The 54,002-nt window shown below is 67.5% G+C and carries 58 protein-coding genes and 1 tRNA gene (2 of these 59 running past the window's edge); 37 read left to right on the top strand and 22 right to left on the bottom strand.

The window, feature by feature from the left end; translation table 11 throughout:
- The 6 genes from sufB to WH5701_RS09795 all read left to right on the top strand — a co-directional run.
- On the top strand, positions 1 to 134 hold the final stretch of the coding sequence (gene sufB / locus WH5701_RS09820; protein WP_006172105.1) for a Fe-S cluster assembly protein SufB. It extends 1,309 nt beyond the left edge of the window; only the last 134 of its 1,443 coding nucleotides appear in the window; its start codon lies off the left edge, out of view; its stop codon occupies positions 132 to 134.
- A gap of 64 nt (positions 135 to 198) precedes the next feature.
- Positions 199 to 987 (top strand): Fe-S cluster assembly ATPase SufC, encoded by a 789-nt coding sequence (gene sufC / locus WH5701_RS09815; protein WP_006172103.1) that lies wholly within the window; start codon positions 199 to 201, stop codon positions 985 to 987.
- 11 nt (positions 988 to 998) lie between these two features.
- Positions 999 to 2,240: a SufD family Fe-S cluster assembly protein gene (locus WH5701_RS09810; RefSeq protein ID WP_232201822.1), complete on the top strand. Its 1,242-nt coding sequence runs from the start codon at positions 999 to 1,001 to the stop codon at positions 2,238 to 2,240.
- Positions 2,241 to 2,308: 68 nt separating this feature from the next.
- Positions 2,309 to 3,577, top strand: a complete 1,269-nt coding sequence (locus WH5701_RS09805; RefSeq protein ID WP_037980890.1) for a SufS family cysteine desulfurase — start codon at positions 2,309 to 2,311, stop codon at positions 3,575 to 3,577.
- Between the two features lie 15 nt (positions 3,578 to 3,592).
- A complete protein-coding gene (locus tag WH5701_RS09800) occupies positions 3,593 to 3,988 on the top strand; it encodes a L,D-transpeptidase (protein WP_006172092.1) in 396 nt (131 codons plus the stop codon).
- A gap of 220 nt (positions 3,989 to 4,208) precedes the next feature.
- Positions 4,209 to 4,496: a hypothetical protein gene (locus tag WH5701_RS09795; RefSeq protein WP_232201821.1), complete on the top strand. Its 288-nt coding sequence runs from the start codon at positions 4,209 to 4,211 to the stop codon at positions 4,494 to 4,496.
- A 6-nt stretch (positions 4,497 to 4,502) separates the two neighbouring features.
- Here WH5701_RS09795 and WH5701_RS09790 read toward each other — a convergent pair whose 3' ends face one another.
- Positions 4,503 to 5,234 carry a class I SAM-dependent methyltransferase gene (locus WH5701_RS09790; RefSeq protein WP_006172090.1) on the bottom strand — a complete coding sequence of 244 codons (732 nt, stop codon included), beginning with the start codon at positions 5,232 to 5,234 and terminating at the stop codon, positions 4,503 to 4,505.
- A 379-nt stretch (positions 5,235 to 5,613) separates the two neighbouring features.
- On the bottom strand, positions 5,614 to 6,363 hold the full coding sequence (locus WH5701_RS09780) for an SIMPL domain-containing protein (protein WP_006172088.1): 750 nt from the start codon (positions 6,361 to 6,363) through the stop codon (positions 5,614 to 5,616).
- 152 nt (positions 6,364 to 6,515) lie between these two features.
- Between WH5701_RS09780 and WH5701_RS09775 the strand changes: the two genes are divergently transcribed.
- The 5 genes from WH5701_RS09775 to WH5701_RS15765 all read left to right on the top strand — a co-directional run bounded on the left by WH5701_RS09775 (position 6,516) and on the right by WH5701_RS15765 (position 10,054).
- Positions 6,516 to 6,941, top strand: coding sequence for a hypothetical protein (locus tag WH5701_RS09775; RefSeq protein WP_006172087.1), 426 nt, complete (start codon positions 6,516 to 6,518; stop codon positions 6,939 to 6,941).
- A 12-nt stretch (positions 6,942 to 6,953) separates the two neighbouring features.
- Positions 6,954 to 7,532: a hypothetical protein gene (locus tag WH5701_RS09770; protein ID WP_198005164.1), complete on the top strand. Its 579-nt coding sequence runs from the start codon at positions 6,954 to 6,956 to the stop codon at positions 7,530 to 7,532.
- A 143-nt stretch (positions 7,533 to 7,675) separates the two neighbouring features.
- Positions 7,676 to 8,083 (top strand): hypothetical protein, encoded by a 408-nt coding sequence (locus WH5701_RS09765; protein ID WP_006172085.1) that lies wholly within the window; start codon positions 7,676 to 7,678, stop codon positions 8,081 to 8,083.
- 1 nt (position 8,084) lies between these two features.
- Positions 8,085 to 9,326 (top strand): cation:proton antiporter, encoded by a 1,242-nt coding sequence (locus tag WH5701_RS15770; protein WP_006172084.1) that lies wholly within the window; start codon positions 8,085 to 8,087, stop codon positions 9,324 to 9,326.
- On the top strand, positions 9,278 to 10,054 hold the full coding sequence (locus tag WH5701_RS15765) for a potassium channel protein (protein ID WP_006172083.1): 777 nt from the start codon (positions 9,278 to 9,280) through the stop codon (positions 10,052 to 10,054). Before WH5701_RS15770 ends, WH5701_RS15765 begins: the two co-directional genes overlap by 49 nt.
- Before the next feature lie 17 nt (positions 10,055 to 10,071).
- Here WH5701_RS15765 and WH5701_RS09755 read toward each other — a convergent pair whose 3' ends face one another.
- Complete coding sequence (locus WH5701_RS09755; RefSeq protein WP_006172082.1) at positions 10,072 to 10,443, bottom strand: VOC family protein; 372 nt, start codon at positions 10,441 to 10,443, stop codon at positions 10,072 to 10,074.
- Positions 10,444 to 10,565: 122 nt separating this feature from the next.
- Here WH5701_RS09755 and mtnA point away from each other — a divergent pair, with 122 nt between their 5' ends.
- Positions 10,566 to 11,720 (top strand): S-methyl-5-thioribose-1-phosphate isomerase, encoded by a 1,155-nt coding sequence (mtnA, locus tag WH5701_RS09750; protein WP_006172081.1) that lies wholly within the window; start codon positions 10,566 to 10,568, stop codon positions 11,718 to 11,720.
- Here the strand turns inward: mtnA and corA are convergent.
- Complete coding sequence (gene corA / locus WH5701_RS09745; RefSeq protein ID WP_006172080.1) at positions 11,685 to 12,785, bottom strand: magnesium/cobalt transporter CorA; 1,101 nt, start codon at positions 12,783 to 12,785, stop codon at positions 11,685 to 11,687. The genes mtnA and corA overlap by 36 nt on opposite strands.
- A 101-nt stretch (positions 12,786 to 12,886) precedes the next feature.
- On the opposite strand from corA, the gene WH5701_RS09740 reads away from it, so the two are divergent.
- A complete protein-coding gene (locus WH5701_RS09740) occupies positions 12,887 to 14,968 on the top strand; it encodes a bifunctional aldolase/short-chain dehydrogenase (RefSeq protein WP_006172079.1) in 2,082 nt (693 codons plus the stop codon).
- A gap of 5 nt (positions 14,969 to 14,973) precedes the next feature.
- On the opposite strand, the gene WH5701_RS09735 is transcribed toward WH5701_RS09740, so the two are convergent.
- On the bottom strand, positions 14,974 to 16,401 hold the full coding sequence (locus WH5701_RS09735) for a sodium/glutamate symporter (RefSeq protein ID WP_006172078.1): 1,428 nt from the start codon (positions 16,399 to 16,401) through the stop codon (positions 14,974 to 14,976).
- Positions 16,401 to 18,323, bottom strand: coding sequence for a prolyl oligopeptidase family serine peptidase (locus WH5701_RS09730; protein WP_006172077.1), 1,923 nt, complete (start codon positions 18,321 to 18,323; stop codon positions 16,401 to 16,403). The genes WH5701_RS09735 and WH5701_RS09730 overlap by 1 nt, the downstream gene beginning before the upstream one ends.
- Before the next feature lie 103 nt (positions 18,324 to 18,426).
- Here WH5701_RS09730 and def point away from each other — a divergent pair, with 103 nt between their 5' ends.
- From def to rpsU, 4 genes are read left to right on the top strand one after another with little or no spacing between them, the layout of a single operon-like run.
- Positions 18,427 to 19,032: a peptide deformylase gene (gene def, locus WH5701_RS09725; protein WP_006172076.1), complete on the top strand. Its 606-nt coding sequence runs from the start codon at positions 18,427 to 18,429 to the stop codon at positions 19,030 to 19,032.
- Positions 19,033 to 19,038: 6 nt separating this feature from the next.
- Positions 19,039 to 19,236, top strand: coding sequence for a hypothetical protein (locus tag WH5701_RS09720; RefSeq protein WP_006172075.1), 198 nt, complete (start codon positions 19,039 to 19,041; stop codon positions 19,234 to 19,236).
- A gap of 60 nt (positions 19,237 to 19,296) precedes the next feature.
- Entirely contained in the window at positions 19,297 to 20,055 is a 759-nt protein-coding gene (locus tag WH5701_RS09715; RefSeq protein WP_006172074.1) for a DUF3747 domain-containing protein, read from the top strand.
- 58 nt (positions 20,056 to 20,113) lie between these two features.
- The gene (gene rpsU / locus WH5701_RS09710) at positions 20,114 to 20,284 is read left to right on the top strand and encodes a 30S ribosomal protein S21 (RefSeq protein ID WP_006172073.1); all 171 of its coding nucleotides are present in this window, start codon (positions 20,114 to 20,116) and stop codon (positions 20,282 to 20,284) included.
- Positions 20,285 to 20,381: 97 nt separating this feature from the next.
- Here rpsU and WH5701_RS09705 read toward each other — a convergent pair whose 3' ends face one another.
- Positions 20,382 to 21,941 carry a YifB family Mg chelatase-like AAA ATPase gene (locus WH5701_RS09705; protein ID WP_006172072.1) on the bottom strand — a complete coding sequence of 520 codons (1,560 nt, stop codon included), beginning with the start codon at positions 21,939 to 21,941 and terminating at the stop codon, positions 20,382 to 20,384.
- A 78-nt stretch (positions 21,942 to 22,019) separates the two neighbouring features.
- On the opposite strand from WH5701_RS09705, the gene WH5701_RS09700 reads away from it, so the two are divergent.
- The 3 genes from WH5701_RS09700 to WH5701_RS09690 are packed head-to-tail and all read left to right on the top strand — an operon-like array spanning position 22,020 to position 24,632.
- The gene (locus WH5701_RS09700) at positions 22,020 to 22,364 is read left to right on the top strand and encodes a histidine triad nucleotide-binding protein (protein ID WP_006172071.1); all 345 of its coding nucleotides are present in this window, start codon (positions 22,020 to 22,022) and stop codon (positions 22,362 to 22,364) included.
- Between the two features lie 40 nt (positions 22,365 to 22,404).
- Positions 22,405 to 24,432: an ABC transporter ATP-binding protein/permease gene (locus tag WH5701_RS09695; RefSeq protein ID WP_006172070.1), complete on the top strand. Its 2,028-nt coding sequence runs from the start codon at positions 22,405 to 22,407 to the stop codon at positions 24,430 to 24,432.
- Positions 24,432 to 24,632 carry a chlorophyll a/b-binding protein gene (locus WH5701_RS09690; protein WP_006172069.1) on the top strand — a complete coding sequence of 67 codons (201 nt, stop codon included), beginning with the start codon at positions 24,432 to 24,434 and terminating at the stop codon, positions 24,630 to 24,632. Before WH5701_RS09695 ends, WH5701_RS09690 begins: the two co-directional genes overlap by 1 nt.
- A gap of 3 nt (positions 24,633 to 24,635) precedes the next feature.
- On the opposite strand, the gene WH5701_RS09685 is transcribed toward WH5701_RS09690, so the two are convergent.
- The 4 genes from WH5701_RS09685 to psbX all read right to left on the bottom strand — a co-directional run bounded on the left by WH5701_RS09685 (position 24,636) and on the right by psbX (position 26,859).
- A complete protein-coding gene (locus tag WH5701_RS09685; protein WP_006172068.1) occupies positions 24,636 to 25,166 on the bottom strand; it encodes a hypothetical protein in 531 nt (176 codons plus the stop codon).
- Positions 25,163 to 25,702 (bottom strand): hypothetical protein, encoded by a 540-nt coding sequence (locus WH5701_RS09680; RefSeq protein WP_006172067.1) that lies wholly within the window; start codon positions 25,700 to 25,702, stop codon positions 25,163 to 25,165. Before WH5701_RS09680 ends, WH5701_RS09685 begins: the two co-directional genes overlap by 4 nt.
- A gap of 23 nt (positions 25,703 to 25,725) precedes the next feature.
- Positions 25,726 to 26,643 (bottom strand): Ycf66 family protein, encoded by a 918-nt coding sequence (locus tag WH5701_RS09675; RefSeq protein ID WP_006172066.1) that lies wholly within the window; start codon positions 26,641 to 26,643, stop codon positions 25,726 to 25,728.
- Between the two features lie 93 nt (positions 26,644 to 26,736).
- Entirely contained in the window at positions 26,737 to 26,859 is a 123-nt protein-coding gene (gene psbX / locus WH5701_RS09670) for a photosystem II reaction center X protein (RefSeq protein WP_006172065.1), read from the bottom strand.
- Between the two features lie 77 nt (positions 26,860 to 26,936).
- Between psbX and WH5701_RS09665 the strand changes: the two genes are divergently transcribed.
- Positions 26,937 to 27,263: a YggT family protein gene (locus WH5701_RS09665; protein WP_006172064.1), complete on the top strand. Its 327-nt coding sequence runs from the start codon at positions 26,937 to 26,939 to the stop codon at positions 27,261 to 27,263.
- Between the two features lie 38 nt (positions 27,264 to 27,301).
- Here the strand turns inward: WH5701_RS09665 and accC are convergent, their stop codons facing one another.
- Positions 27,302 to 28,666, bottom strand: coding sequence for an acetyl-CoA carboxylase biotin carboxylase subunit (accC, locus tag WH5701_RS09660; protein WP_006172063.1), 1,365 nt, complete (start codon positions 28,664 to 28,666; stop codon positions 27,302 to 27,304).
- Between the two features lie 126 nt (positions 28,667 to 28,792).
- Here accC and WH5701_RS09655 point away from each other — a divergent pair.
- From WH5701_RS09655 to msrB, 3 genes are all read left to right on the top strand, one after another.
- Positions 28,793 to 28,874 (top strand) — tRNA-Leu (locus tag WH5701_RS09655).
- Between the two features lie 17 nt (positions 28,875 to 28,891).
- Positions 28,892 to 30,175 (top strand): hypothetical protein, encoded by a 1,284-nt coding sequence (locus tag WH5701_RS09650; protein ID WP_006172062.1) that lies wholly within the window; start codon positions 28,892 to 28,894, stop codon positions 30,173 to 30,175.
- Positions 30,176 to 30,204: 29 nt separating this feature from the next.
- Entirely contained in the window at positions 30,205 to 30,621 is a 417-nt protein-coding gene (msrB, locus tag WH5701_RS09645) for a peptide-methionine (R)-S-oxide reductase MsrB (RefSeq protein WP_006172061.1), read from the top strand.
- Positions 30,622 to 30,645: 24 nt separating this feature from the next.
- Here msrB and WH5701_RS09640 read toward each other — a convergent pair whose 3' ends face one another.
- Positions 30,646 to 31,656, bottom strand: a complete 1,011-nt coding sequence (locus WH5701_RS09640) for a PRC-barrel domain-containing protein (protein ID WP_006172060.1) — start codon at positions 31,654 to 31,656, stop codon at positions 30,646 to 30,648.
- Positions 31,657 to 31,721: 65 nt separating this feature from the next.
- Positions 31,722 to 35,339, bottom strand: coding sequence for a chromosome segregation protein SMC (gene smc / locus WH5701_RS09635; protein WP_006172059.1), 3,618 nt, complete (start codon positions 35,337 to 35,339; stop codon positions 31,722 to 31,724).
- A gap of 103 nt (positions 35,340 to 35,442) precedes the next feature.
- Here smc and WH5701_RS09630 point away from each other — a divergent pair, with 103 nt between their 5' ends.
- From WH5701_RS09630 to WH5701_RS09620, 3 genes are read left to right on the top strand one after another with little or no spacing between them, the layout of a single operon-like run.
- Positions 35,443 to 35,859, top strand: a complete 417-nt coding sequence (locus WH5701_RS09630) for a YqjD family protein (RefSeq protein ID WP_006172058.1) — start codon at positions 35,443 to 35,445, stop codon at positions 35,857 to 35,859.
- The gene (locus tag WH5701_RS09625; protein WP_006172057.1) at positions 35,856 to 36,269 is read left to right on the top strand and encodes a phage holin family protein; all 414 of its coding nucleotides are present in this window, start codon (positions 35,856 to 35,858) and stop codon (positions 36,267 to 36,269) included. The genes WH5701_RS09630 and WH5701_RS09625 overlap by 4 nt, the downstream gene beginning before the upstream one ends.
- A complete protein-coding gene (locus tag WH5701_RS09620) occupies positions 36,266 to 36,871 on the top strand; it encodes a hypothetical protein (protein ID WP_006172056.1) in 606 nt (201 codons plus the stop codon). The genes WH5701_RS09625 and WH5701_RS09620 overlap by 4 nt, the downstream gene beginning before the upstream one ends.
- A gap of 23 nt (positions 36,872 to 36,894) precedes the next feature.
- Here the strand turns inward: WH5701_RS09620 and WH5701_RS09615 are convergent, their stop codons facing one another.
- A complete protein-coding gene (locus WH5701_RS09615) occupies positions 36,895 to 38,112 on the bottom strand; it encodes a class I SAM-dependent RNA methyltransferase (protein WP_006172055.1) in 1,218 nt (405 codons plus the stop codon).
- Positions 38,113 to 38,636: 524 nt separating this feature from the next.
- Positions 38,637 to 39,347 carry an STAS/SEC14 domain-containing protein gene (locus WH5701_RS09610; RefSeq protein WP_006172054.1) on the bottom strand — a complete coding sequence of 237 codons (711 nt, stop codon included), beginning with the start codon at positions 39,345 to 39,347 and terminating at the stop codon, positions 38,637 to 38,639.
- A 639-nt stretch (positions 39,348 to 39,986) separates the two neighbouring features.
- Between WH5701_RS09610 and WH5701_RS09605 the strand changes: the two genes are divergently transcribed.
- The 4 genes from WH5701_RS09605 (at position 39,987) to WH5701_RS09590 (ending at position 41,642) form a co-directional block, all read left to right on the top strand.
- A complete protein-coding gene (locus tag WH5701_RS09605; RefSeq protein WP_198005163.1) occupies positions 39,987 to 40,694 on the top strand; it encodes a DUF2092 domain-containing protein in 708 nt (235 codons plus the stop codon).
- On the top strand, positions 40,691 to 40,897 hold the full coding sequence (locus WH5701_RS09600) for a hypothetical protein (RefSeq protein WP_006172051.1): 207 nt from the start codon (positions 40,691 to 40,693) through the stop codon (positions 40,895 to 40,897). Before WH5701_RS09605 ends, WH5701_RS09600 begins: the two co-directional genes overlap by 4 nt.
- Before the next feature lie 14 nt (positions 40,898 to 40,911).
- A complete protein-coding gene (locus tag WH5701_RS09595; RefSeq protein WP_006172050.1) occupies positions 40,912 to 41,127 on the top strand; it encodes a hypothetical protein in 216 nt (71 codons plus the stop codon).
- A gap of 80 nt (positions 41,128 to 41,207) precedes the next feature.
- Complete coding sequence (locus tag WH5701_RS09590) at positions 41,208 to 41,642, top strand: cyclic nucleotide-binding domain-containing protein (RefSeq protein WP_006172049.1); 435 nt, start codon at positions 41,208 to 41,210, stop codon at positions 41,640 to 41,642.
- A gap of 11 nt (positions 41,643 to 41,653) precedes the next feature.
- Here WH5701_RS09590 and WH5701_RS09585 read toward each other — a convergent pair whose 3' ends face one another.
- Entirely contained in the window at positions 41,654 to 42,136 is a 483-nt protein-coding gene (locus WH5701_RS09585; RefSeq protein ID WP_006172048.1) for a hypothetical protein, read from the bottom strand.
- A gap of 136 nt (positions 42,137 to 42,272) precedes the next feature.
- Between WH5701_RS09585 and WH5701_RS09580 the strand changes: the two genes are divergently transcribed.
- The 5 genes from WH5701_RS09580 to WH5701_RS09560 all read left to right on the top strand — a co-directional run bounded on the left by WH5701_RS09580 (position 42,273) and on the right by WH5701_RS09560 (position 48,631).
- Positions 42,273 to 43,262, top strand: a complete 990-nt coding sequence (locus WH5701_RS09580) for a DnaJ C-terminal domain-containing protein (protein ID WP_006172047.1) — start codon at positions 42,273 to 42,275, stop codon at positions 43,260 to 43,262.
- Positions 43,263 to 43,400: 138 nt separating this feature from the next.
- A complete protein-coding gene (locus WH5701_RS09575; protein ID WP_006170455.1) occupies positions 43,401 to 44,435 on the top strand; it encodes an IS5 family transposase in 1,035 nt (344 codons plus the stop codon).
- A 262-nt stretch (positions 44,436 to 44,697) separates the two neighbouring features.
- A complete protein-coding gene (hemB, locus tag WH5701_RS09570) occupies positions 44,698 to 45,699 on the top strand; it encodes a porphobilinogen synthase (RefSeq protein ID WP_006172046.1) in 1,002 nt (333 codons plus the stop codon).
- 38 nt (positions 45,700 to 45,737) lie between these two features.
- Complete coding sequence (locus WH5701_RS09565) at positions 45,738 to 46,217, top strand: VOC family protein (protein ID WP_083781883.1); 480 nt, start codon at positions 45,738 to 45,740, stop codon at positions 46,215 to 46,217.
- Positions 46,218 to 46,228: 11 nt separating this feature from the next.
- Positions 46,229 to 48,631, top strand: a complete 2,403-nt coding sequence (locus WH5701_RS09560; protein ID WP_006172044.1) for an endonuclease MutS2 — start codon at positions 46,229 to 46,231, stop codon at positions 48,629 to 48,631.
- A 21-nt stretch (positions 48,632 to 48,652) separates the two neighbouring features.
- Here the strand turns inward: WH5701_RS09560 and WH5701_RS09555 are convergent, their stop codons facing one another.
- Positions 48,653 to 49,915, bottom strand: a complete 1,263-nt coding sequence (locus WH5701_RS09555; protein ID WP_037980869.1) for an ABC transporter ATP-binding protein — start codon at positions 49,913 to 49,915, stop codon at positions 48,653 to 48,655.
- Positions 49,916 to 49,982: 67 nt separating this feature from the next.
- Here WH5701_RS09555 and cgtA point away from each other — a divergent pair, with 67 nt between their 5' ends.
- Complete coding sequence (gene cgtA, locus WH5701_RS09550) at positions 49,983 to 50,975, top strand: Obg family GTPase CgtA (RefSeq protein WP_006172042.1); 993 nt, start codon at positions 49,983 to 49,985, stop codon at positions 50,973 to 50,975.
- Positions 50,976 to 51,072: 97 nt separating this feature from the next.
- Here the strand turns inward: cgtA and WH5701_RS09545 are convergent, their stop codons facing one another.
- The 4 genes from WH5701_RS09545 to WH5701_RS09530 all read right to left on the bottom strand — a co-directional run.
- Entirely contained in the window at positions 51,073 to 51,291 is a 219-nt protein-coding gene (locus WH5701_RS09545; RefSeq protein WP_006172041.1) for a Calvin cycle protein CP12, read from the bottom strand.
- An 89-nt stretch (positions 51,292 to 51,380) separates the two neighbouring features.
- Positions 51,381 to 53,324: a ribosomal protection-like ABC-F family protein gene (abc-f, locus tag WH5701_RS09540; protein ID WP_006172040.1), complete on the bottom strand. Its 1,944-nt coding sequence runs from the start codon at positions 53,322 to 53,324 to the stop codon at positions 51,381 to 51,383.
- The gene (locus WH5701_RS09535) at positions 53,321 to 53,983 is read right to left on the bottom strand and encodes a DUF2301 domain-containing membrane protein (protein WP_006172039.1); all 663 of its coding nucleotides are present in this window, start codon (positions 53,981 to 53,983) and stop codon (positions 53,321 to 53,323) included. The genes abc-f and WH5701_RS09535 overlap by 4 nt, the downstream gene beginning before the upstream one ends.
- On the bottom strand, positions 53,980 to 54,002 hold the 3' portion of the coding sequence (locus WH5701_RS09530) for a glutathione S-transferase C-terminal domain-containing protein (protein WP_006172038.1). Its footprint extends 949 nt past the window's final position; 23 of the gene's 972 nt are visible here — the last part of the coding sequence; its start codon lies off the right edge, out of view; it ends in the stop codon at positions 53,980 to 53,982. Before WH5701_RS09530 ends, WH5701_RS09535 begins: the two co-directional genes overlap by 4 nt.

Below are 54,002 nucleotides of genomic sequence, written 5' to 3'. Positions count from 1 at the left end.
GTATCGGCTTTGAGGAAGCGGTGTCGATGATGGTGAGCGGCTTCTGCCGCGATGTGTTCAACCAGCTGCCGATGGAATTCGCGGCTGAGGCCGACAAGCTCCTGGCCCTCAAGCTGGAGGGATCGGTGGGCTGATCACCAGGCTTTGTTGTTCCGGAGCGTGGCTCCTTTCTTTGTTGTTTCCCTTGTTCCGCCAGCTGTGATTCGCCCCGACGCCGATACCCTCCTTGAAATCGTTGACCTGCAGGCCCGAGTGGAGGACAAGCCGATCCTCAAGGGCGTGAATCTCACGATCAAAGCCGGGGAGATTCATGCGGTCATGGGCCGCAACGGCAGCGGCAAGAGCACCCTCTCCAAGGTGTTGGCCGGCCATCCCGCCTACACCGTCACGGGCGGCAGCGTGCTTTACCGCGGCGCCAACCTGCTCGATCTCGAACCGGAGCAGCGGGCCCGGTCGGGGCTGTTTCTGGGGTTCCAGTACCCCGTGGAGATCCCCGGGGTGAGCAACCTCGAGTTCCTGCGGGTCTCCACCAATGCCCGTCGCATGGAGAAAGGTGAGGAGGAGCTCGATACCTTCGCCTTCGAAGACCTGGTGCGCGAGCGTCTGGAGGTGGTTCAGATGGATCCCGCCTTCCTCGAGCGCAGCGTGAACGAGGGCTTCTCCGGCGGAGAGAAGAAGCGCAACGAGATTCTGCAGATGGCACTGCTCGATCCCCTGGTGGCGATCCTCGATGAAACCGATTCCGGCCTCGACATCGACGCCCTGCGCATCGTGGCGGGAGGCGTGAACCATCTGGCCAGCCCTGAGAACGCCACCTTGCTGATCACCCATTACCAGCGCCTGCTGGATGTCATCACCCCGGACTACGTCCATGTGATGGCCGGTGGCCGCATCCTGCGCACCGGCGGCAAGGAGCTGGCCCTGGAGCTGGAGGATCGCGGCTACGACTGGGTCGACCAGGAGCTGGCCGTGCTGGAGGTGGCCTGATGGTGGCTGCGATGTCCAACTCCGCTGCGGTGGACGCCTCCACCTGGGTCACCACGTTCCTGGACCGCTTGCCTGCCCCTGCCGGTGAGCTCGAAGCGGTGCAATGGCGCGGCCGGGAGGCCCTCTCCCGCCAGCCGCTGCCCTCCCGCCGCCAGGAAGAGTGGCGCTTCACCGACCTCGCCCCGCTCACGGCCCTGGCCCCAGTCCCCGCGCCGGCCAGCGAGCATGGTGCCTGGCCCGAACCCGCCGAAGGTGTGCTTCGCCTCTGGCTCGATGCCCCAGGCGATCCTCTGGCTGGCCAGAGCCTGCCGGCTGGACTGTCGCCCCTCAGCGCGGATGAGGTGCAGCAAGCCCTGGGTCACACCCTGGCCGCCTGCAACTGTGAACAAGACTGGCCCGTGGAGTTGAACCAGGCCAGCGCCAGCCGGGTGCTGGCCCTGAGGGTGAGCGGTGCAGTGACCCCAACCCTTGAGCTGGTGAGTCAAGCTGCCGGAGACAGCGTGCTGCGACCCGTGCGGGTGTTGCTGCTGCTGGAGGAGAAGGCCAGTCTGGAGGTGCTCCAGGTGCAGCTCGGTTCAGGCAGCAGCCTCTCGAGCCTGGTGATCGAAGCCCATCTGGGTCGCGAATCAACGCTGCGCCATGGTCTGCTGGCCCTGGGTGAGGGCCCGGCCTGCTTCCTCGGCCAGCTGGCGGTGGAGCAGGAGCCCCGCAGCCAGCTGGAGTCGGTGTGGGCGAGCCATGGCTGGGCGCTCTCGCGCTTTGAGCCTCGGGTGGTGCAGGTGGACGGCGAAGCCACCACCAGCCTCAAGGCCCTTCAGCTGGCCGATGGCCAGCAGCTGGCGGACACCCACAGCCGCGTGGAATTCCGTGGACCCGAAGGCCAGCTCGATCAACTGCACAAAGCCATCGCCGATGACCGTGGCCGCAGTGTGTTCAACGGGGCGGTGAAGGTGCCCCGGGCCGCCCAGCGCACCAATGCTTCCCAGCTCAGCCGCAACCTGTTGCTCTCCAACCAGGCCCGGATCGACACCAAACCCGAGCTGGAGATCGTGGCCGACGACGTGCGCTGCGCCCATGGCGCCACCGTGAGCCGGCTCCAGACCGATGAACTCTTTTATCTGCAGAGCCGGGGCCTTTCGGCGGCGGTGGCCGCCGGCCTACTCAAGCGCGGCTTCTGCGAAGAGGTGCTGCGGGCGCTGCCCGCGGCGGCGGCTGCCTGGAGGCCGCTGCAGCGAATGCTGGGGGAGGGCTGATCACGATGCCGTTCACCACCTCCGCTCCTGTGTCCACTCCCGCCGAGCTGCTGACATCCGACCCTCAGATGGAGCCTGCCCCCCAGACCGGCCCCGAGAATCTGGCGGCTCTCACCCGCGCTGATTTCCCTCTGCTGGCGGATCAGGCCTGCCTGGGTCAGCCCCTGATCTACCTCGATCACGCCGCCACCAGCCAGAAACCTCGGGCGGTGCTTGACGCCTTGCAGCGCTACTACCGCCACGACAACGCCAACGTGCACCGGGGCGCTCACCAGCTCAGCGCCCGCGCCACCGATGCCTTCGAGGGTGCCCGCGACAAAACCGCCCGGTTTGTGGGTGCGGCCACACCGCGGGAGATCGTGTTCACCCGCAACGCCACCGAGGCGATCAACCTGGTGGCCCGCAGCTGGGGTGATGCCTTCCTGCGCCCTGGCGATGAGATCGTGCTCACGGTCATGGAGCACCACAGCAACCTGGTGCCCTGGCAGCAGCTGGCCGAGCGCACAGGGGCCCGCTTGCGCCATGCCGGCCTCACCGCCAGCGGTGAACTGGATCTGGAGGATCTGCGCGATCAGATCAGTGAGCGCACCCGGCTGGTGAGCGTGGTGCAGATCAGCAACACCCTGGGCTGCCACAACCCGATCGGCGCGATCGCGGAGCTCACCCATGCCGCCGGTGCCCTGCTGCTGGTGGACGCCTGCCAGAGCCTGCCGCACCTGCCGGTGAACGTGCAGGCTCTGGGCGCCGATTTCCTGGTGGGGTCCTCCCACAAGCTCTGCGGCCCCACGGGCATGGGCTTCCTCTGGGCACGGGAGGCGTTGCTGGAGGCGATGCCGCCGTTCCTGGGCGGCGGCGAGATGATCCAGGACGTCTACCTGGATCACAGCACCTGGGCGGAGCTGCCCCACAAGTTTGAGGCGGGAACGCCGGCCATCGGCGAGGCCGTGGGCATGGGTGCGGCCATCGATTACCTCAATGCCCTGGGGCTCGATCGCATCCACGCCTGGGAGCAGCGTCTCACCGCCCATCTGTTCGAGCGACTTCAGGCAATCGAGGGCCTCAGGGTGCTGGGCCCTACCCCTCAGCAACAGCCCGAGCGGGGCGCCCTGGCCGCCTTCGTGGTGGAGGGGCTCCACGCCAACGACATCTCCGCTTTGCTGGATGCCAGCGGCATCTGCATCCGCAGCGGGCACCACTGCACCCAGCCCCTGCATCGCCACTACGGCATCAGCGGTTCAGCGCGCGCCAGCCTCAGCTTCACCACAACGATCGAGGAGATCGACCGCTTTGCCGAGGAACTGGCGAGCAGTGTGGCCTTCCTGCGGGAGCACGGCTGAGCAGGGGGTTCCCTGATGCTGGAGCTCGTGGCGGCGTTGCTGATCGATCTCTCCGAGCAGAAGCTTTACGCCTATGACGATCAGCAGCGCTTGCTCTATGCCGCCCTGGTCTCCACGGGCCTCCCTGTGACGCCGACCCCCACGGGGCGGTTTCAGATCGGCAGCAAGTACAGCGAAACGACGCTGGTGGGGCCCGATTACCGCATCCCCGCGGTGCCGAACGTGATGTGTCTCAGCGGTGTCGGCCTGGCTCCGGATCGTCTCTGCCTGCATCCGGCACCCTGGCAGGAGCGGGCCGGGGAGTGCTTCGGCGTGGCCCGCAGCCACGGCTGCATCCGCACCACGAGCGCCACGGCCCGCTGGCTGTTTCCGCGCACGGCCGTGGGCACACCGGTGGAGATTCGGCCCTGAGCAGCGCTCAGCCCCACATGAGGGAGCACGGCTGGAGCGGGAACTCTGAGTTTGCGGAATGTTGGCATCACGCTTGAGACCCTCAGCCTCTCGATGGAGGCTGGTTTAATGGGGTGCGGCCTGGATTCCGTGAGCAGCCTTATCACTGCCTCGGCAGTCTTCGATCACTGAATTAAGACGCATGGGTTTTCATCCAACGGTGATGCTCCTGATTGGAGGAGTGATTCTCACCATCGGTGATCTCGCCATCAAGACCTGGATCATCAAGGAGAATCGACCGGCCTTCTGGCTGGGCATGATGATTTATATGGCGGGCATGGCCATCCTTGCCCATGCCTTTCGCTACAGAAACATTGCTACAGCATCGATCATCTGCGTGGTTTTCAATGTGATCACGCTGATTCTCGCAACAAGGCTGATCTACGGCGAGAGCATCAGCAAGCAGCAGTATGTGGGAATGGGGGTGGGGGTGTTGGCGATCATCATCCTGGAATCCGATCAGGCCTGAGTTGATTCAGAGGGGTGTGAGCCTGGCCAGGGCTTCAGCCCGGTGCTGTCCGCGCCAGAGCCACTGCCAGGCCCAGCCACAGGCTTTGGCCGTTGACTCAATGGCCGCGGCGTCGGCTGGAAAATCGAACTGGCTGAGGTGATCGATCACCCTCTGGCCCTCTGCGGGGGGGATTGAAGTCCAGTCCTTGCGGATCCGCTGCACGTAGCGCTGCAGGTAGCTGTCGCGGCTTTCACCAGGATCCCGGAACACATCGGCCCAGAGCAGCATCCCGTCGGGGGCCAGTCGAGAGCGCGCTCCCGAAAGGAACTGGCTCTTCTCGTCGGTGTTGAGGTGATGCACCGCGAAGGAGCTGTGGATCAGGTCCACCGGACGGGCGGGGGTGGAGCCGGGATCGCCGGAGACGGGTTGTTCGAGCGCCCAGGTGAGCAGATCCTGCTCGCGCCAGGCGCAGGGGTAGGGCACCCCCTGCAGCTGCGCGGCGGCGCGGGGCAGCACGGGGGCGGAGAGATCAAGCCCGAGGTAGGAGCCCAGGGGTAAGCGGCGCAGCAGCGGTGCCAGCAGGGCGAGATCCCCGCAGCCCAGATCCACCATGTGGGGCGGTGACGATCCTTCTGGCCGCGCAGCCAGCCAGCCCTCGATCGCCGCTGCGGTGGCCGCCGAGAGCGCCTGATGCTCCATCAGGTCGTGGTCGACCACCCGACGGTAGGTGCTCCATTGACGGTCGAAGAAGTCCATTCCTGGGGCTGGGCAGCCGGGTGCGGCCTGAAGCCGATTGTGCGCTGAGCGTAGGCGGCTTGTCGTGGGAACTCGTCACGCATGTTGCCCAACCCCTCTGCATGGCCAGTGAAGCCCGTTCCCCCGGATTGATCCAGTGCTACCGGGAGGAGCTGCAGGTGCTCCATCGGTCCCTGGATGGAGGCCCGACGGGCGCCTCCAGAAGACGACAACATCCGGTTGACTTTCCTTGTCTCCGATGGTCTCTACTTCGGCGAAGGCCCGATGACGGTCATGCAGCGAGAGCCGTTGGCCGCACCCATCCTTCAAACAGCGACAGAGCTCCTGCAGGCTGTGGTCGCCACTGGGGCGACGTGACGCCTGACCCCCTGCCGGTCCCTCAGTCCACCCGGAAGGTCACACCCATCACGGCGGTGATGTCCTTCTCGATCGTGGTGGTGTCGTAGGAACCGTAGCTGCTCATCTCGGTGGAGTTGGGCACGGTGATCTGGAAGGAGCCGGTGTCGGCCTGGGTGATCACGCCGATGCGGGAGCCGGCCTGGCGAGCGATCTCGCGGGCGCGTTGCCTGGCATCACGGGTGGCCTTGGCGAGCATGTCCACACGCTTTTCGGAGAGTTTGGTGTAGGTGTAGGCCGGATCGTTGATGGTGAGAGGCACCCCCTGGCCCACCAGCTCACCGATCTGCTGGGCCACCGCGGCCACCTTGTCCACCTCAGGGCTGCTGATGCGGATCTGCTGGCGGGTAGTGAAGGTGGTGGATTGCAGCTCACCGGTGCGGGAGTCGCGCACCTCCGACTTGTCTGACTTGATCGGATTGCGGCTGATGGTATCGGCGGGGATGCCCTGCTGCCGCAAAAAGTCGATGGTGCGCTGCACCTCCGGCTGCAGCTCCTGATAAGAGGCCTGCAGGGTCGGTGCGCTCCGGGCCACCTCCACGGTCCAGTCCACGAAGTCGCTGCTGATGCGCTCGGTGCTGGAACCGGTCACGGTGATGGTGTCGTTGCCGCGGCGGATGCCCTTCACGAGCACGCTGCTGGCCACCACCAGACCCGTGGCCAGTACCGCCATGGCAAACACAAGCGGTGGCGTGCGGCGCAGGCTGGTCACAAGCGGGGAGAGTGGACCCATGGCCCCCGGGGGTGGCTGAGCGGTTTGTGCAGTCTGGATGGGTGCCGGCGGCGGCGCCACGCGGCTGCATGCACCGTCAACATCAAGTCAGTCAGGCCGACTGATCTTCTTCGCGGCACGGCAGAGTTTCAGCGTCAGACCCAGGGGCGAGTATGCCAAAGGTCATTCAGGCAGGTCTCGCTTATGGCGCCATCGTTCTCGGCGCCGGGTTCCTGCTCGGTCTGGTCAGGGTTCCCCTCCTGGTCCCTCGCATCGGTGAACGATGGGCGGAACTTTTGGAGATGCCGATCATGGCTGTGGTCATCTATCTGGCCGCCGGGCACATACTTCGCCGCTTTCCTGACATCTGCTCGCCGGTCCGCTCGCTGATCACTGGCGGCCTGGCCCTCGCTCTGGTGATTGCCGCGGAGTTGACCCTTGCCGTAGTCCTTCAGCAACGGTCCATCGCGCAGTTCATCATCAGCCGAGATCAGGTCTCAGGCTCGGTCTACATGGTCATGCTGCTCATCTTTGCTGCCATGCCAAGGCTTCGTCTTCCCAGGCATCGGGCCTTCGCCAGCCAGGACCATGGGGCCTGATCCCTGGCGCCGATGAATCCTCGTGAATCTCCCCGGTCCCAGTTGGCCATTGCGGTGGGCATCGCCGCTCTTGTCGCCCCTGCGCTGCACGTGATCACGGACATCCTGGAGTGGCGCCACGGCGGTTTCTCGACAGCCCAGCTCTGGCTCAACTACGTCGCCTTCCTGCCGATGCCCTGGTTGCTTCTCGGGCTCCATGCCGTGTGTGAGCCGCGGCAGAACCTGCTTGGCCTGATCGGTGCAGGTCTCTATGGAGTCGCTTTCACCTACTTTGCCCATACAACTCTGTATTCCCTCGCTGAGGGAATTCCCACCTACGAGGCCTTGTGGTCTCGTCTGGGCACTCTCTACACGGTCCACGGCGCCGTCATGGTGCTCGGAGGTTTTCTGTTCGTCTGGTCGGCACTGCTTGCAGGCTGGCGGCCCAGGTGGCCCCTGTTGCTGTTTGCCTCGGGTCTTGTTCTGAATCTGCTGCTGGCGCTCATTCCCTCTCCCGAAGTCCTTCAAACGATCGGCAGTGCGCTCCAAAATTGTGGACTGATGGCCATGGGATGTGCACTCCTGGTCCGGCAGCGGCCAGGTGCAGCCTGACCCTTCCATCCCCATCCAGACAACGGGACCCGACAGGTCCGGTCCCGACTTTCCGGCGGCACGCTCATCGGACACCAGCCAGCGATCGTCTCAGGGCTCCCAGCTCAGCCCCGGTAACCTGAAGCCTCGCCCGGGCATCGCCCATGGCTGCATTCAGGCCCCTCCCTGCCCTGGCCCTGGCGGGCGGCCTTGTTCTGCTCCTGATCACAGCGCGGCACATCTGGAACTCACCCGCCTGGCGGCTGGAGAGGCTGCGGCAGGAGGTGGCCTCGAAGGGAGGTCGCGTGTTCCAGACCACTCTCAACGGCCAGGAGATGGCCTTTCTGCTTCAGGATTGCAAGCTCTACAAGCTTGAGGTCAGCCGCCGAAGTCTCCGCCGGGAGCTGGTGCTCAAGCCCGACTTTTACCCCATCGCGTTCTGCTTCAAGCAGACCATCGAGCGCAAGGGAGACACTCTGGAGGTGTACCTGCTGATGCAGGCCCTGGGCGCCGGCGGTGGCAACCAGGGAGGCGGAACCTACCGCAGCACCGATGGCCGCACATGGCAGTGACATGACATCCCTTCTGCTCGACATTGTCGTGATCTTCACGATGTCGGCCGTGGCGGTGGTGCTCTGTCACCGCTTCAGCATTCCCAGCTCGATCGGCCTGCTGCTGGCGGGTGTACTCGCCGGGCCGGATCTGTTCCGGCTGGTGCAGAACGTCCACGAGATCGAACTGCTGGCCGAGATCGGCGTGGTGCTGCTGCTGTTCGTGATCGGGCTGGAGATCTCCCTGGCGGACGTGGCGCGTCTGAGCCGTCATTTCCTCATCGGCGGCTCCCTGCAGTTCTTCGGCACCGCAGCCCTGGTGGGGGCGATCTGCATGGGGCTGGGGCTCTCCCCAGGACAGGGGGTGTATGTGGGCTTCGTGGTGGCGCTCTCCAGCACGGCCATCGTGCTGCGCATGCTGCAGGAGCGAGCCGAACTGGAAACACCGCATGGGCGCACCACTCTGGCAATCCTGATCTATCAGGATGTGGGTGTTGTTCCGGTGATGCTGATCGCTCCCCTGCTCGCTGGGGTGGGGTCGGCGTCGGGAGGAGGGACGATCGCGGCCCTGCTGGGAAGGATCGCCCTCGTGGCCCTCGTGGCGTGGCTGGCCTGGCGCTGGATCGTGCCCTGGCTGCTGGAGCGCATCACCCGCACCCGCAGTTCGGAGGCCTTTTTGCTCGGTGTGTTCAGCCTTTGTGTGGGCATCGCGATGATGACCCAGTCGCTGGGGTTGTCACTGGCGCTGGGTGCTTTTCTGGCGGGCTTCATTCTCTCGGAGTCGGAGTATTCCCATCAGGCGGTGGCGGTGATGCTGCCCTTCCGCGATGTGTTGATGAGCCTGTTCTTCGTGTCGATCGGCATGCTGCTCGACATCCAGTTCATGCTCGCCCACCCGCTCTCGCTGCTGCTGCTCACCCTGGGGGTGGTGCTGGTCAAACCCCTGGTGGCCGCCGGCTCGGCCCTGGTGGTGGGCCTGCCCCTGGGAGGGTCGGTGCTCACCGGCCTGGCGCTCGCCCAGGTGGGTGAATTCTCCCTGGTGGCCACCAAGGCCGGCGTGAGCACCGGCCTGCTCGGTCCCGACATCTTCCAGACCGTTCTGGATGTGGCCGTGCTGAGCATGATGCTCACCCCGGCCCTGGTGGCCTGTGGTCCAGGCCTGGCCGCCTGGGTGGCCACCACCCCCCCCTGCGGCGGCTGGAGCGCCGCCGCCTGGTGCCGGTCAGCTCCGGCAGCACCGATGGCCTCAGCGGTCACATCCTGATCGTGGGCTTCGGGGTCACCGGCGCCAACCTGGCCCGCACGGCCCGGCGCTGCGACATCCCCTATGCCGTGCTGGATGTGAACGCCGCGATCGTGCGCGATGCCCTCAGCGCCGGTGAGCCGATTCACTACGGCGATGCCAGCCAGGAGCCGATCCTGCGCCTGGTGCATGCCGATCGGGCCCGCGCCATCGTGGTGGTGATCGATGATCCCGCCGGTGCCCGGCGCGTCGTGGAACTGGCGCGCCGCTTTGCTCCCGATGCCTTCATCCTGGTGCGCAGCCGCTATCTGCGCGAGGTGGAAACCCTGCTGGCGCTGGGAGCCGATGAGGTGATCGCCGATGAACTCGAGGTGTCGATCGAGGTGTTCTCCCGTGTGCTGGCGCGGATGCTCGTGCCCCGCGACGACATCAAGCGTCTGATCGCTGAAGTGCGCGGCGGCTGGCGCCAGATGGCCCGCAGCCTCTCGCCGGAGTCCACGGCCGTGAGTGACCTGCGCGTCGCCGTTCCCCACCTCACCACCCACTCCCTGCGCCTGGCCGAGCAGTCACCGCTGGTGGGCCACACCATCGCCAGCTGCGGTCTGCGCGCGGAGCACAACGTCACGATCCTGGCGATCACCCGTTCTGGGGAACCCATCACGCATCCCCACGGCCACACCCGCCTGCTGGCGGGCGACATCCTCTTCGTGATCGGCCCCGAGGCCTGGGATCCACTCAGCGTGCGCTGAAGACGCGCCAGCAGGCATCAACGCATGGAATGCAATCCGATCGGATTGCCCTCCGTGTCGAGCACCACCGAGATGAAGCCGAACTCGCCGATCGCCATCTTCGGGCGGCAGACCTGGCCGCCGGCCGGCACGACGCGGCTTTCCTCAATGGCGCAGTCCTCGCAGCTGAAGTACACCATCGTTCCGCCCTTGCCGGGCTCGCAGCCGGCCATGCGCATCAGCGCGCCGCCGGCGCCCACCTGGGAGGTGTCCATCGGGAAGCACCAGTAGTCCATCTCGGGATTGGAGAGGTCCTGGAACTCCACCTGGAACACCGCGGCGTAGAAGGCCTTGGCCCGCTCGATGTCGCTCACGTTGAGCTCGAACCAGGTGACGGGATTGCTCGGCATGGTGCCTCGCGGCGAGGTCCGGTTCAGCTTAGGAACCAGTCCTGGACCCGCTGCTCCCGGGTCGGTGCCAGCGCCCTGTGGTTTGTCAGCATGGGCCGGCGACACGTGGCACGCGGCATCGGATGAACATCGACGGCAAGGCCTGGCGCACGATCTGGCTCGAGGACGGCGGCCGCTCGGTGGGGGTGATCGATCAGACCCGCTTGCCCCACAGCTTCAGCACCCGCTCGCTTGCCACGCTCGATCAGGCCGCCGAGGCGATCACCACCATGGTGGTGCGCGGCGCCCCCCTGATCGGTGTCACCGGCGCCTACGGCCTGATGCTCGCCCTGCAGGCCGATCCGGGGGATGCCTCCCTGGTGGCGGCCTTCGAGCGGCTCAACGCCACCCGCCCCACCGCGATCAACCTGCGCTGGGCCCTGGAGCGGGTGCGTGACCGGGTGACGCCGCTGCCTGTGGCCGAGCGCGCCGCCGCGGCGGCGGCGGAGGCGGCCGTCATCGCCGATGAGGATGTGGCCATGTGCGCGGCGATCGGCGATCACGGACTGGAGCTCTTGAGGCGGCTGGCGGCTGAGCGGCCTCCCGAGCGGCGGCAGGAACCCCTGAATGTGCTCACCCACTGCAACGCCGGCTGGCTGGCCACCGTCGACTGGGGCACCGCCCTGGCGCCGATCTACAAGGCTCACCGCGCCGGGCTGCCTATCCATGTCTGGGTGGATGAAACACGCCCCCGCAACCAGGGCGCCAGCCTCACCGCCTTTGAGCTTGGTCGTGAAGGGGTGCCCCACACCGTCATCGTCGACAACGCCGGCGGTCACCTGATGCAGCACGGCCTGGTGGATGCGGTGATCGTGGGCACCGACCGCACCACCCGCACGGGGGATGTCTGCAACAAGATCGGCACCTACCTCAAGGCCCTGGCCGCCCACGACAACGGCGTGCCCTTCTACGTGGCGCTGCCCGCCTCCACCATCGACTGGACCCTCGCCGATGGTGTGGCCGGGATCCCGATCGAGGCCCGCTCCCCCGAGGAGGTGACTCACATCCAGGGGCTGGCCCTGACCGGCTCCGCAGCGGGTGAGGTCGCCCTGGTGCAGCTGCCCCCCCAGGGGAGCAGAGGCTTCAACCCTGCCTTCGATGTCACCCCGGCGCGGCTGGTCACGGCCCTGATCACCGAGCGAGGGGTGGCACCGGCCAGCGAAGCGGGATTGCGGAGCCTCTATGGACCGCTGGCCCCGGGCTCAGAGCCAGCGGCGGCGGCGGAAGTAGAGCGCTAGACCCGCGCCGATCAGCACCATCAGCCCCAGTGTGGCCTGATAGCCGAGCCGCCAGCGCAGCTCCGGCATGTTCTCGAAGTTCATGCCGTAGACGCCCGCGATGAAGGTGAGCGGGATGAAGATCGACGAGATGATCGTGAGCGTCTTCATGACTTCGTTCATGCGGTTGCTGAGACTGGAGAGGTAGGTGTCGTGCATGCCGCCGAGGATGTCCCGGTAGGTTTCCACCATGTCGATCACCTGAATGGTGTGGTCGTAGAGATCGCGCCAGTACACCCGGGTGCTGTTGGTCAGCACCGGTGAGGATCCCTTCTCGATCGCACTGATCACTTCACGGCAGGGCCATGCCGCCTTGCGCAGCGTCAGCACGTCGCGCTTGAGATAATGGATGTCCTGGATGTCATCAGGGCTTGGGTCTTCGAGAATCTTGTCATCGATCTCCTCGATGTGATCACCGATCTGCTCGATGGCCTGGAAGTAGTGATCCACCACCGTGTCCATCATTGCGTAGGCGAGGTAGTCGGCCTTCAGCTGCCGGATTCGGCCCTTGCCCTTCCTGATTCTTGCACGCAGGGAATCGAAGACATCTCCCTCATCCTCCAGGAAGGAGAGCACCACATTCTCGGCCACGATCAGGCTGAGGTGCTCGATGCTGATCGAGGCGCTGCTGCGCTCGAACTCCATCATCTTCATCACGATCAGCAGGTAGTGACCGAACTCCTCCAGCTTGGGGCGCTGGCTGGTATTCACCAGATCTTCCAGCGTCATCGGGTGGAGGCCAAAGTGTTCTCCCAGTCTTTCGATCAAGCCCACGTCGTGGATGCCGTTGACGTTGATCCAGGTCACGCTGTTCTCAGCCAGGGCCTGCTCGAAGCACTGGCTCAGTTCCACATCCTGGGTTTCACTCAGCTGCTCGGCGTTGTAATCGAAGATGTCGACACGGGCGCGTTCACACTTGCGCTCGCCGACGAACACCATCGTTCCCGGCGCCATCCCGGCTTTGCTGCCCTCGCCGCTGAGCGTGCGTGCCTGGCGGCGCCGACCGGACCTGCTGGATCGCCCCATGGCCGTGGCGGTTGGCGCCGGCTCAATGGCCTTGATGCTGGCACGGGTCCTGCTGCTGCGCCCTTCCCTAGCCTCCTGGCCAATTGCCGCCACTCCGCCGGATGCCGAGTCAGAACCGCTGGTCGCAGGCCGAGGCCGAGGCCGCTGTGGCCCGCTACGGCGCCGAGGGCATCAGCAAAGACCTGGCCCTGCGCACCTACAGCGCCCGCCTGCTCGGCGCTGACCCCGATCTGGTGCTGCACGGGGGCGGCAACACGTCGGTGAAAACCACGGTCACGGGCCTGCTGGGGGAGACCATTCCGGTGCTGTGCGTCAAAGGCAGCGGCTGGGACCTGGCCACGATCGAACCCCCCGGTCACCCCGCCGTGAGACTTGAGCCGCTGCAGGCGCTGCGGGCCCTCACGAGCCTCAGCGACGAAGACATGGTGGCGGCCCAGCGCCGCAACCTGATCGACCCATCGGCCCCCAACCCTTCGGTGGAGGCCCTCCTCCACGCCTTTCTGCCCCACAAGTTCGTCGATCACACCCATTCGATCGCTCTTCTGGCCCTGGCCGATCAACCCGACGCGGCGGCGATCTGCCGCGAGCTCTACGGCAATCGGGTTGCCCTCGTTCCCTATGTGATGCCTGGCTTCGCCCTGGCCCTGGCGGCGGCTGAGGCCTTTGAAGCGGCCGAAAAGCGCGCCAGGGCCGCAGGGGTGGAGCTGGAAGGGATGGTGCTGCTCCAGCACGGGCTGTTCTCCTTCGGGGCCACGGCCGAGCAGAGCTACGGTCGGATGCTGGCTCTGGTGGGGGAGGCCGAGGCGCGCCTGGCCCGGCTGAGCGCCCAGGCCCAGCCGCGGCCCATGCCGGAGCCCCCCATTCCTGCGGCGGCTGTGCTGCCGGTGCTGCGCGGATTGTTCAGCCGAGGCGCCGAGGCCGAAGGCGCCCCCCGCCGCTGGCTGCTTGATCTGCGAGCTTCGGAGCCCGCCCTGGCGGTGGTCAACGATCAGCGCCTGCCCGAGTGGGCTGGCCGCGGCGTGGCCACCCCCGACCACGTGATCCGCACCAAGGCCCAGCCCCTGGTGCTGCCGCCCGCCTGCGGCGATCTGGCCACCTGGACGGCGGCCGCCGCCACGGCGCTTGAGGTCTTCATTGCTGCCTACAAGACCTACGTGGCCCGCCAGAACGCTCGGGTCGGCGGCGGGCGCACGCCGTTGGATCCCCTGCCGCGGGTGCTGGCGTTGCCGGGCCTGGGGCTGGTGGGCCTGGGCCGCTCGGCCCAGGAGGCCGCCGTCACCGCCGACATCGCCGAAGCCTGGGCCCGCACCCTGCTCGCTGCGGAGGCCCTGGGCCGCTTCCAGCCCGTGGGCGAAGACGACACCTTCGACATGGAGTACTGGAGCCTGGAGCAGGCCAAGCTCGGTAAGGCCAAAGAGCTGCCCCTGGCCCGCCGGGTGGTGCTGGTGACGGGAGGCGCCGGAGCGATCGGTGCCGCCACTGCCCGCGCCTTCGCCCAGCGGGGCGCCGATGTGGCGGTGCTCGATTGCCAGGGGGAGCAGGCCATGGCGGTGGCCGCCGCCTGCGGGCGCCGCGCCCTGGGTCTGGCCTGCGATCTCACCGATCCCCAGGCGGTGCGCCAGGCGCTGGCGGCGGTGGCGGGCCACTTCGGTGGCCTCGACATCGTGGTCAGTAATGCCGGTGCCGCCTGGAGTGGTGCCATCGCCGAGCTCAGCGACGCTGACCTGCGCTCCAGTTTCGAGCTCAACCTCTTCGCCCACCAGAGCGTCGCCCAGGCGGCGATGGCCATCTTCCGCGCCCAGGGCATGGGCGGTCAGCTGCTCTTCAACGTGAGCAAGCAGGCGCTCAACCCCGGGCCCGGTTTCGGCGCCTATGGCATCGCCAAGGCGGCTCTGCTGGCCCTGATGCGCCAGTACGCCCTCGAGGGCGGCCGCGAAGGGGTGCGTGCCAACGCGATCAATGCCGATCGCATCCGCTCCGGCCTGCTCGATGAGGGCATGATCCAGAAACGCTCCGCCGCCCGGGGAGTCAGCGAGGAGGCTTACATGGCCGGCAACCTGCTGGGCCAGGAGGTGCGGGCCAGTGATGTGGCCGAGGCCTTTGTGGCCCTGGCCCTGATGGAGCGCACCACGGGCGCGGTCCTCACCGTTGATGGAGGCAACGTGGCGGCGATGGTGCGCTGAGGGTCTCAGGCGGGGGTGCGGGAGCTGGCCATCAGGGCCAGGCCCAGACCGCCCCAGACCAGCACCAGCGCCAGGCAGAGCCCGGTCCAGGCCGGCAGCCCCCAGCTGCTCACCGCCAGCGGCGCCACCACCGTGATCACTCCGCCGGCCACGATCGGCTGCAACAGCAGTTGTTTGATCGAAAACGGCTGCAGGGCCTCGCTGCGATCCAGTGGATCAGCCATGCGCAGCAGCAGCAGGCCGCTGGCCGCCACGCCCGTGGCCTGGCCGAACTCGATGATCGCCCGCTCGAACCAGGCCGAGGGCAGGATGCGCGGGGCCAGCAGCAGCAGCACCCCCAGGTTCCAGGCCAGCCCGGTCAGGGCCAGGGCCGTGAGTGACATCCAGTCGTGGGCCAGCAGGGTCAGATCGAGGCAGGCGGTGGCTGCTGTGATCAGCAGATCGGCCGACACCGTGCCCAGGCGGTTCTGCACCCGGGTCGAGACCCAGTGGTCTTTGCCGGAACGCTCCAGCAGCCAGCGCACCAGCAGCGATCCCACCAGGGCCAGGGGGAACACCGGGAACACATCGATCACCTTCGCCAGCCCTCCGCCGACGTGGTCGGCCACCAGGCGCAGGCCAGCCAGAGCCACCACGCCGATGGCCACGGCGAGTCCCGTCAGGGCCAGGTTCAGGGCCAGAGCCGAAAACCTCAGCTCCGGCGGAGGGGGCAGCGGCGGCTCAGCCTGGGCGGCGATCGCCTCCGCCTGCTCGGGCGTGATGCCCTCCTCCGGCTCCGGGGGGTTCGCCACCCCTGAAGCGATTGTGGAGCCCCCCATCAGCCAGCCCCGGCTGCGGGCCAGCAGCACCACCAATCCACCCACCACCGTGGAGATCAGCAATCCCACGGTGGCCATGGCCAGACCCAGGGCCTCGCCGCCTTCAAAGCCCAGGCTGGCGTAACTGGCGCCCATGGCGGCGGCCGATCCGTGCCCCCCCTCATAGGCCACCTCGATCAGGCAGGCCATCAGGGGATGGACCCCCAGAAATGGCTGCAGCACCAGCATCACCACCAGGCCACCCACCATGTACTGACCGAAAGCCAGGGTGAGGGCCAGCAGCACCTGGGCCGACAGTGGCCTCCAGAGTCCGGCCAGCTTGGGCAGCGGTTTGGCCAGCAGCAACGTGGCGAACACCAGGGTGAGCAGCACCATCGGCAGCTGGTCCCAGATGTCGATCACGGGTTGGCTGAGCAGGGGCACCAGCCCCGCCGGTGCCACCAGCAGGCCCAGCACTCCGGCCAGCAGGGCCTCGGGAATGCCCCAGTGGCGAAGTCCCAGCACATCACCGAGGCTTCGGCCCACCACCAGCACCAGGCCCAGAGCCACCAGCGCCACGGCGGGGGTCTCGACGGCCTCCACCAGAATCCTGACGCTGACTGGGATGAAGGGCATCAAAGGGCGAGGTGCTTGCGGAAGAAGGCTTCCGTGGACTCCAGTACCTCAATCTGTACGGCGCCGCTGCGGAATCCGTGCCCTTCAGCGGCAAATCGATGCAGCTCCACCGGAATCCGGTTGGCGGCGAGCGCCGCGACGATCCGCTCGGTCTGCTGCGGGGGCACCACCTGGTCCTGGAGACCCTGGAAGAAAATCACCGGGCAGCGGATCCTGTCCGCGTGGTGCAGCGGGGAGCGGGCCTCATAGATCGCCCGCTCTTCCGGCCATGACCCCACGAGGCCGTCCAGGTAGCGGGCCTCGAAGCGGTGACTGCTGTCGGCCAGGCCGGCGAGGTCGGCCACGGCATAGCGGCAGGCGCCCACACGGAACACATCGCTGAAGCAGAGGGCGGCCAGCACGGTGAAACCACCGGCGCTGCCCCCCTCGATCGCGATCCGCTCAGGGCTGGCGCGGCCCGCTGCCACCAGGGCGCGGGCCGCTGCGGCGCAGTCGGCCACATCCACCACACCCCAGAGCCCGTTGAGCCGTTCGCGGTAGGCCCGCCCGAAGCCCGTGGAGCCGCCGTAGTTCACATCCACCACGCCCCAGCCCCGGCTGGTCCAGTACTGGATTGCCGGATTGAGGCCGGTGCGGGCCATGGCCGTGGGTCCGCTGTGACCTTTCACCAGCAGCGGCGCGTCGGCGCTGCCTCCCCCCTGAGGGGGGTGATACCAGGCGTGGGTGGGTCGGTCGCCGTAGCCCTCGAACCAGAGCGCCTCTGCCGGCTGCCCGCGGTCCGCCGGCTGGGCCGGAGCCGCCGACAGGCACTGAGCCGCCGGCACACCCGCCAGGTCGGCGGCCTCCTGGTGCCGCCAGCGGCCGCTGGCCAGCTCAAGGCTGAGCAGGCCCGCCTCGGTGCTGCCGTTGGCGGCCACGGCCACCAGCTGGCCGTCCTCGGCCCAGAGCCCCTCGAGATCATCGAAGGGGCAGGGAATCGGCTCCCAGCACGCCGGGGCCGGCTCCTTTCCGCCGGCTGGGTTCTGGACGTTGAGCAGCACGCGGCCCAGCTGCCAGCGGCCCTGCACGCAGGCCGCCGCCACCAGCTGGTGGCCATCCCAGGCGGTGGTGCGCATCCCGTACACCCACTGCGGCATGGCGAACTCCGCCTCCATCGGCAGCAGCCACTGCCATGGCCCAGTGCCAGCGGCGTCCAGCCGCTCCAGGTTCCACCAGCCGTGGCGGTCGTTGGCCACCACCAGCTCCCCGTTCGCCAGCCACAGGGGCTGGAAGACCGAGCACGCCGCCGGCTGCTCCGCAGCACCGGAGCCGGCGATCAGTCGCGCCGGGCCCAGTCCTCCTCCAGGCAACACGTCCGCCAGCCAGAGCTGGCTGCGGTCCCAGGGCATGTGCGGCTGTTGCCACTCCACCCAGGCGAGCCGGCCGCCATCGGGGCTGAGCACGGCATAGCCGCAGAAGTCGAGGGCCTGGCGCAGCAGCTGCGGTTCACCCCCCTCCAGGGGCACGGCCACCAGCTGATCAAGTCCGCGGGCCTCCATCACCCCGATCCAGCGCCGCCGCCGCCCATCGATCAGCCCATCGGCGAAGGCGCGCTCCCCCGGCTCGGTGAGCCGCATGGGCGCCGCCCCCGGCTGGTCGGTCTCAAGCCGCCAGAGGCAGCGATCACGATCGTTCACCACCACCACCAGCTCTCCTGCGCTGGGTCCGGCTGTTTCCCGGTCCACCGCCACCACGCCGCCGCCGTATTCATGGACGCGGCTGCGCAGGTTCCACTCGCCTGGGGTGAGCTCGATCGCCTCGGCTGAGGGAGAGGGTCTCATCATCAAGGTGGTGCGCCCCTGCTCGGCGGGGCGTTGCTCCAGCCAGAACAGCCGGCCTCGGTGCAGCTGGGGTTCCTTGATCCGGGGCGTGCGTCCCACCACTGCCGACGCCGCCAGGGGGCGGCCCTGCCTGGCGCCTGAACCCTGGCTTGAACCATGCCCCACCAGCGGCTCCTACAATCGGTCCATCGTTTCAGGTGACGCTTTGGCCAGCAGCTTCGCCAAAATGGCCCGCCAGGCGGAGCAGAGCAGCCGCACGGTCCAGGTTCCCAAGCAGGTGCTCGACGCTCCCCCACTCACGATCCACAGGCTGGGGGATCAGGTGCTGCGTCAGTCCGCCAAGCGCATCAGCAAGGTGGATGAATCGGTGCGCGAGCTGGCCCGCAACATGCTGCGCAGCATGTACAGCGCGCATGGCATCGGCCTGGCGGCACCCCAGGTGGGCGTGCACAAACAAGTGCTGGTGATCGACCTCGATCCGGAGAACCCGGCCACGCCGCCGATGGTGTTGGTGAACCCGGAAATCAACGCCACCAGCGCTGCGCTCAACACCTACGAGGAGGGCTGCCTGAGCATTCCCGGGGTGTATCTCTCCGTGGTGCGCCCGAGCGAGGCGGAGGTCAGTTACCGGGATGAGCAGGGCCGCCCTCGCCGCATCAAGGCCGATGGCCTGCTCGCCCGCTGCATCCTCCACGAGATGGACCATCTCAAGGGGGTTCTCTTCGTTGATCTAGTCAGCGATGAGCTCAGCCTCAACGAGGAGCTCAAGGATCACGGGTTCCGCCGTGATGATGTCCACTCACAGCGCTGATTTCCCATGCCGATGCAACCCCTTGCCGGGGTCTTTCTCGGACTGGCCTGCCTGCTTGGCATCGCCGCCACAGGTTCCGTCTTTGAGCTCTCCTATGGCGAGCCAGACCTGGGTGTGCTCACCACCCGGCTGATCCTGGCGGCCTGCCTGCCAGGCACGGTGATCAGCCTGCTGGTCGCAATTCGTCTCAACAAGGCCAGCTGAGCCCCCCTGGCGTCGCGGGATCTCACTTCTACGATCGGGCTCACCTTGTCTCGTTCACCGATGCGCGTCGCGCCACTGCCGCTCCTCCTGCGATCGCTCAGCGCACTGGTGCCCTCCCTGCCGGCCCTGCTGGTGCTGGGCTTCGCTGCCGCCGGCCCCGTTGCGGCCCAGGGAGCTCTGTTCAGTGCCCGTGACGTGGATCAGTCGAAGTTCGTCCTGGTGGCGGCGCCGATCGGCGATGGCCTGCGTGCCCAGCTGAATATCTACGAACAGGTGAGTGACCGCCGCCCCTGCTTCTCCACCAGCGGTTCATCCCCGACCCGGGTGGAGCCCCTGCTGGGCAGCTTCGATTTCACCAGGATCTGCTCCCGCTACATGGATGCCAACGGCTACTCGCTGCGGGTGGGCGGCAGCGATCTGGGCACCGTGTACCGGCTGAGCGTGGTGCGGCAGGGCAGCGACAACATTCTGCTGGCGGCACCGGGCCGCAACCAGGCGGGTCCCGAGGTGGTCGTGGCCCGGACCCAGGGCCAAAGCGATGGCTTCCTGCTGTTCGTTCCCGAACCGGGCTGGAAGCTGATGCGCCGCCACTTCGGCGACCGCGCCCTCGGCCACCTCTACCTCTACCGGGACACCTGGCCGGGCCAGGAGGCTGTCCAGCCCGAGGCTCAGGCCCCAGCCGGCGCCACTCCCTCCAGCCTGGCTCCCGCAACCGATCCGCCTGCTGTCGGTTCTCCTGCAACCGATCCTTCTGCTTCTGTCGCGCCCGCATCTCCGCTGGCCCCTTCCCCGATCCCCAGCACCCAGGCCCAGCCGTGATTGGGGGCCGATGAGCCGATTGCTACATTGACGTTCAATTAGCCCCACTGCGTGGTTCATGACCCAGGTCACCGTCGGCGAAAACGAAGGCATCGAATCGGCCCTGCGCCGCTTCAAGCGGCAGGTGTCCAAAGCCGGCATCTTCGCCGACCTCAAGCGCCTGCGTCACCACGAGACGCCCACCGAGAAGTACAAGCGCAAGGCCCAGCAGCGTCGTCGTCGTCGCTGATCAACTGCGGCCGAGGCTGATCCGGGGTTGATCAGCTCTGGTGCACCCCCTGAGTGGGCTCACCCTCTTGGGGCTCGGCTTCATCCAGCCCAGCGTTTTAGACAGATAGCTCCCTGCCGATCTGGTCGAACGATCGGTACGACAAGGCCTCCCCCAGGTGCTGAGCGCTCACGCGCTTGGTTCCCTCCAGATCAGCCAGGGTGAGGGCCACCCGCAGCAGCCGCTCTCCAGCCCGGGCACTCAGGCCCCGCTGGGTGATGGCCTGTTGCCAGAGCTGAAGCGACCCGGTGCTGAGCGTCACCAGAGTCCTGAGACTCGAGCCCGGCAGCTGTCCATTGGGTTGACCACCTGGATTGCGCCGCGCCATTCTCTGCCGCGCCCTCAGGACCCTCGCCGCCACCACTGCCGAATTCTCGGTCCGCTCCTGTCGCCCGGTCGCCGGTCCTGCTCCCAGGCCGTAGCTGCGCGCCAGGGCGCCGGGTTCGAGCCGCCCCATCACCACCTGCAGATCGAGGCGATCAAGCAGGGGGCCCGAGAGCCGAGACCAGTAGCGCCGCTGCAACGCCTCACCGCAGCCACAGGTCCGCTCCGGATCGCCGAACCAGCCGCAGGGACAAGGGTTCGTGGCCGCGACCAATGCGGCGCGGCAGGGGAAGCGGCTCTGCTGGCGTGAGCGGCTGATCCACACCTCTCCCTCCTCCAGGGGTTGGCGCATCTGCTCGAGCACCTCGCGCCGAAATTCCGCCAGTTCATCGAGGAAGAGCACGCCGTGGTGGGCCAGCGACAGCTCCCCTGGTCTCGGTGTGGCGCCACCGCCCACCAGGGCCGTGGCCGTGCAGCTGTGGTGGGGCGCCCGAAAGGGCCTTGAGCCGATCAGAGCTCCACCCTCCGGCAGCAGTCCGGCTACCGAATAGAGCTGAGTGAGCTCCAGGGCCTCATGGCGGGGCAGGGGCGGCAGCAGACCAGCCAGGCGCCGCGCCAGCATGGTTTTGCCGCTGCCCGGTGGGCCCACCAGCAGCAGGTGGTGACCTCCGGCCGCGGCGATCTCCAGGGCCCGGCGGCCGTGGGCCTGACCGATCACCTCGGCAAGGTCGGGCTGGGCCGCCCCCGGCTGCACCAGGGCGGGGGCCGGGGCCGGAACGTCCCCTGGATCCGCCAGCCAGACCATCAGCTGCGCCAGATCAGCCGCCGGCCACACCGCCAGCTCCGACACCAGCGCCGCCTCGCCGGCATTGGCCCGGGGCACCACCAGAGCCCTGGCCCCGGCCCGCCTGGCGGCCAGGGCCAGGGCCATCACCCCCCGCACCGGCCGCAGGCTGCCGTCGAGGCCCAGCTCTCCGGCGCTCCAGATCCCCTTCATTCGCTCGGGCGGAAGCTGGCCCGAGGCCAGCAGCAGCCCCAGGGCGATCGGCAGATCGAAGGCCGGCCCTTCCTTGCGCAGATCCGCCGGGGCCAGGCTCACGATCACCCGGGTGAGGGGCATGCGGAAGCCGCTGTTACGCAGGGCGGCCCGAACCCGCTCACGGGACTCGCGCACGGCCGCTTCCGCCAGACCCACGATCTGAAGTCCGGGCAGACCGGGGGCGATGTCCACCTCCACCGCCACCTCCCTGGCCTCCAGGCCCTGCAGGGCGGCGCTGCTGCAGCGTGCCAACATCGGCGCTCAGGCGTCGGACACCCAGTCAGTGCCCCGCCTGTCTCACCCCATCCGTTGCCGGGTTCCGGCGGAGGCCCCATGGCCGAGAGCGAGACGATCTTCGCGCGCATCCTGCGGGGTGAGATTCCCTGCGATCAGGTCCACGCCGATGAGCTGTGCCTGGCCTTCCGCGACATCCAGCCCCAGGCGCCTGTGCACGTGCTGGTGATCCCGCGGGAACCCCTGGTGAACCTGGCCGACGCCGAGCCACGCCATCAGGCCCTGCTGGGCCACCTGCTGCTGGTGGCGGCTCAGGTGGCGAAGCAGGAGGGCCTGAGCAGCTGGCGCACGGTGATCAACAACGGTGCTGAGGCGGGCCAGACGGTCTTTCACCTGCATGTGCACGTGATCGGTGGCCGGCCCCTGCTCTGGCCCCCCGGCTGACCCTCGCCAGCGGCGACAATGGGCCGACTTGCAGCCATTCATGCGCCCCCTCAAGGCCCTTCGCGAGCAGTTGGCCAAGCTGCAGCGCCTGGCCCAGCCCTACTTTCTGCCGCTTGACGAGGGGAATCGCGGCAGCGGCCAGTTCCTGCTGCTGGTGATCGCCCTGCTGGCGGTGGTGGTGGGACTCACCCTGCTGCTCCTCTCCGGGACGGTGGCCGCCGCCGGTGCCTGGATCCCCGAGCTGCGCAACCGCTTCCTGCCTGGGGTCCCCGAGCAGGTGGCGGCGATCTGGAGCGGACCGATCGGCGTGGTCGTGATGGTGTTGTTTGTCGCCGGCCTCTCCTGCTTCGTGGCCCTGCGGGGCAAGCTGCGCCAGGGACGCTGGCTGCCCTGGCTGCTCCTCGGCGTGATCGCCCTGCTGATCCTGGTGATCAATGGCATCAACGTGGGCATCAGCTACATCGCCCGGAACATCGACAACGTTCTGGTGGCGTACAAGGAAGAGGAGTTCTGGAAGATCGTTGCGATCTACGCTTTCTGTCTGGTGCTGGCCCTGCCGATCCGCGCCATCCAGAGCTACCTGATCCCGAAGCTGGGCCTGATGTGGCGGGAATGGCTGAGCGGCCGCATGCTGGGCCGCTACCTCACCAATCGGGCCTACTACGTTCTCAATCCCAACGACGAAAGCATCGAGGAGATCGACAACCCGGACCAGCGGATCTCCCAGGACGCGGCCAGCTTCACGGCCACCAGTCTGAGTGTGACGGTGGAGATCATCGCCGCCCTGCTCACCTTCTTCAGTTTCATCATCGTTCTCTGGAGCATCAACCAGACCCTGGCCCTCTGGCTGCTGGCCTATTCGGTGGGCGGCACGGCCCTGATCGTGTTCGCCAGCCGCAAGCTGGTGAACCTGAACTATCAGCAACTGAAGCTGGAGGCTGATTTCCGCTATGGCCTCGTCCACATCCGCGACAATGCCGAATCGATCGCCTTCTACCGCGGGGAGCGCCAGGAGCAGAAGGAGGGTGAACGCCGCCTCGACGGGGTGATCGTCAATTACAACCGGCTGATCATCTGGGAAGCCCTGATCCAGGTGATCCAGCGCTCCTACGACTACTTTTCCCGCTTTCTGCCCTGGCTGGTGATCGCGCCGATCTACTTCGCCAAGCAGGTGGACTTCGGCGTCTTCGGCCAGGCCAGCATCGCCTTCTCCCAGGTGCTGTTCTCGGTCAGTTACATCGTCAACAACATCGACCGGCTGGCGGCCTTTTCCGCCTCCATCAGCCGTCTCGAGGGCTTCCAGGGCAAGGTGGAGGCGATCAATGCCGAGATGGCCGAGTTCGTGGCCGCCGAGCAGGCCTCCGCCGGAGGCGCCATGGGTGCCGCTGCCGCTGCCGTGCGTCCCGAATCGATCCTGGTGAGCCATGTGGATCTTGTTCCGCCCCGCACCAGCCGCCTGCTGGTGAGCGATCTCAGCCTGGAGGTGACGGCCAATCAGCGGCTGCTGGTGGTCGGGCCTTCGGGCTGCGGCAAAACCTCCTTCCTGCGGCTGGTGAGTGGGCTCTGGCCTCCGGCCGCCGGCCATGTGCAGCGCCCGCCGGTGGGAGAGCTGATGTTCATTCCCCAGAAGCCCTACATGCTGCTGGGCAGCCTGCGGGAGCAGCTCTGCTACCCCCAGCCGGCTGATCGCTTCAGCGACGACCAGCTTCGCCACGTACTCGAGGAGGTGCGCCTGCCCGAACTGGTGGGCCGCTACCCCGATCTGGACATCAAGCAGGACTGGCCCCGGTTGCTGTCGCTCGGCGAGCAGCAGCGTCTGGCTTTCGCCCGGCTGCTGCTCAACTCCCCCCGCTTCGTCGTCCTCGACGAGGCCACCAGCGCCCTTGACGTAGCCACCGAGAAGGCCCTGTACGAGCTGTTGGTGGAGCGGGAGATGGCTTTCGTGAGCGTGGGCCACCGGCCCACGCTTGTGGCCTTCCACGACACCGTGCTCGAGCTCGATGGCCAGGGTGGCTGGCGCCTGCAGCCTGCCGCCGGTTATGACTTTGGCCGCAACCGTGAAACCTGATGTCATCTCCAGCTTCTGCCAGCGACCCTGAGGCCATCCCCGCCACCAGTGCCACCACCTCCGAGGTGCCGGCGTTCGGCTGGAGCGGTTACGCGGAGCGGGTGAACGGGCGCTTCGCCATGCTCGGCTTTGCTGCCGTGCTGCTGATCGAGGCCCTCAGCGGTGACACCTTCCTCCACTGGGCGGGCCTGGTGCCCTGAGTCTCAGGGCAGCTCGATCAGGTCCACCTGCCAGAGTCCGGCCCGGCTGACCTGCACCGCCAGCATGCGGCCATCGGCGCTCAGCTGCGCCTGCCGGGGCACTCCGGGCGGATCCAGCTGCAGCGGCTGCAGACTTTCCCGGCTGCGGCGGTAGAGCGCCAGTTCGGTGCGGCCGTCGCGCTGGCGGATGAGCGCCATCCGTTCACCGTTTGCATCGACACTGATGTTCAGGGGCTGGGCGTCGGGGCGGTTCAGGCCCGGCAGGGGTACAGGCCGGTTCTGATCCAGGTCGATCAGCTCCACCCGCTCGCGTCCGTCTCGGCCGCTGATCAGGGCCAGCCAGCGGCCGCTCAGGGAGGGATCGCGGTTGCTGCCGTTCTGCTCCAGCCGTTGGTTGATCGCCGGCAAGGGGCGCAGGGGCGTGGCCGCGCAGGCTGTGAGCAGTCCGGCGAGTCCGGCGGCCAGCAGGATCAACCCCAGCTGTGCCAGCCCAAGTTGAGCGGCGCCTGAGTCATGGCGCCCCAGGGGTGTCATGGCGCTGCTCCGGCCGGAGTGCGCAGCAGCTCTCCGGCCGGCGGATCCACCTCCAGCACACCCCCCAGCTCGAACACCTCCACCCGCCAGCGGCCAGCGGCCACCAGTTGCAGGGCCAGGCGCTGGCCGTCGGGGGCCAGGCTCAGCCTCACCGGCTCACGCCCGCCCGGTAAGGGCAAAGGCAGCAGCCGGTTGGTGAGGCGATCTTCAATCACCGCAAGGCGCCGGTCGCCCCGCTGCACAATCAGGGCCAGGTAGCGGCCCCTCCAGCTCAGGGAAGGGGAACTGTGGGGCTGCCAGCGGCTGAGGTGGCGCAGGGGCAACACCCTTCCATTGCCGCGCTCCTGCAGCAGCACGGTGGAGCGGCCCTGGCGCTCAATCACGCTGGCCAGCAGGCGACCATCACCGCTCAGGGCTGGATCCTGGCGGCTGAGGTTCGATGGCCAGCCAGCGGCGGGAGCTGGCCTGGATCGGCGGGCCCAGGGCAGGGAGCATGCGCTCAAGAGCACGGCCAGGGCCGTCGCCAGCGCCGCCAAGGAGCCAGCCCTAGGCCGGGTGATCAGCTGTCGAAACGGGAGCTGTTGTCCCGGGGCCGGCTGCTGGAGGGGGTGGGCCGCAGGGGGGTGTAGTCGGCATCGCTCATGGGGGTGGCTTGGCTGCCACTGCCACCGGTTGGAGTGCGGATCGGGGTGCCCTGGGGCACGCCAGGGACGGGGCTGGAGGCCGGTTCCGTGGCGCCGGCAGGGCCGGGCCGGCGGCTGGAGCGTGGCATGGTCTCGCTGCTGGGAACCGGCCGGCTGCCGCGGCGGGGCTCGACCCCGCTGTCACGCTCTCGCCGACGGGAGCCGAAGGTCGGTCCTGAGGCCGCCGCGCTGGTTGCCGCTGTTCTGGAGTCTGCGGGCCTGCGGGAGCCGTAGGACTCGGGCTCCCGGCGAGGGCTGGGCTCGGGGGCATCCCAGCTGTTTTCGGTCGTGGAGCGGCGGCTGGCGGCCCGCTCGGGGATGGCTGGCCGGGTGGCCTCACGACGGGGCCGGTAGAAGTTCGGTTCGTCTTCTGCTTCTTCACTGAGGGGGGAGCGGATCCGCCGGCGCAGGGGCTGGGGTTCCTCGAAGCGCTCCACGTCGTCATCCCAGCCGGCGCGACCCCCCACCCTCGGCCTGGCGGGCAGGGGTTCGTCGTCGTCGAAGTAGGAGGAGCGCCGCGCCTGCTCGGTGGTGACGCCCCGCAGGCGCACGCTTTCGTAGGCGAAGAAGACGGTGGTGCCCGCCAGCAGGAACTGGCCGAACTGGAGGATCGGATCGAGCCGCCAGCCTTGGAAGAAGAGAATCCCGCCGCACAGGAGACCGACGGCGGCGAAGAAGACGTCGTAGTCGCGGGCGAGGGCTGGCTTGAAGCTCCTCATGAAATAGAGGAACGCACCACCGACGGCCAACACGATGCCGACGATGCTGGCCCAGTTCAGGCTGGCATTGACCACGTCTGAAACCTCAGGCGAACGACTTGTTCCGTCCGCCAGGGGTGAACGGCTGGTCCCAGTTTAGGGACCTGGACCCGCAGAACCAGCGGCGGCTCAGAGCTTGCGGTCGACCTGGTCGTTCTGGCTGATCAGGACCAGGGCGATGCTGATCGGAATCACCACGATCATCGCTCCGTACACGAGGCTGCTGAGGAAGTTGGAGAGGGAGGGGGTCATGGCGCCATGAGATCCGGCTCGGATCTTAGGCAGCGGCGCCCACTTCCTACGATGGGACCACCGCTGCTTACCGCTTTGTGACGGCCGTTTCCGTGCTGGCGTCTGCCCTGCCGGTGCTCCACACCGTGCTGGCCCTGGCCCTGGCGGCCTGGACCCTGCTGTTCCTGTTCCGCATCGTGCTCACCTGGTATCCGCAGGTGGACCTGAACCGGGGGGCAATGCGCCTGATCGGCTGGCCCACCGAGGGGCTGCTGCGCTTCAGCCGCCGGCTGATCCCGGCCATCGGCGGTGTCGATGTGACCCCGGTCATCTGGGTGGGGCTGATCAGCTTGCTGAGGGAGCTGGTGGTGGGTCAGCAGGGGCTGCTCACCCAGGTGCTACGCCAGAGCCAGTCCCTGGCCTGAGCCAGTCGCTGGCGAGAGGCCAGTGGTTCGTTGCCGAGTCAGGTCCGCGGATCAGCCGGGGGCAGCATCTCCTGCTCCACGAACTTGGTGTGCACATCGCCGCGCTGGAACTCGGGCCGATCCAGCAGGGCCAGGTGGAACTCGATCGTGGTGGGGATACCTGTGATCGCACATTCGCTCAGGGCCCTGCGCATGCGCTTGATGGCTGCATCGCGATCGAGCGCCCAGACAATCAGTTTGCCGATCAGCGAGTCGTAGAAGGGGGGGATTTCATAGCCCGTGTACACGTGGCTGTCGACCCGCACGCCCGGCCCCCCCGGAGGTAACCAGCCGGTGATCCGGCCAGGGGCCGGCCGGAAATTCTGCTGCGGGTCTTCAGCGTTGATGCGGCATTCGATCGCATGGCCCCGCAGCTGCACGTCCTCCTGGCGCATGCTCAGGGGCTCGCCCCCGGCGATGCGCAGCTGCTCGGCGATCAGATCAAAGCCAGTGACCATCTCGGTGACGGGATGCTCCACCTGGATGCGGGTGTTCATCTCCATGAAATAGAAGCTGCCGCTGCGATCCACGAGAAACTCCACGGTGCCGGCGCCCTCGTAGGTGATGCTGCGGGCTGCCGCCACCGCCGCCTCGCCCATGCGCCGGCGCAGTTCCGGATCCAGGGCCGGGCTGGGGGCTTCCTCCAGCAGCTTCTGGTGTCGCCGCTGGATCGAGCAGTCGCGCTCGCCGAGGTGCACCACGTTGCCGTGGCGGTCGGCCAGGATCTGCACCTCGACGTGGCGGGGCCGCTCGATGAACTTCTCCATGTAGAGGCCGGGGTTGCCAAAGGCCGCTTCCGCTTCACCCTGAGCCGCCTTGAACAGTGCCTCAAGCTGCTCGGGCTCCTGCACCAGGCGCATGCCCCGCCCGCCACCACCGGCTGTGGCCTTGATCATCACCGGGAAGCCCATGCGCGCCGCCAGCACGGAGGCCTCCTGGGCGTCCTCCAGCAGACCTTCACTGCCGGGGATGGTGGGAACCCCCACCCGCTGCATGGTGGCCTTGGCGGTGGATTTGTCCCCCATGGCCCTGATCGCCTCGGGGGAGGGGCCGACGAAAGTGAGGCCGTGGGCAGCGCAGATTTCCGCGAAGCGGTCGTTCTCGGCCAGGAAGCCATAACCGGGATGGATTGCATCGGCGCCCCGGGAGATCGCCGCGGCAATGATGTTGGGAATATTGAGATAGCTCTTGCTGCTGGGAGCTTCTCCCACGCAGACCGCCTCATCGGCCAACTGGACGTGCAGGGCGTTGCGGTCGACCGTGCTGTAGACCGCCACCGTGCTGATGCCCAGCTCGCGGCAGCTGCGCAGAATGCGGAGGGAAATCTCGCCACGGTTGGCGATCAGCAGCTTGCCGATGGGCATCCGTGGTGGGTCCAGGCCGCAGCGGACTGTATCAGTGCTGACCCTTGCCTCCTCAGGGCGGTGGAGGCCGGGACGGGCGATGGGTATATTGACGAGCCGAAGGGAGTCCAGACTCCTGACGGCCACGCGGATGTGGTGGAATTGGTAGACACGCACGTTTGAGGGGCGTGTGGCTTCGGCCTTGCGAGTTCAAGTCTCGCCATCCGCATTTTTCTTTCCCACAACTTGAGAGAGCCGCCGCTGAGCCGCACGCCCACCACAGCGATTGTGCTTGTGTGCAACGGTCCTGGCGAACTCACCACCTGGGTGCGGCCCCTGGCCCAGCGTCTGCATCGGCAGCTGGAGCTTCAACCCGTTGTTCCGGGGGCGGCCTGCTCCCTGGAGCTGGTGCTCGTGCCCTGCCCCAACGCCACCGGCAGCGAAGCGCGGGTGGCCCGCGACCTCGGCCTGTTCTCTCGCATCGTGCCGGCTCGCAAGTTCTGGGGGCTGCTGCTGAGGCCCCGGCGCCATGGACCCTGGCCGACCCATGGGGTGGTGGTCTTCCTGGGGGGCGATCAGTTCTGGACCGTGCTGCTCTCGGCTCGCCTCGGCTATCGCCACCTCACCTACGCCGAGTGGGTGGCCCGTTGGCCGCGCTGGAACGACCGCATCGCCGCGATGGGCCCCCAGGCCGCCACCCGGTTGCCTCCCCGCTGGCGCCAGCGCTGCACCGTGGTGGGGGATCTGATGGCCGATCTCTCCGAGGAGGCGCGGGCGGTGGCTCCTCTGCCCGAGGGGGAATGGGTGGCCCTGCTGCCCGGCTCCAAACGGGCGAAGTTGCAGGTGGGTGTTCCCTTCCTGCTTGATACCGCCGATCGCCTCGCCCGCCTGCGGCCCGGGTGTCGCTTCATGCTGCCGGTGGCGCCCACCACCAGCGTGGCCGATCTGCTGGCCTACGGAGGCAGCGGCAACCCGATTCAGCGCCACTACGGCGGTCAGCCTCCCCGGCTGCTGGAGCCGGAGTCCGGCTCCGGTCAGCGCTGGCTGATCAGCGGGGCCGGCACGCCCGTTCTGCTGTTCGAGCAGCATCCGGCCCATGGCCCCCTCAGCCAGTGCGCTCTGGCGCTCACCACCGTGGGAGCGAACACCGCTGAACTCGGGGCCCTTGGGGTGCCGATGATCGTGCTGGTGCCCACCCAGCATCTGGAGGTGATGCAGGCCTGGGACGGCTGGCTCGGTCTGCTGGCGCGCCTGCCCCTGCTGCGCTGGTTGCTGGGTCTGGCGCTGACGGCCTGGCGCATGCGCCAGCGGGGGTTTCTGGCCTGGCCGAACATCTCGGCTGGCCGTGCCGTGGTGCCCGAGCGGGTGGGATCGATCACGCCGGCTGAGATCGCCGCCGAGGCCAACGAGTGGCTGGCCCATCCCGAGCGGCTACAGGGCCAGCGCGACGATCTGCGCAGCCTGCGGGGTCAGCCCGGGGCCGTGGCGGCCCTGGCGGCGATGGTGCAGGAGCTTCTGCCCGCTGCCTAAATTGACGGCAGCAGAACCTTTCTTGCCCCATGGCCAGTTCCGACACGGCCTCCGCCACTCCAGCCCCCTCTGATCCCGACTGGCGCGAGCGTCTCACGCCCGAGCAGTATCAGGTGGCCCGTTGTGGCGGCACCGAGCGGGCCTTCACCGGCGCCTACTGGAACACCAAGCAGGAGGGCCGCTACGACTGCATCTGCTGCGGTTCGCCCCTGTTCGGCTCCAGCGCCAAGTTCGATTCCGGCACCGGCTGGCCGAGCTTCTGGGACGGGCTCGATGCGGGGGCGATCACCACCGTTGAAGACCGCAGCCACGGCATGGTGCGAACGGAAATCCGCTGTGCGAAGTGTGAGGCCCACCTGGGCCATCTCTTCCACGACGGCCCCGGTCCCACGGGCCTTCGCTACTGCGTGAATTCCGCCTCTCTGAACTTCGAGCCGGCGGGGTGAGACCTGCCCGTCCGCTTCGCGGGTTCACCAGGGATCCGAGAAGCGCTCTTCATTCGTGCGGGGTCGAGCTGGGGGCTCCAGCACCTCTGGTTCCGGCTCCTGCCTCACGCGGTAGGGCTCGGGCTCCACATCCAGGGGCTGCCGCTGATCTCCGCTGGAGCGCAGAGGAGCCTGGCGGGGCTGCTGGGGCAAGGGGCTTCGGCGGCGTGGTTCGTCGTCGAACTCGTCTTCGTCGAGGTACCGCCGCTGGCGCAGGGGTTCCTGACGGCGGCGCTCCAGCTCCACATACTCCAGTTCTTCCTGATCCTCCACCTGCACGGCACGGCTGGAGGCGGGCTGGATCCGGCGCTGCTCCTGGACACTTGGCTGCCCGGAGGCCAGCTGGTTCTCCACCGGCACCATGGTCTGGCGGAAGCGATCCCGCTCCTCCTGCTCCCAGCTGGGGCCGCCGATGCCCAGTTTCTCGAGCAGGCCGCTGCCCAGTTGCTTGAGTTTCTCCTCAGCGCCCTCGTACACGATGATCCGATCGGGCCCGCTGCTCACGATCTCCTCGACGCTCAGTTCCCAGGTGCTGAGCACCCCTTCGCCGAGCAGGGGAACACCCAGAGCCCCCAGCACCAGAGTGGTGAGCTCGCCGGTTTCGATGTCGAAGCTGAAGCCGAGCACCCGGCCCAGTTGCTCGCCCGACTCGCTGATCACCTGGCAGTTGATCACCTTGCTGTAGCGCTCGGGATTGAATCCCTCAGCCAGGGAATCGGCGGAATCCACCAGCACCACATCGCCCACCTGGCGGATGCGATCGAGCGGCATCCAGCGGGGAAGGCCCGGCAGAAAGCGGGTGAGGGGGTTGTCACGCAGGCCGAGCGCCACCACCTCGCGGCGGTCGATGTCGACCACCACTTCGCCCACCACCCCCAGCCGGCGGCCGGTGTCGCGGGTGATCACCTGGGTTCCCATCAGCTCGGAGCGCAGCCACAGCCTGTCGCTGGGGGCGGCGCCTGAAGGGTCGGCGGAGGGAGGAAAGGAAGAGGTCAAAGGCCAGATCCCGGGCGGGTGTCGGCAAGGTGAGCGGTCGAATCATTGTGACCCACCGCACCGGTTCAGGCGGCGGTGGGCATCCCGACCACCTGGGTGTGGGCGCCGCGGGCCTGGGTCACCCCCACCGTGCGGGTGGCGGCGGCGATCATCGGCCTGCGGTGGCTGACCACCAGGAACTGGGCCTGATCGGCCTGGCTGGCGATCAGGGCGGCCAGCCGCTCCACATTCACCCCATCGAGGAAGCTGTCGACCTCATCAAGGGCATAGAAGGGGGAGGGGCGGAAGCGCTGCAGGGCGAACAGGAAGCTCAGGGCTGTAAGCGATTTCTCCCCTCCCGACATCGAGGCCAGCCGGCGCACGGTCTTGCCCTTGGGGTGGGCCACCAGGGTGAGTCCGCCTTCGAGGGGCTGGGCCTCGTTCTCGAGCTGCAGGTGCCCTTCGCCTTCGGAGAGCCCGGCGAAGATCGTGCGGAAGTGGCCATCCACGGCGTGGAACGCCTCCAGGAACGCCTCCTGGCGGAGGGTGGCCACGGTCTCGATGCGCAGCAGCAGCTCCTCCCGCTCGCTGGAGAGCACCTCCAGCCTGCCGGCAAGGTCGGCCAGGCGTTGCTCCAGCTGCTCGAGTTCCTCCAGGGCCAGCATGTTCACCGGCTCCAGGGCCTCCATGCGCTGCTGCAGCCTCTGCAACTCCTGCTGCAGTGCCTCAAGGCCCGCTGAGCGCAGCTCTTCGGAGATCTCGGGCAGGGGATCGGGCAGGGCCCGCTCCATCGCTTCCAGCCGCAGGGCCAGGGCCCTCTCCTGCTCGCTGAGTGCCAGGCGCTCCTCCCCCAGCCGCTGCAGCTCCCACTGGCGTTGCTGCAGGGCCTGCCGTTGCTGGCCGACCTGGGCCTCGGCGGCATCGCGGGTCCGGCGCCGTTCGCCGAAGCGTTCCTGCAGCTGCTGCTGCTGCTCTTCCAGCTCCGCGCGCCGCTCCTGGCCCTGGCGTTCCTGCTCACGGCGCTGGCGGTGCTCCTCGGCCAGGCTGGCCACGGCCTGCTGCTGCCGCGTTTCCTCCACGGCGAGGGCTTCGAGCTGATCCCCGAGGCGGGTGAGACTCAAGCTGCGCTCCCGCTGGGCCAGCACCAGGCCGTCCCGCTGCTCGCGGGCAGTGGCCAGTCGCTGATCGGCCGCCTCCAGGTCGTGCTGCAGTCCCTGCCAGCGGGAACTGTCACCCGACGCCTGGGCCTCGGCCTCGGCCATCTCAAGCTCGGCCACCTCCAGCAGCAAGGGGGCCAGCTCGCGCTCCAGCTGCTGGCTTCGCTGCTGGCCGCTCTCCAGGCCGTCCCGGGTGTGGTTACGCCGTTGCTGGAGCTGCTCCAGCCGTTGCAGCTGGGGCCCCAGGGCCCGCTCCGCCGCAGCCCGCTCCGCCGTCAGGGCGGCTCGGCGCTGCTGGCCCTCCTCCAGCGCCGGGCGCAGCTGCTCCAGCTGCCGGCCCAGATCGGCCTCGCGGCGGCGGCAGACCACCAGGCTCTCCCCCAGCTCCAGCAGGCGGCGCTGGTGGGGCTCCGCTTCGTCCTGCTCCCCGGCCCGCCCGAAGCTGAGCTGGCCTGAGCGCTGCTGCAGGCTGCCGCCGGTCATGGCGCCGCTGCGCTCCAGCAATTCCCCTTCCAGAGTCACGGCCCGGCAGCGGCCGAGTTCACGGCGGGCGCTGGCAAGGTCTTCGAACACCAGGGTGTCGCCGAAGACGTGGCGGAAGACCTCGGTGTAAACGGGCTCGAAGCGCAGCAGATCGACGGCGCGGCCCACCAGTCCGCCAGCGCCGGAGCGACCGGTTCTGGCCCGCTCCAGGGCGGCGTTGCCGCCGCTGCCACCTCCACTGCCACCGCCGCGGATCTTGTTGAGCGGCAGAAAGGTGAGGCGACCGGCCCGGCGGCTCTTGAGCAGTTCGATCGCCTGGGAGGCGATGCGGTCGTCGTCGACCACCACCTGGGCCAGGCGGCCGCCCGCGGCCACCTCCAAGGCCAGCCGGAAGCGCTCCTCCACCTCGGCCAGCTGAGCCACGGGGCCGTGCAGCCCCCCCAGACCCGATTCCAGCAGCAGGCGCAGGGCGCCGGTGCCACGGCTCTCCTGGAGGGTGTCGCGGCGGCTCTCGATCCGAGCGATCTCCCGCTCCAGCTGGGCCTGCTCCTGCTCCAGGCGGGTTCGGGTGCGTTGCTGCAGGGCCAGGGCTTCGGCCAGCTCCTGGGCCTGACTCTGTTGCTGCTCCACCAGGGCCTGCATGGCTTCGGCTTCGGCCAGCAGCTCCTGCAGGCGCTGCTGCTGCACTTGGTCGTCGCTGCCACCGCTGGCCAGCTCCGCCTCCAGTTCCTGCAGGCGCTCCTCGGCCTGGCGCAGCCTTTCGCTGAGCTGCTGCTGTTCTGCCAGCAGGGGCGCCACCGCCTGCTGCAGCTCCTGCCGGCGCTGGCTGCGGCGCTTCTGCTCCTCCAGCCAGGTGCCGGAGCGGCCCGCCACCTCCCCAAGCCGCCGGCGGGAGAGCTCCACCGCCCCTTCGGCGCTCAGGCAGGCCTGCTCCGCCGCCGCCAGGGCCCCGGCATGCCGCTCATCGGCGCTGAGCTCCTGGCGCTGGCGTTGCAGTTCGGCGTGCTGGCGCAGCAGCTCCTGGCGCTGACCCTGCAGGGCCTCCGCCTGTTGCTGCTGGCGCTCCGCCTGGCGCTTGAGCTCGCGGGCGCTGGTCTCGAGGCCGGCCAGTTCCGCCTGCACCACCAGCAGGCTGTCTTCGCCGAGGGCCTTGACCTCGGCCTGCAGCAGGGCGAGACCTGCGCTGGCCTGCTCCAGGGCTGCTTCGGCGGCGGCGAGGGCGGTGCGGTCACTCTGCTCCTGGGCCTCCAGGGCCTGCTGGCGCCGGCGCACGGCCCCCAGCTGGGTGCCCGCCTGCTCGTGGGCGAGCACCTGCTCCTGCAGGCGGCCGAGCTGCTGACGCTGGCGCAGGTCCTGGTAGGTGCGGGCCTTGGCGCAGTCGCGCTCAAGCCGCTGGCGGGCCCCCAGCAGCTCCTGCTCCACGATGCGGCAGCGTTCCTGGCGCTCCTGCACCTCATCGAGCTTGACGCGGGTCTGGTCGATGCGGGAATCGAACAGGGCGACTCCGGCCAGTTCATCAATCAGGCCACGGCGGTCGCGGGCGCCCATCGAGACGATCCGGGTCACGTCCCCCTGCATGACCACGTTGCTGCCCTCGGGATCTACCCGCAGGCGCCGCAGCTGGCTCTGCAGTTGCTGCAGGTTGCAGGGAACCCCATCGGCGCTGTAGCTGCTGCTGTAGGTGCCGCCGGGGGCCAGCCGCAACCGCCGGCTCACGGTCCATTCCTTCTGTCCCGTCTGGATCCAGGGACCCTCCGCCGGGGGCTCAAGGCCGGCCTCGGCCGGATCGGGCTCCCAGTCGCTGAGGTCGAAGCGCACGCTCACCACCGTTTCGGCGGCCTTGCCCTGGCGCACCGTGGCGCTGTTGATCAGATCGGGCAGTCGCTCGGCGCGCATGCCGCGGCTGCTGGCCAGGCCGAGGCAGAACAGCACCGCGTCAAGGATGTTGCTCTTGCCTGAGCCGTTGGGACCGGTGATCACGGTGAAGGATGGCTCCAGCCGGATCGCCATCGCTCCGCCGAACGACTTGAACTGAGCGAGTTCGACCTGATTGATGTAAACCAACAGGCCCGCGTGCAGTGCTGAGCAGTTCGAACTTAGCGGAGCTGCTGACGATCTCAAGCCCCTACCTATCCTGAGGGCCAAAGTCCCCGAGGAACGTCACGTCATGGAACCCGAAACCCCCACCGTCAGTCGCGACCGCTTCCGCGAGCGCTTCGACGCCCTGCTGCCCACCATCCAGCGTGAGTGGCCGCAGGTGGCCCGCGAAACCCTGGAGGCCACCCGCGGCAGCCTGGATGAGGTGGTGTCAGTGATCGCCCAGCAGACCGGCCGCACCGCCAGTGGCGTGCAGGAGCAACTGCTTGACCTGGTCCATGCGGCGGGTGACCGCACCCGCGACCTGGTGGATCGCATCGGCCCGCTGGAGGAACAGCTGGAGCATCTGCTCGATGAACTCAACAGCAGCCTGCGGCCCCGGATCGAGAAGCCCGTGCGTGATCGCCCCCTGCTGGCGGTGGGCGTGGCGGCGGCGGTGGGCCTGATCGCCGGACTGCTGCTGGCTCCGGGCCGGCGCTCCTCATGAGTTCGGCCGACGATGAGCGCCGGGGGCGGCGCTCAAGCGGCGCCGGGATGGGCCGGGTGGCGGCAGGTCGCGTCACTGCCCTGGTGACGTCGGTGATGGACCTGCATGTGCGCATCGCCCTGCAGGAGGTGGACCATGAAAAGCGGAGGCTGATCAGCGGTGGCGTGCTGCTGGCGGCCGGCGGCACGCTGATGCTGCTGGCATCAGTGGCTGGCCACGTGGCCCTGGTGTTGTGGCTGCACCAGAGCTTCGGCTGGGGTTGGCTGCAGGCGGTGTTGCTGCTACTGGTGGGGGATCTGGTGCTGGCTGGTGTGCTGCTGCGCATCGGCGGTCAGCTGATCCAGGGCCCTTATCTGCCCCAGACCACCGCCGGATTGAGCAAGACCACCCGTGCCCTGCTGGGCCGATGAGCCCGAAGCCGTTCCCCAGCTCCAGCCACGACCCCGCGGAGCTGGAGCAGCCGCATCAGGACTCGCCGCAGCAGGAATCATCGGAGCAACTCCGCCAGGACGTGCTCCTCACCGAGCTCTGGTGCCAGATGCTGATCGATTGCCACGATCTGGCCGAGGCGCTGCCCGAGGGCCTGCCATCCGAGCCGGTGCCCAGCCGGATCTGGAGCAGCCTGCGCCGGGAGTCGGTACCCAGCGCCACCAGCCTGGGGCGGTTGTCACCGGAGATCCGGGCCGAATTGCGCCTGCAGACCGGCTGTGCCTGTGGCTTCCACCACCTGCAGCAGATCGGCTACGCCGATGTGTGCGAGCGGGCCAACCAGCTGCAGACCGCTGGGGATGAGGGCTCCTATCTCGGCGGCTGTCTGCTGCTGCTGCTTTCCCTGGTGCTGAGCCTGCCCCCCAGCGAAACGATGGTGGCCCAGCTCAGCCAGCACTACAGCAATGCCGACGCCGATCTGGAGCGCAGCGAACAGTTCCTCTTCGAGCTGATGCTCTCGCTGCTGGCCCGTCACACCCAGGAGGTGCTCCAGGCCTGCCCCCAGGAGGACGACGAGGCGTAGGTGCTGCCAGCAGAGCCAGTGGCTCAGCGGATCTCGTAGTTCAGCCAGCGGCAATCGATGCCTCCATTGCTCACTGGAATCCGCCGCCGGGCCTTCATGCGCAGGGCCCCGGTGAGTTCCGGGTTGCCGCTGAGCAGCCACAGGCTCCAGCCGGAGCAGCGCTGCTTGAGCATCGCGCCGAGGTCGGCGTAGAGACCTTCGAGGTCTTCGCCGCCACCGAGCCGGGCGCCGTAGGGAGGGTTGCAGACGATCACGCCGGGCCCATTCGGCGGCTGGAAGTCGCGGCAGTCGCCTTGCTGCAGTTGCACGTGCTCCGCCACGCCGGCGCTGACGCTGTTGGCACGGGCCTGCACGAGCACATCGGCGTCGCGCTCCAGACCCATGATCGGCGCCAGCGCGGGGGGCGCCGCCGACAGCGCCTGCGCGGACCGCACCTCCCGCTCCCAGAGCGTGCCCTGGAAATCGGGCCAGTGGCGCAGCAACTGCGGCCGCGGCACTCCACCCAGTGGATCGAGGCCCGGCACGCGGCCGAGCTGCCGGCAGGCGGCTTCGATCAGCAGGGTGCCGGAGCCGCAGAGGGGATCGGCCAGGGGCACCGAGCCATCCCAGCCCGTGAGCGCGATCAGGCCACTGGCCAGGTTTTCCTTCAACGGCGCCAGGCCCACGGCGGCCCGCCAGCCGCGGCGGTGCAGGCTGCCGCCAGCCCCGTCCACGCTCAGCACCCCCACGCCGCCTCGTCCACCGGGTGCCTGGCCCAGGTGCAGGTGCAGGCAGAGCTCGGGGTCGTTGAGATCGATCGAGGAGCGCTCGCCCCAGCGCTGTCGCTGCCCATCCACCAGGGCGTTCTTCACCTGCAGAGCAGTGAAGTGGCTGTGGGCCAGACCAGGCAGGCTGCCACTCACATCCACCCGGAAGCTGCGGCTGGGCGGCAGCCACTGGTCCCAGTCGGCGGCGCCGGCCACGGCCTCATAGAGCTGGCGGGGGCCGTCGCAGCTGAAGCGGGCCAGCTCCCGCAGGATCCGGAAGGGAAGCCGGGCCTGCAGCTGGAGACGGTAGAAGCCCTCCAGATCGGTGCGAAAGGCCACGGCCCGCCGCAACACCTGCACCGAGGTGGCGCCCAGAGCTTTCAGCTCAGCGGCGCCTTCCTCCTCCAGACCGGGAGGCAGCACGGCCACACCGGCCAGCGGCTCGCCGATGAATCGGCTCATCCTGGCTTCGCTCTGGTGCCTGGGTTCGGTCATGCCCACCCTGTCGCTCTGCCCGTAGGCCCATGTCTGCTGTCACAATGACAAGGTCCGTCCTCGGGCGGACTAGGTGGCTCACACCGGTGCTTCGGACAGCGGTTCGATTCCGCTCAGCTCCATTCCACCCCGCTGCGGCGGCGGTGTCCGCGGGGCTGCAATGGTTTCGACGGGGTATGAGGAGGGTGACTGAAGCCTGCTCGGTAAGAGCAAACCCGTAACAGCGAACAACATCGTTCGTTTCTCCCGTCAGACCGCCCCTGTGGCTGCCTGACTCCTATAGGGAGATGGGGTAGGTCAGCCTTATCACCCAAATGACCCATGGGGGGCTGGAAGGCCCCCTTCCCTTTGGCATCAAGCCTGCGTTTCAGGGCTCAAGTTCACGGCGAACTGAACCCATGGTCTTGACGTGTGGCGCGGCCATTGTTCTTGACTCCACATTTTCAGCAGACGGAGGGGCTCCACCGCCAAGGCGGTGACAGCCCCAAGGAAGTAATCCCGGACCTCTCAATTGGCGGTCAAGTTCATTGCCGGATCCATGTTTCAGCCAGGGCATAATCAGCGCCCTCGAAGAAACGGGTCTCGGCATCGAGGAATCTCGAGACCAGCTTTTCCGCCAGGCCCTGCCAGGCCCTGTTGCCCACCACCGCCACCCGCCGGACGGCCCGGCGATGGTCGCGAACGAGCGCCAGGTGGCGCCCCAGGGCGCCGAGGCCGGCCCAGCCATCGAACTGACGCAGATCCAGCAGCAGCCTCACACCATCGATCCCCTGAATCTCAGCGTCGATGTCGGCTTCGATCCGTTCGTAGGCACTGGCCTCGAGCGTGCCGATCAGCTCCGTCTCAATCACATCGCCGTCCCGCTTGATGTGCATCGTGCCCAGCGACTCCGCCAACCAGCGGCGGGCCTCCTCCAGGTCCGCGTTGGCGAACACCCTCACGGGGCAGGGCGTCACCAGGCTGAAGGCCGCCACGGCCGTCCGCACCCAGGCCACATCCGACACCAGCGCCAGGCGCTCGAACCCATCCCAGTGCCGCAGCGCCTCACGGCCGTCGGCCCAGGCCGCGCCCAGGTCGTAGCCCTCAAAGGCAGGCCCCAGCTGAGCGAGCAGCTTCAGGCGATCGTGCTGCTCAAGGGCACGATCCAGCGCTGGCGTGAGCACGTGGTCATAATCGTCAGCGGTGATCTGCCCCTGGAAGGAAAAACCGAGGGTGCCGTCCGGCAGCCCGCTCATGCATTCGATCATGGGATTTCCCTCAGGGATACTCTACCAAAACCGTAGCCATCAGGCCGACGTACGGCCACAGAAAAGGGCCCTCTTCAACCCATCAAACCGCTTGGTGTGTTTGATCAGCAGCCCATTCAGCGATGAGCAGTACCTCCAACGACTGCTGATCGCTGAAAAAAAACCTGGCGAGTAGGCAGACGGACGGCCAGGAATGGGATCTCCAAGTGCGCACGCAGGAAGCCATCACGTGTGTGGCCAACAATTGCAAGCCCGATCCGAAACCTTGAAGGAGAATTGGAATGGCAGATTCTGATTGAGTTCGAGCAGGCAGGGCGTTGCTGCTTGGATAGGACATGAACGATCACGGCAAGGCCTGATCGATGCACGCCCCGCTCTCTCCGCAGTGGTTGCCACACTTCAGCTAGGCCCTAAGCTGAGGAGGTTCAGTTTGCGGATCTTTGGGCGGTCTACCGCTGGCACCAAGGCCGTAATTCTATTTGATGGAACTGAGTGATGGTGTCAACAGGAATGACAGATTTATTCATAAAGACAGGAGTTGCCCGTAGCCTTTTTGCTGGGGTCTGTGCAGGCTTTGTTGCCGTCGCGGCAGGGGTGGTTGGGGCCCCTGGCGCGGGGGCGGCTGAGGTGGAAGCCCTGGCGCTGCTCAAGGGGATGACCACCTACATGGGCGCTCAAAAGGCCATGTCATTCCGTTACGACGCCGATCTGGATGTCGTGACCGCGGAACAGCAACGGCTCACGCTGGCCAGTTCCGGAACGGTGTCGCTGGCGCGCCCCGGTCGCATCCGTGCCACCCGATCCACCGGTTTCGCCGACGTCGAAACGGTCTTTGATGGCTCCACTTTCACCCTGCTGGGCAAGCAGGCCAACGTCTACATGCAGGTTCCGTTCAAGGGCACGATCGCAACCCTGGTGGATGAGCTCAAGGACAAGTACCGCAGACCGCTCCCGGCTGCTGATTTATTGTTGCCAGGGGCCTATGCCGAACTCACCGAGGGTGTCACGGATGTCAAGGATCTCGGCAGCGGCGTCGTGGGTGGTGTCGAGTGCGATCACCTCGCGTTCCGTAAAAAGGATGTCGATTTCCAGATCTGGATCGCCCAGGGGAAGCGTCCCTATCCCTGCCGCTACGTGATCACCTCCAAGACTGTACCTGGCTCGCCTCAATACAGCGTTCAACTCAGTAACTTCAAAACGGGATCCGCGGCCGTCGGCCAGTCCTTCGCTTTTGTGCCGCCCCCGGGGGCCAGGGTCATCAGCAAGGATGAGTTGAAGACCATCAAGTCCATGGGCGAACTGCCCAGTAACTTCGTTCAAAGAGGAACTCCATGACCACCACCCGCAAAACGGCTGCTCTCCTTGCCGCCCTCGCCCTGGCTGGCTCAGGCCCGCTGCAGACCGTGCCAGGCCAACTCCTGAATGCCCTGGTCCCGCCGGCGCAGGCCCGAGTGGGCCGTCCGCTCACGCCCGTCAGCGTGGCCGGAGTGGGTCGGCGCACCGTGCGTCGCTGTGCCGTTGGCGTCTACGACTGCTGAACCCACGGCCCCCCATGAGCCGCCCTGAGCTGCCCCACCTTCCCGATTGGTCTGCCTTGCCGGCGGACCTCAGGGAGCAGGTGGAGCAGTGCAATCCTGAAACCCAGTGGTTCTGGAAGGGGCTGGAAGACAGCGATGGTTTTGAGCGGTTGCTGATCATCATCCGCCATGCCCTCGCTGAATCCGACTGCCCCGCAGGCGCTCACCAGCTGGAGGAGCCCCCACTTTGACGACATACTTAGCGCCAGGACAGCGTCATCGCTTCCGTACCAAGGTCTGATCTGCCTTCAGGCCGCCTTCCTTCAACCCCATGACCAGCGCGGCCACGCACGACAAGCTGCAGAGGCTTCAACCCGTTGGCATCTTCGCGGCCACGCCGGTCGAGGTGCTGCTCCAGCTTGCCGAAGCTGTGGAGGAAGTTCATCTCGCTGCTGGCGAGCAGCTGTTTGCCAAGGGGGATCTCGGCACCTCCATGTATGTGATCGTCAGCGGCCAGGTGCGCATTCACATCGGCGACCAGACCGTGGTGGAACTTGCCGATGGCGAAATCGTGGGGGAGCTGGCCGCCCTCGATCCGGAACCTCGCTCGGCCTCCGTCAGCGCAATCGATCCCACCACGCTGTACCGCATCGAGCAGGCCACCTTGCAGGCCCTGATGGTCGATCATCCCGAAATTGTTCAGGCCGTGATCAAGGAGCTGGCCCAGCGCCTGCGTGACACCACCGCCCCCTATGGCTTCGGCTGATCGCTTCCGCTTCAGCGGCTGCTGGTGCCTCCCCCGGTCTTGGCCTTGAAGCCACTCCAGACGGCCAGTTCCTCGATGGTGAGCAGGCCTTCACGCCGCTCGCCATCCAGATCCCAGGTGGGGAACGCCCGGATCTTTGCGGCCTGGCAGCGTTCACGCCCGGCCTGATCCTTGTCGCATTCCACGTAAGGCAAGCGCCGGCCCGCTTCAGTGCCGAAGAGGTTCTTCTGATGGAAGCAGTGGGGGCACCACCAGGCGCCATAGAAGATCGCACCCCGTGTGCGCAGGTGCTCCACCAGCGCCTTCTGCTCCGCCGTGGAGGGGCTCACGGCTTCCCCGATGCTGCCGCTGGTGCTGCTCGATGGACTGCCACCACGGGCGAGGGCCTGGTTGCGGCTGCTGCCGGCAGCCCCCACCAGCACCAGGCTGAGGCTCATCAGCGCCAGGGAAAGCAACCGGGTGGGCAGCCGGTGGCCGGACGAGGCGTCAGGCATGGAACTCGCACACTCAGATGTTCCGAGGCTAAGGCTGCGTTCGGGCTTCCGCCCTTTCTGGGGCCACCCGTTCAAGCCTCTGGCTGGGACACTGGGTCTCAGATTCACCGCCTCGCGAACCGATGAGCTTGCCTCGATGAGTGCCAACGGCTACCGCGACTATTTCAAGGTGCTGGGCGTCGAGCGCAGTGCGGATGCCGATGCCGTCAAGCGCTCGTTTCGCAAGCTGGCCCGCCAGTACCACCCGGATGTGAACCCCGGTGATGCCACGGCCGAGGCCAAGTTCAAGGAGATCAGCGAGGCCTATGAGGTGCTCTCCGATCCCGACAAGCGTCGGCGCTATGAGCAGTTCGGCCAGTACTGGAGTCAGGCCGGCGGGGCGCCTGGCGGGGCCCCGGGCTTCGATGTGGATTTCGGCCGCTACGGCAACTTCGACGAATTCATCAACGACCTGCTCGGTCGCTTCGGTGGGGCCCAGGGGAGTTCCGGTTTTGGGGCAGGCCCCGGAGGTTTCGGGTTCTCCGGTGGTTTTCCCGGCGGCTTCCCCAGCGGTTTCGGCGGACCGGCGACGGGTCGCAGCGGGACCCTCAACCTGGACGCGGAAGCCACCATCAGCCTCAGCTTTGCCGAAGCGTTCCGCGGCTGCGAGCGCACCCTGGCCGTCAACGAGGAGCGGGTGCAGGTGCGCATTCCGCCAGGGGTACGCAGTGGCAGTCGCCTGCGCCTCAAGGGCAAGGGCAACCTGCAGCCCGGCACCGGACGCCGCGGCGATCTCTATCTCAACCTTCAACTTCAGGACCACCCGATCTGGCGCCTGGATGGCGATCAGCTGCGCGCCGATCTACCCCTCAGCCTCGATGAACTGGCCCTGGGCGGCGAGGTGAGGGTGGCCACCCCCGACGGGGAAGCCACCGTGCAGGTGCCTCCCGGTGTGGCCCTGGGCCGCAGCCTGCGCCTCAAGGGCAAGGGCTGGCCGGTCAAGGACGGCCGTGGGGATCTGCTGCTCAGCCTCACCCTCAAGCTTCCGGAGCAGTTCAGCGACGCCGAGCGGCAGTTGCTGGAGAAGCTGCGCGAGGCCCGCAGTCTTGATCCTCGCCGTGAGTGGATGAGGGCGGCCCAGCTCTGAGTGCCATCCAGAAAATAATGAATTGAATTGAACTGAGAGGAATCATCTGATCCTCTTATGGGCACCTCGAAAAATCTACGTCGCTCCCTGACAGCCTATGAAATATGCAATAGAATTGGTTCAGTTCAACACAGCTGAATGGGACAGCGTGGATTCTGGGATGAGGAGAAGCGCATCCACAGGCTTCAGCAGAAGAAGCCCACGTTAGCGACCCTGTCCGAGACGATTCCCTGGGATGCCTTCAGGCCACTGCTGGAGCAGGGTTACAGCCATGAACGCAAGAGCAATGCTGGCCGTAAGCGGATTGATCCGATCATCCTCTTCAAGATGCTGGTGCTGCAGCAGCTGTTCAACCTCAGTGATGAGGAGCTGGAATTTCAGGTCAACGACAGACGCTCATTCGAGGAGTTTGTCGGACTGGGAGTGATGAACACCATTCCCGATGCCACCACTATTGCCTTCTTCCGCGAGCGGCTCCGCAAGGCGGGTGTTGTCGATGAGCTTTTTGAACGTTTTGAGGAGCACCTGCGGACCCATGGGCTGGAGGCCCGTGGTGGGCAGATCATCGATGCAACACTTGTCCCAGTTCCCAAACAGCGAAACTCAAGGGAGGAGAACAAGACCATCAAGGATGGAGCCATTCCAGAGAAGTGGTTGGACAAGCCAAACCGCTTGCGCCAGAAGGACACTGACGCTCGCTGGGTCAAGAAGAATGGCGTCAACCACTACGGCTACAAGAACAGCATCTGCATTGATGCCACTCACGGCTTCATTCGCAGATTTGCCATTACCCCAGCTAATATTCACGACAGCCAGATGCTTACGCAGGTGCTAGACCCTGAAAATAGGGATGACTTTGTCTGGGCTGATTCTGGCTATGCAGGTGCTCAGTTTGAGGATCTCCTGGACCTGGGTGGTTTTGAGAGCCGAATTCATGAAAAGGGCTCACGCTGCCATCCCTTGAGCGAGGAGGCCAAGGAACGGAACAAGGTCCGATCAACTGTACGGGCCAGGGTTGAGCATGTCTTTGGTGCAATCACAACCTGCATGCGCGGCAAGCTGACAAGGCGGATTGGACTGGCCAGAACGAAAGCTTGGTGGGGACTGCGTAATCTGACTTACAACTTTCTTCGATACCTGCATTGCAACTCAAAGGCAATGCTGGCTGTCTGATCATTCGGCAACGGGATAATTATCCCGCATTTAAGTCATGAATGTCAGTCATCAGGCGGATCTGCACGTGCAGAGGATGAGCATTTTGCTTCTCAAGGCAGCCTGGGTAGTGGCAATATTTCGAGGTGCCCTTATGGTGAATGCTTGGCACCCAGCCAAACCCACTTTCGATGGCTGCTGGGATCAGACTTGCTGGCGAATGTGAGGCTGAAAATGGGGGCGGAAGCCTGGGCTTTAGGATGGTCTCAAGTGATCCGACTGCATGGAGCTGACCTACCGTCCGCGGCGCCTGCGCCGCACACCGGCTCTGCGGGCCATGGTGCGCGAGTTTCAGCTGAGCCCGGCGGATTTCATCCTGCCGTTGTTCGTTCATGAAGGTGCCAGCAACGAGCCGATCGGTGCCATGCCCGGTGCCTTCCGCTGGAGCCTCGAGGGGCTGGTGGAGGAGGTGGGCCGTGCCTGGGATCTCGGCATCCGCTGCGTGGTGCTCTTCCCGAAGGTCGCCGATGGTCTCAAGACCGAAGACGGAGCTGAATGCTTCAACGAGGGTGGCCTGATCCCCCGGGCGATCCGACGGCTCAAGCAGGACCATCCCGGCATGGCGATCATGACCGACGTGGCCCTCGACCCCTACTCCTGTGATGGCCACGACGGCATCGTCAGCACCGAAGGTGAGGTGCTCAACGACGAGACCGTGGCGATCCTCTGTCGCCAGGCCGTGGCCCAGGCCAGGGCCGGCGCTGATCTGATCGGCCCCAGCGACATGATGGATGGCCGCGTGGGCGCCATCCGCGAGGCCCTCGATGAGGAGGGATTCGAGCACGTGGGGATCATCAGTTACACCGCCAAGTACGCCTCCGCGTATTACGGGCCCTTCCGCGAAGCCCTGGATTCCGCCCCGCGCACCGACTCCAGCAAACCCATTCCCAAGGACAAGAGCACCTACCAGATGGATCCGGCCAATGGCCGTGAGTCGCTCACCGAAGCCCTGCTCGATGAGCAGGAGGGTGCCGACATCCTGATGGTGAAGCCAGGCCTGGCCTACCTCGACATCATCCACCGCCTGCGCGGCGAAACCGAACTTCCGATCGCCGCTTACAACGTCAGCGGTGAATACTCCATGGTCAAGGCGGCCGCCGACCGGGGCTGGATCGATGAGCGTGCGGTGGTGCTGGAAACCCTGCTCTGCTTCAAACGGGCCGGGGCCGACCTGATCCTCACGTATCACGCCTGCGAGGCAGCCCGTTGGCTGCGGGAAGGCTGATCACGGCGGCGCCCAGCGAAGCCGGAGCCGCCCCGGTGATGCCCTCCGGCCAACCAGAATGGCGCCTGCGACAGGGAACGGCCATGGCCGTGCAGCGACTGGGCCATGTGGCCGTGCGGGTGCAGGACATGGCCCGGGCCAAGGCCTTCTACGAGGCGCTCGGTCTGCGCGTCACCTGGGATGCCGACGACTGGGCTTACCTCCAGTCGCCCGAATCCGGAGATGGCATCGCCCTGCTGGCCCCCAGCTACCGCCAGGCCGGCCCCCATTTCGCCTTTCACTTCGAGGACCGCGCCGGGGTGGATCGGGTCCATGCCCAGCTCGAGGCCTCCGGCCACCGGGTCGGGCCCGTCCATGACCACCGTGACGGCACCGCTTCCTTTTACCTGCAGGATTCCGAGGGCAACTGGCTGGAGATGCTCTACGAGCCCCCCACCGGCATCGTCTCCAACACCGGAGCGGCGGTGATTCCGCTCCAGGCGCGTGCCCAGGCCGGGCGAGGGCAGGAGCCGGTTTGAGCCCCCCCGCCATGGAGGCGATCGCCGCCGAAGCCCTGGAGCTGCTCGAGTGGGAACGGCTCGGCCAGCACCTGGCCAGCTTTGCGAGCACCAGCGCCGGCGCTGCCCATTGCCGGGCCCTGCCCCTGGCTGCCGATCGCTCCGAGAGTCTGCGCCTGCTCGCGGAAACCAGCGAGCTGCTGGGCCTCGATGGTCTGATCGAGGGCGGGCTCAGTTTCCAGGGGGCCGCCGATCTCACTGGCACCCTGCGCCACTGCGCCAAGGGGGGCACCGCCGGCGGCGAAGACCTGCTGGCGGTGGCCTCCACCCAGGCGGTGGCCCGCCGCCTGCGCCGGCAGATCGAGGCTCCCGAGCTGCGCCCCGTCTGCAGCCAGCTGATGGGCGATCTCCGCACCCTGCCGGAGCTGGAGCAGCGCCTGCGCTTCTGCCTGGAGGAGGGTGGCCGGGTGGCGGACCGGGCCAGCCCGGAGCTGGCGGGCTTGCGCCAGCAGCTGGCCGGCCTGCGCCAGCTGCGCCGCGATCGCCTCCAGGAGCTGATGCGTCGCCAGGGGGGCCTGCTCCAGGACAGCGTCATCGCTGAGCGCAACGGCCGCCCGGTGCTGGCGGTGAAGGTGACGGCCGCCTCCCAGCTGCCGGGCCTGGTTCATGACAGCTCCGCCTCGGGCAGCACCGTGTTCATCGAGCCGAAGGCGGTGATCACGCTCGGCAACCAGATCCGGGAGCTGGAAGGTCGGGAGCGCCAGGAGGAATGGCGGGTGCTCGCCAGCCTCAGTGCCCTGGTGGCCGAGGAGGCGCCAGCCCTTGAAGAGCTGCATCGGGTGCTGGTGGCCCTCGATGTCGCCCTGGCCAGGGCCCGCTATGGCCAATGGCTGGGGGCCGTGCGCCCGGAACTCTCCGCCGACCCCCAGGCGCCAGTCCTGCTGCGCGATCTGCGCCATCCTTTGCTGCTCTGGCAGGAGCGCCGCGGCGGGGAGGCCAAGGTGGTGCCGGTCACGGTGTCGGTGGGCGCGGAGCTGCGGGTGGTGGCGATCACCGGCCCCAACACCGGCGGCAAGACCGTGACTCTCAAGAGCGTGGGTCTGGCGGCCCTGATGGCCCGGGCTGGGCTGTTCCTGCCCTGCTCCGGCACTCCTCAGCTGCCCTGGTGCTCCCTGGTGCTGGCGGACATCGGTGATGAGCAGTCGTTGCAGCAGAACCTCTCCACCTTCAGCGGCCACGTGCGCCGCATCGCCCGCATCCTTGAAGCCCTCGACGCCCCCGCGGCGCCCGGCGCCACCCTGGTGCTGCTCGATGAGGTGGGGGCCGGCACCGATCCCACCGAAGGCACGGCTCTGGCGATCGCCCTGCTGCGCCATCTGGCGGAGCGGGCCCGGCTGACCATCGCCACCACCCATTTCGGTGAGCTCAAGGCGCTCAAGTACGCCGACAGCCGTTTCGAGAACGCCTCGGTGGCCTTCGACAGCGACACCCTCTCCCCCACCTATCACCTGCAATGGGGGATCCCAGGGCGCAGCAACGCCCTGGCGATCGCCAGTCGCCTGGGGCTTGATCAGGCGGTGATTGCCGAGGCCAATGGCCTGCTTGCGCCCCGGGGCGAGGGGGAACTGAACCAGGTGATCCGCGGCCTCGAAGACCAGCGCCGCCGCCAGCAGGAGGCGGCCGAGGAGGCGGCGGCTCTGCTGGCGCGTACGGAATTGCTGCATGAGGAGCTGCTGCAGCGCTGGCAGCAGCAGCAGGAGCAGTCGGCGGAATTGCAGGAGCAGCGGCGCCAGGCCCTGGAGCACTCGATCCGCGACGGGCAGCAGGAGGTGCGCCGCATCATCAGGCGTCTGCGCCAGGGCGGCGGCGATGGCGAGCGGGCCCGCCAGGCCGGAGTTCGGCTCAAGCAGCTCCAGGTTGAGCACACGCCCCAGCCCCAGCGCCGGGCCACCAGTGGCTGGCGGCCGGAGGTGGGGGAGCGCATTCGCCTGCTCTCCCTGGGCAAGGCGGCCCAGGTGCTGGAGATCAGCGCGGATGGTCGCGAACTGAGCGTGCGCTGCGGCGTGCTGCGGCTGCAGGTGGATCTTTCCGGCATCGAGAGCCTGCAGGGGGAGAAGCCCTCCCCACCCGAGCCGGCTCAGCCGCTGATCGAGGTGCGCGCCAGCGGGCGCCACCTGGGCGGCTCAGGCCCCCAGGTGCGCAGCGAACGCAACACCGTCGATGTGCGCGGGATGCGGGTGCATGAGGCGGAAGCCGCTGTGGAGGAGCAGCTGCGCAACGCCAATGGCCCACTCTGGGTGATTCATGGCATCGGCACCGGCAAGCTCAAGCGCGGCCTGCGCCAGTGGCTGGCCAGCGTGCCCTGGGTGGAGCGGGTCAGTGATGCCGAGCGAGGGGATGGCGGTCAGGGCTGCAGCGTGATCTGGCCGAAATGAGCTGCAGCCAAGGGCAGGGCGTCAGCTCAGGTCCGGCAGCACCACCTCCATCTCGTCCTGATGTCCGATGACGCCGGCCTTGGTGACGGTGGGCTTGGGTCTGGGCAGGGCCTCGCCGTTGGCCTCAAAGAAGCGCCATCCCTGCGGATCGATCTCCAGGTGGATCGTCTGCCCTGCCGCCAGGCGCTGGCCCGGGTCGGTGCGCACCTGAATCAGATGGCTGCCCTCGATCAGGCGACAACTGATCAGCACTTCGTTGCCGAGGGCCTCGAGATGGGTGATCTCCGCCGCCAGGTTGCGGTTGGTGGCGGGGGCCAGCTTGAAGTGCTCCGCCCGCAGCCCGGCTGTAAGGCTGCCGCTGTCCCCCGCGCGGGCTTCGAGGGCCTGGGCCATCTCCCCTTCCACCAGAAAGCGACGACCGGCGAGCTGAACCTGATCGACTCCGGCCTGCTCCACAGGCAGCAGGTTCATCGGCGGGCTGCCGATGAACTGGGCCACAAACAGGTTGGCGGGGTGTTCATAGAGCTCCATCGGTGTCCCCAGCTGCTGCAGACGTCCCTGGTTGAGCACGGCGATGCGGTGGCCCATCGTCATCGCCTCCACCTGGTCGTGGGTGACGTAGAGCGTGGTGATGCCCAGCTGCCGCTGCAGCGCCACGATCTGGGCCCGGGTGCCGGTGCGCAGCTTGGCGTCGAGGTTGCTGAGCGGTTCATCCATCAGGAACACCTTCGGCTGGCGGGCGATGGCCCGTCCCAGGGCCACCCGTTGCTTCTGTCCGCCGGAGAGTTCCTTGGGCAGGCGCTCGAGCAGTGGGGTGAGCTCCAGTTGCTGGGCCACCGCCTTGATCCGCTCCTCGATCCGCCGCTCCCGCTCCGAAGCGACCCGCAGCCCGGCGGGCAGGCGCCGCGTGAAGCGGTGAAGTCCGTCCTGCAGATGCTGAACGGTGGTCCTGGGCCGGCTGCGCCGCAGCCCGAAGCCGATGTTGTCGGCGACGCTCAGGTGGGGATAAAGGGCGTAGCTCTGGAACACCATCGCCACATCCCGCTGGGCCGGCCGCAAGCCACTCACGGCGCGCTCCCCCACCAGGATCTCACCGCTGCTGGGGGTTTCCAGGCCCGCCAGGATGCGCAGCAGGGTGCTTTTGCCACAGCCCGAGGGCCCCACCAGCACCAGGAATTCGCCGTCGTGCACGGTCAGATCCAGCTGCCGCAGCACCTCCACCGGCGCGCTCCCCCGCCGGGGAGGGAAGGTCTTGCTGACCTTCTGGAAGCGCACCTCAGCCAACATCAGCCCTCCGACCGGCCGATCCTAGGGTTGGTGATCCATCCGGCCCAGTCCCTGCGGTCTTCCCTTGCAGTTCATTGATCAAGCCCGCATCGCGGTCCAGGGCGGCCGTGGCGGAGATGGCATCGTCGCCTTCAGACGTGAAAAGTACGTTCCCGCCGGTGGTCCCTCCGGCGGCGATGGCGGTCATGGCGGCACCGTATGGCTCGAGGCCGATCCGAACCTGCAGACCCTGCTCGACTTCAAATACAAGCGACTGTTCGAGGCCCCGGAAGGACGCCGCGGCGGGCCCAACAGGCGCAGTGGTGCCAGCGGCGACGACCTGGTGATCCGGGTGCCCTGCGGCACCGAAGTGCGTCTGCAGGAGAGCGAGGAGCTGCTCGGTGACCTCACCGAACCGGGTGACCGGCTGCGGGTGGCGGCCGGGGGACGCGGCGGCCTCGGCAACGCCCACTACCTGAGCAACCGCAACCGGGCGCCGGAGAAGTGCACCGAGGGCAGGGACGGTGAGGAGCGCCAGCTGCAGCTGGAGCTCAAGCTGCTGGCGGAGGTGGGCATCATCGGCCTGCCCAATGCTGGCAAGAGCACCCTGATCAGCGTGCTCTCCGCCGCCAAGCCCAAGATTGCCGATTACCCCTTCACCACCCTGGTGCCCAACCTGGGGGTGGTGCGCCGCCCCAGCGGCGATGGCACCGTCTTCGCCGATATCCCCGGCCTGATCGCCGGCGCGGCCCAGGGGGCCGGCCTGGGCCACGACTTCCTGCGCCACATCGAGCGCACCCGTCTGCTGGTGCACCTGGTGGATGCCTCCAGCGCCGATGTCACCAGTGACTTGGCGGTGGTGGAACAGGAGCTGCTGGCCTACGGCCATGGCCTCGATCAGCGCCCCAGGATCCTGGCCCTCAACAAAAGTGAGCTGCTGCTGCCTGATCAGCTGGAGGCCGCCCGGGCCTCCCTGGCTGCTCTCTGGGGTGGTGAGGTGCTGCTGATCTCGGCGGCCACCAAATCCGGCCTCGACGGATTGCTCGCTGAGGTCTGGAAGGAGCTGGGGATCCAGTGAGAGCCAATGGGCAAATATGGGTCCGCATCAAACCCCCCCCCAGATGGGGGGTACGGCCCCATACAGAAAGGCCTGGGGTCAGAGTGGTTAAGACTGATCAGTCGTCGTAGACCCTGCACTCGGGAGCTTCGGGGTTGAGATCGCAATAGACCTCGAGGGAATTGGGATCGTGATCGTCCTCGGGGTGATGCGATTTGTATTCCTCGAGCGACTTGAGCTCGTCTTCGAGGTGGCGCACCTTCGCCTCGTTGCCGACGGCCTTGGCCGTTTCGATCTCGATCTGATCCTTGCGGATGTGCTCGTCGATGGAAGTCATAGGAAGGCCGGCCTTCGGCTACCGGAGCTTTTCGAAACCACCATACGGGGGCCCACCCGTGCTCAGGGGGCAATGTGATCCAGCGCTGATCAATCGCCCAGCTCACTGAGCTCCAGCCAGCGCTCCTCGCCGTGCTCGATGCGCTCCAGCAGAGCGGCCAGGTCGTGGGTGAGGCTCTCGAGGCGGGAGTAGTCGCCGCCGGCACCGCCTGCCAGTTCCTGCTCCAGCTGTGCCCTCCGGGCTTCCCATTCCGGCAGCGACCGCTCCAGCTCCTCCAGTTCCCGGTTTTGCTTGAAGCTGCGGCGCCGGGCGGCTGGGGCCACCGGCTCCTGGACCGCTGCGGTCGAAGCCGCTGATGGAGTGGGTGCCGCGGCAGCCGTGCCCGCTGAGGGCGCCGCTGCCACCCGCTCCAGGTAGGCGCTGTAGTTGCCCTCGTGACGCCTGAGCTCTCCGGCTTCAAAGCAGAACAACCGGTCGACGGTGCGGTCGAGGAAGTAGCGATCGTGGGAGACCACCACCACACAGCCGCGGAAATCCTCCAGGAAGTCTTCGAGCACCGTGAGGGTGTGCACGTCGAGGTCGTTGGTGGGCTCATCGAGCAGCAGCACGTTGGGGGCGCTGATCAGCAGCCGGCAGAGGTAGAGCCGCCGCCGCTCACCGCCTGAGAGGCGCCCGATCGGGCTGTGCTGCTGGGCGGGAGGGAACAGGAACCGCTCCAGCAGCTGGGAGGCGCTGACGGCCACCCCGCCCACCTCGATGCGGCTGGCCTCCTCCTGCACGTAGTCGATCAGTTTGCGCTCCAGCCCCCGGCCACTGGAGAGCCCCTCAGCCTGCTGATCGAAGTAGGCCAGCTTCACCGTGCTGCCCAGCTCCAGGCGACCCTGCTGGGGCTGGCGGCGGCCGGCGATCAGATCGAGCAGGGTGGATTTCCCTGAACCGTTGGCCCCGATGATCCCCACCCGGTCTTCGGGGCTGAAGTCGTAACTGAAATCGCGCAGCAGGGGTCGCCCCCCCCCTGACGCTCCGTCGGCAGGACCGGCGCTCGGTTCGGCCCACACGCTGAGATGCTCCGCTGTGATCGCCTTCTTGCCGAGGCGGCGCTGGGCGGTGGCCAGGCTGAGCTGCCCCTTGCTCTGGCGTTTCGGGGCCTCCTGCATCGCCTCGATCCGCTGGATCCGGGCTTTCTGCTTGGTGCTGCGGGCCTGGGGACCGCGGCGCAGCCACTCCAGTTCCCGCCGCAGGGCCCCCTTGAACTTCGCGGCGCTGGCGGCTTCGATCGCCTCCTCGTCGGCCTTGGTCTGCAGGTAGGTGGCGTAGTTACCGGGATAGCTGCGGGCCACGCCCCGGTCCACCTCGACGATGCGGCGGGCCACCCGGTCGAGCACGTAGCGGTCGTGGGTGATCAGCACCAGGGCGCCGGGGAAGCGATCAAGCTGCCCCTGCAGCCATTCGATGCAGAGGGCGTCGAGGTGGTTGGTGGGCTCATCGAGCAGGAGCACATCGGGCTCGGCCACCAGGGCCGCGGCAAGCGCCAGCCGTTTGCGGAATCCGCCGGAAAGGTCGCCCACCCGCCGGTGCACGTCGCTGATGCCCAGGCGCTCGAGCACCTCACGGCACTGCTGCTCCAGGCTCCAGGCGTTGGCCTGGTCCATGCGTTCCTGCAGGTCGCTGAGCTCGCCGAGCAGGGCCTGATCCGCGGGATCGTTCGCCAGGTCCTGGCTCACTTCGGTGAAGCGGCGCAGCAGTGCCATCTTCTCGCCGCTGTCCTCGAACACCTGCTCGAGCACGGTGCGCTCGGGATCGAGATCCGGCTCCTGGGCCACCATCACCACCTTCAACCGCCCGGAGCAGCGCCGCTCCCCTTCCCCGGGAGGTTCGAGGCCCGCCAGCAGCCGCAACAGGGTGGATTTGCCGGCGCCATTGGGGCCGATCAGCCCCAGGCGGTCGCGCTCCTGCAGGTGCAGGTTGAGGTCTTCAAAGAGGGTGCGAAGGCCGAAGTCCTTGCTGACCCCCACCAGGCTGATCAGGGTCACGCTTGCGAGGGAGGCCTCTGGCTCTCCAGGTAAGCAAAGACGCTTTTGTCGCCCACATCGGCGGCGGCCTGCATCGGGAATTTGCGCAGGGTCAGGATCAGCAGCAGCGCCGCCTCGATGGCCAGCAGCGTGAAGGTGGTGCGCTCATCGAGCAGGCCCACCAGGCGGCCCAGCAGCGCTACCGGCAGCAGCAGGGTCACCCCGATCGCTTCGGGCCGCTGGAAGCAGAAGAATTCCTTGAAGCCCACGCCCGCCAAGGCCGCAAAGAACGGCCCCACCGCCCAGATCCAGCGGGAGTCGGTCGCCACGGCGTCGAGCATGGCGCCCTGGCCCTGCTGAAGGGCCAGGGCCACCCCGCCGGCGCAGCCCAGCAACCAGAACAGCTGCAGGGCCCGGTGCAGTGGACGCAGATAGATGTGAATCCAGCGCAAGGCCAGCCCCAGCCCCACGGCCATCAGCACCAGCCAGGGCCAGAGCCCCTGGCTGCCCCGGTTGGCCCACTGCAGCAGCAGGCCTCCCTGGGCCAGGGCCACCCCCAGCAGGGCCATGCGGTAGCCCAGCACTTCGCGGCGGTCGCGGGCTGTGATCGTGAACGGTCCATAGATGCCCTCGAACACCGGATCGTCCGGGCTGCCCTCGTGCTGGGATCGATCGGTCATGGCTGGGGTCGCTCGGGAG

The organism is Synechococcus sp. WH 5701, assembly GCF_000153045.1.
Classification (GTDB): Bacteria; Cyanobacteriota; Cyanobacteriia; order PCC-6307; family Cyanobiaceae; genus Regnicoccus_A; species Regnicoccus_A antarcticus.
This window is presented reverse-complemented; position numbering and strand designations above follow the sequence as displayed.

What these genes read in the sequence shown, in the direction of transcription:
- WH5701_RS09775 (WP_006172087.1), top strand. Translation starts at nt 6,516, where the DNA reads ATGCCAAAGGTCATTCAGGCAGGTCTCGCTTATGGCGCCATCGTTCTC.
- WH5701_RS09705 (WP_006172072.1), bottom strand. Translation starts at nt 21,941, where the DNA reads ATGTTGGCACGCTGCAGCAGCGCCGCCCTGCAGGGCCTGGAGGCCAGG.
- WH5701_RS09615 (WP_006172055.1), bottom strand. Translation starts at nt 38,112, where the DNA reads ATGACCGAACCCAGGCACCAGAGCGAAGCCAGGATGAGCCGATTCATC.
- WH5701_RS09805 (WP_037980890.1), top strand. Translation starts at nt 2,309, where the DNA reads ATGGAGCCTGCCCCCCAGACCGGCCCCGAGAATCTGGCGGCTCTCACC.
- WH5701_RS09800 (WP_006172092.1), top strand. Translation starts at nt 3,593, where the DNA reads ATGCTGGAGCTCGTGGCGGCGTTGCTGATCGATCTCTCCGAGCAGAAG.
- accC (WP_006172063.1), bottom strand. Translation starts at nt 28,666, where the DNA reads ATGCCCATCGGCAAGCTGCTGATCGCCAACCGTGGCGAGATTTCCCTC.
- WH5701_RS09690 (WP_006172069.1), top strand. Translation starts at nt 24,432, where the DNA reads ATGTCATCTCCAGCTTCTGCCAGCGACCCTGAGGCCATCCCCGCCACC.
- WH5701_RS09755 (WP_006172082.1), bottom strand. Translation starts at nt 10,443, where the DNA reads ATGCCGAGCAATCCCGTCACCTGGTTCGAGCTCAACGTGAGCGACATC.
- WH5701_RS09770 (WP_198005164.1), top strand. Translation starts at nt 6,954, where the DNA reads ATGAATCCTCGTGAATCTCCCCGGTCCCAGTTGGCCATTGCGGTGGGC.
- corA (WP_006172080.1), bottom strand. Translation starts at nt 12,785, where the DNA reads ATGGGGCGATCCAGCAGGTCCGGTCGGCGCCGCCAGGCACGCACGCTC.
- WH5701_RS09720 (WP_006172075.1), top strand. Translation starts at nt 19,039, where the DNA reads ATGCCGATGCAACCCCTTGCCGGGGTCTTTCTCGGACTGGCCTGCCTG.
- WH5701_RS09585 (WP_006172048.1), bottom strand. Translation starts at nt 42,136, where the DNA reads ATGCCTGACGCCTCGTCCGGCCACCGGCTGCCCACCCGGTTGCTTTCC.
- WH5701_RS09600 (WP_006172051.1), top strand. Translation starts at nt 40,691, where the DNA reads ATGACCACCACCCGCAAAACGGCTGCTCTCCTTGCCGCCCTCGCCCTG.
- WH5701_RS09565 (WP_083781883.1), top strand. Translation starts at nt 45,738, where the DNA reads ATGCCCTCCGGCCAACCAGAATGGCGCCTGCGACAGGGAACGGCCATG.
- WH5701_RS09545 (WP_006172041.1), bottom strand. Translation starts at nt 51,291, where the DNA reads ATGACTTCCATCGACGAGCACATCCGCAAGGATCAGATCGAGATCGAA.
- msrB (WP_006172061.1), top strand. Translation starts at nt 30,205, where the DNA reads ATGGCCAGTTCCGACACGGCCTCCGCCACTCCAGCCCCCTCTGATCCC.
- WH5701_RS09580 (WP_006172047.1), top strand. Translation starts at nt 42,273, where the DNA reads ATGAGTGCCAACGGCTACCGCGACTATTTCAAGGTGCTGGGCGTCGAG.
- WH5701_RS15770 (WP_006172084.1), top strand. Translation starts at nt 8,085, where the DNA reads ATGACATCCCTTCTGCTCGACATTGTCGTGATCTTCACGATGTCGGCC.
- WH5701_RS09560 (WP_006172044.1), top strand. Translation starts at nt 46,229, where the DNA reads ATGGAGGCGATCGCCGCCGAAGCCCTGGAGCTGCTCGAGTGGGAACGG.
- mtnA (WP_006172081.1), top strand. Translation starts at nt 10,566, where the DNA reads ATGAACATCGACGGCAAGGCCTGGCGCACGATCTGGCTCGAGGACGGC.
- WH5701_RS09810 (WP_232201822.1), top strand. Translation starts at nt 999, where the DNA reads ATGTCCAACTCCGCTGCGGTGGACGCCTCCACCTGGGTCACCACGTTC.
- hemB (WP_006172046.1), top strand. Translation starts at nt 44,698, where the DNA reads ATGGAGCTGACCTACCGTCCGCGGCGCCTGCGCCGCACACCGGCTCTG.
- WH5701_RS09575 (WP_006170455.1), top strand. Translation starts at nt 43,401, where the DNA reads ATGGGACAGCGTGGATTCTGGGATGAGGAGAAGCGCATCCACAGGCTT.
- WH5701_RS09790 (WP_006172090.1), bottom strand. Translation starts at nt 5,234, where the DNA reads ATGGACTTCTTCGACCGTCAATGGAGCACCTACCGTCGGGTGGTCGAC.
- WH5701_RS09735 (WP_006172078.1), bottom strand. Translation starts at nt 16,401, where the DNA reads ATGCCCTTCATCCCAGTCAGCGTCAGGATTCTGGTGGAGGCCGTCGAG.
- WH5701_RS09715 (WP_006172074.1), top strand. Translation starts at nt 19,297, where the DNA reads ATGCGCGTCGCGCCACTGCCGCTCCTCCTGCGATCGCTCAGCGCACTG.
- WH5701_RS09740 (WP_006172079.1), top strand. Translation starts at nt 12,887, where the DNA reads ATGCCGAGTCAGAACCGCTGGTCGCAGGCCGAGGCCGAGGCCGCTGTG.
- WH5701_RS09695 (WP_006172070.1), top strand. Translation starts at nt 22,405, where the DNA reads ATGCGCCCCCTCAAGGCCCTTCGCGAGCAGTTGGCCAAGCTGCAGCGC.
- WH5701_RS09685 (WP_006172068.1), bottom strand. Translation starts at nt 25,166, where the DNA reads ATGACACCCCTGGGGCGCCATGACTCAGGCGCCGCTCAACTTGGGCTG.
- rpsU (WP_006172073.1), top strand. Translation starts at nt 20,114, where the DNA reads ATGACCCAGGTCACCGTCGGCGAAAACGAAGGCATCGAATCGGCCCTG.
- WH5701_RS09595 (WP_006172050.1), top strand. Translation starts at nt 40,912, where the DNA reads ATGAGCCGCCCTGAGCTGCCCCACCTTCCCGATTGGTCTGCCTTGCCG.
- WH5701_RS09620 (WP_006172056.1), top strand. Translation starts at nt 36,266, where the DNA reads ATGAGCCCGAAGCCGTTCCCCAGCTCCAGCCACGACCCCGCGGAGCTG.
- WH5701_RS09765 (WP_006172085.1), top strand. Translation starts at nt 7,676, where the DNA reads ATGGCTGCATTCAGGCCCCTCCCTGCCCTGGCCCTGGCGGGCGGCCTT.
- WH5701_RS09625 (WP_006172057.1), top strand. Translation starts at nt 35,856, where the DNA reads ATGAGTTCGGCCGACGATGAGCGCCGGGGGCGGCGCTCAAGCGGCGCC.
- WH5701_RS09630 (WP_006172058.1), top strand. Translation starts at nt 35,443, where the DNA reads ATGGAACCCGAAACCCCCACCGTCAGTCGCGACCGCTTCCGCGAGCGC.
- WH5701_RS09700 (WP_006172071.1), top strand. Translation starts at nt 22,020, where the DNA reads ATGGCCGAGAGCGAGACGATCTTCGCGCGCATCCTGCGGGGTGAGATT.
- WH5701_RS09590 (WP_006172049.1), top strand. Translation starts at nt 41,208, where the DNA reads ATGACCAGCGCGGCCACGCACGACAAGCTGCAGAGGCTTCAACCCGTT.
- psbX (WP_006172065.1), bottom strand. Translation starts at nt 26,859, where the DNA reads ATGACCCCCTCCCTCTCCAACTTCCTCAGCAGCCTCGTGTACGGAGCG.
- WH5701_RS09535 (WP_006172039.1), bottom strand. Translation starts at nt 53,983, where the DNA reads ATGACCGATCGATCCCAGCACGAGGGCAGCCCGGACGATCCGGTGTTC.
- WH5701_RS09610 (WP_006172054.1), bottom strand. Translation starts at nt 39,347, where the DNA reads ATGAGCGGGCTGCCGGACGGCACCCTCGGTTTTTCCTTCCAGGGGCAG.
- WH5701_RS09780 (WP_006172088.1), bottom strand. Translation starts at nt 6,363, where the DNA reads ATGGGTCCACTCTCCCCGCTTGTGACCAGCCTGCGCCGCACGCCACCG.